This window comes from Streptomyces sp. NPDC000410, from assembly GCF_040300305.1.
Taxonomy (GTDB): Bacteria; Actinomycetota; Actinomycetes; order Streptomycetales; family Streptomycetaceae; genus Streptomyces.
The window spans coordinates 1-56,647 of record NZ_JBEPDM010000008.1 but is presented as its reverse complement, the minus strand read 5'-3'; the positions used below and the strand labels follow the sequence as shown (position 1 = coordinate 56,647).

Genomic DNA, 56,647 nt, shown 5'->3' with positions numbered 1-56,647 from the left:
GGAACTGGGGCTTCATGGGCAACTCGACCGGCGGCTACTGCGCGCTGAAGATCGCCCTGCACCACCCCGAGCGGTACGCGGCGGGCGCGGGCCTGTCCGCGTACTACAAGGCGGCCGAGGACGTGACGACCGGCGACCTGTTCCACGGGAGCAAGAAGCAGCGCGACCGGGCCAATCTGCTGTGGAGCCTGGACCACCTGCCGCAGGGCACGTCGTCCTTCCTGGTCACCACGTCCAAGCAGGGCGAGGGGAACCTGAAGGGCACGCGCGACTTCATCAAGAAGGTGAAGGCGCCCGCGCGGGTCTCGTCGATCACCCTCGACAGCGGCGGGCACAACTTCAACACCTGGAACCGGGAGATCCCGCCCGCTCTGGTGTGGATGAGCAGCCGGCTCAGCGCGGTGTGACGGCGGAGGGCGGGCTCGGCGCCGTGTGACGGCGGGGGCGGGTTCAGCGCTGTGTGACGGCGGAGGGCGGGTTCAGCGCTCTGTGACGGCGACGGCGGGCGGGTTCAGCGCGGTGTGACCGTTTCCAGCTCCACTTCGGTACGGGGAATGTCCTGGGCGTCCGCGTCGATGGAGCGGCGCAGCGCCTCGTGCAGCCGCGCCGGGGTCAGCACGCCGAGGAAACGTCCCGTCTCCTCCCGGTCGATGACCGCGATCCAGCCCGCGTCGTGCTGGAGCATCGTGGCGAACGCCTGCTTGAGGGAGGCCCCGACGGGCAGCCACGCCTCCATGCGGCGTGCGTGGTCCCGTACGAAGCCCTTGTTCCGCGCCGCCTCCTCGGCGGAGATCCAGCCGTGCAGATTGTCCGCGCCATCCAGGACGACGGCCCAGCGGGAGTCCAGCTCCCGGGGCAGCGGGTCGTCGAGGTGCACCACCGGGGGCTGATCCAGATCGCCCTCCTCGATGGGGGTGACGGACAGCCGCTTGAGCCCGCGGTCCGCCCCGACGAACTCGGCGACGTACGGGGTGGCGGGCGCGCCCAGCACGGCCGCGGGGGCGTCGAACTGCTCGATCCTGCCCTGTCCGTAGACGGCGATACGGTCGCCGAGGCGGACGGCCTCCTCGATGTCGTGGGTGACGAAGAGCACCGTCTTGCGGACGGCGGCCTGGAGCTTCAGGAACTCGCTCTGCAGATGGTCGCGCACGACGGGATCGACCGCGCCGAACGGCTCGTCCATCAGCAGCACCGGCGGGTCGGCCGCCAGCGCCCGCGCCACACCTACGCGCTGGCGCTGGCCGCCGGAGAGCTGCTCGGGGTAGCGGTCGCCGTAGACGCTCGGGTCGAGACCGACGAGATCGAGCAGTTCGGCGGCGCGCGCACGTCCGTTGGAGCGCTTCCAGCCGAGCAGATGCGGCACGGTCGCCGTGTTCTCCAGGACTGTCTTGTGGGGGAACAGCCCTACCTGCTGGATGACATAGCCGATACGGCGCCGCAGCTGGACGGGGTCGACGTCGGCTATGTCGTTCCCGTCGAGGAATATCCGGCCGTCGGACGGCTCGATGAGCCGGTTGACCATCTTCATCGTGGTCGTCTTGCCGCAGCCGGACGGTCCGACGAGCGTGACCAGTTCGCCCGCGGCCACCTCGAACGAGAGGTCGTCGACGGCGGTCGTGCCGTCCGGATACCGCTTGGTGACGTGCTCGAATCGGATCATGCGTTCCATTGTGGCGGCTGGCCACCGGCCGTGTGTGAAGGCCGTGTTGCCGGAACGCGAAGCTCCTCGGCGATTGTCAGTGGCGGGGGATAAGGTCGTTTCCGGTCGAAGATTCGAACGGTCGACGGGGGAACGGGCGGGGGTGCGACAGATGAGCGAGCAGAACTGCCTGGTGGCGAACGACTGGATCTGTGGGGAGTATCTCCGCTCCCGCAGCCAGGAGTTGATCGACGCCACGGTCCAGCACGTCTGGATCACGGTGGTCTCCGTGCTGATCGGGCTCGTGGTCGCCTTTCCGCTGGCGCTGCTCGCCCGGCGCAGCCCGCGCCTGGCCGGGCCCGTCCTCGGCCTGACGACCGTGCTCTACACGATTCCGTCGCTGGCGATGTTCTCGCTGCTGCTGCCGTTCTTCGGGCTCTCCGCCGCCCTGGTGATCACAGGTCTGGTGCTCTACTCGCTGACGATCCTCGTGCGGAACATCCTGGCGGGACTGCAAGCGGTCCCGGACGAGGCGCGCGAGGCGGCCAGGGGCATGGGGTACGGACCGGGCAGGCTGTTGTGGGAGGTCGAGCTCCCCCTGGCGCTCCCGGCGCTGATGGCCGGCCTGCGCATCGCGACGGTCTCCACGGTCGCGCTCACCACGGTCGGCTCGATCGTCGACCGCGGCGGCCTGGGCAATCTCATCGAGGACGCGCTGCCGAGCTTCTTCAAGGCGCAGGTGCTGACCGCGTCCGTGCTGTGCGTCCTGCTGGCCGTCGCCGCTGATCTGCTGCTGCTCGGCGTCCAGCGGGCGCTGACGCCCTGGACCCGCATACGCACGGCCCGCGCGGGCGCGGGCCGGGAAACGACCCGAACAGCCAAGACCCGGATGCGGGGGGCCCACTGATGGGGGTAGTGGCCGATGCCTGGACCTGGCTGACGACCGGCGCCAACTGGTCGGGGGAGAACGGCGTCTGGCACCGCCTCGGGGAGCATCTGTACGTCAGCGGGACAGCCTTGGCGGTGGCCTGCGCGATCGCCCTGCCGATCGCGCTGTACCTGGGGCACATAGGCCGGGGCGGCGCGCTCGCCGTCAACATCTCCAACGTGGGCCGGTCGATCCCCGTCTTCGCGGTGCTCGCCCTGTTCATGGTCTCGCCGCTGCGCAACGCAGGGTACCTGCCGACGATCATCGCCCTGGTGCTGTTCGCCGTCCCGCCGCTGCTCACCAACGCCTATGTGGGGATGCGGGAGGTCGACCGAGCGGTCGTGGAGGCCGCGCGGGGCATGGGGATGTCGGGTGTGCAGCTCTTCCTCCGGGTCGAGCTGCCCCTCGCGTACCCGATGCTCATGACCGGGCTGCGGTCGGCGTCCGTCCAGGTCGTGGCGACGGCGACGATCGCGGCGATGGTGGGCCTGGGGGGCCTCGGCCGCCTCATCACGGCCGGTTTCAACACGTACAACACCGCGCAAGTCGTCGCGGGCGCCCTGCTCGTGGCCGTGCTCGCTCTCCTCGTGGAGGCCGTGCTGGTCGGGCTGGACCGCGTGGTCAGTCCGCTCCGTCCGCTCCGTGCCCTCCGTCCGCCCCGCAAGTCCGTGTGACACGTCACTTGCCGACTCCGTAGTCCTTGTCCTTTCTCTTGGAGGGTGAACCTGATGAGCAAGACCTCGCGGATCGCGGGTGCGGTACTGGGCGTGATCGCTCTGACCGGGTCGCTCGCCGCTTGCGGTGGCGACAGTCTGGAGCAGGGCAAGGAGAAGGCGAGCTCCGGCGGCGCCGCGGGCGGCGGGAAGAAGGGCACGCTCGTCGTCGGCGCGGCCGCGTTCACCGAGTCCAAGGTGCTGGCCGAGCTGTACGCGCAGGTGCTGGCCGACGCCGGGTACCGCACGTCCGTCACCACGGTGAAGAACCGCGAGCTGTACGAGCCTTCCCTGGAGAACGGCGAGATCGACGTCGTACCGGAATACGCGGCGACGATCGCGGAATTCCTCAACGCGAAGGCGAACGGGCCGAAGGCCCCGGAGGAGAAGCCCGTCGCATCGGGCGATGTCGGCGCCACCGTCGCCGCGCTGGAGAAGCTCGCGGAGAAGCGCGGGCTGAAGGTGCTGCCCGCCGGTGCGGCCGTCGACCAGAACGCGTTCGCGGTGAGCAAGGAATTCGCCGAGAAGAACAAGCTCAAGACACTTTCCGATCTTGGAAAGTCGAAGATCAAGGTCAAGATCGCGGCCGGGGACGAGTGCGAGGTCAGGCCGTTCTGCGCGCCCGGCCTGAAGAAGACGTACGGCATTGATGTCGCAGGCATCGACCCCAAGGGAGTCGGCACCCCGCAGTCCAAGCAGGCGGTGAAGGACGGCATCGACCAGCTGGTGCTGACCACGACCACCGACGCGGTGCTGGACGGTCTGGTCTTCCTGGAGGACGACAAGAAGCTCCAGAACGCCGACAACGTCCTGCCGGTGGTCAATGCCAAGGACGCGGGGGCCAAGGACATAGCCGACGCCCTCGACAAGATCACCAAGGTGCTGACCACCGAGGATCTCGCCGAGCTGAACCGCAAGGTGGACGCGGAGCGGGCGAAGCCGCAGGACGTGGCGAGGGACTATCTCCGGTCCAAGGGCCTGGTCGAGGAGTAGGAAGAAGGCGGCGGCGGATAAAGGAAGTCGGCCCGGCGCATCGTCGGCGTATCGAGCGATGTGCGGGGGAGGCACGCGCGATGTGCACAAGTGACGAAGAGATTGCCGGGCCGACCCCCCATTCGTCATCTACGCACGGTAAATTCCAGGCCATGCCACGTGGACGCCACCGCCATTCGCCACCCCTGCACAGGCTCCTTCCGCCCTCCGCGGTCGCCGGAGCTTCGGTGCTCTGTGCCGCCGGTGCCTGGCTTCTCGCGGATCCCGTCGTCCTGCGCACCCTGGTCGCGGCCGCTGCCGCCGCCGCGGTCACCGGTGCGGTTCTCATGCGCGGCTGGGACCGGAGCGCGGGCCGCCGCGTCGCCGAGCTCACCCGCGCCCGAGCCAGTGACGCGTGGAAGACCGAGGAGCGGATAGCCGAACTGGAGGCCGACCTCGAGGAGTCCCGCGAACTGCGTGCCAAACTCGACGCCAAGCTGCGTTCCAAGCGGGTCGAACTGGCCGGGCTGCGCGGCGAGCACGCCGCGCTGCTGCGGCGGTACGCGACCGCGGAGACCGCGCGGGCCAGTGCGCTCGAAGGCCGTCGGCAGCTCGCCCTCGAAGCCGCCGCGCCCGCCAAGGAGCTCCCCGCGGGCGGTTCCACGCCGACGCCGTCCGCGTATCTGCGGGCCGCCAAGGCACTGGAGGACCTGCCCCGCAACGCCGCGGCCCAGCAGGCCAGACGCACCGTGGAGGAGGCCCGCAGGCGCGATCTGGCCGAGCGGGCGCGGGAGGCGGACGAGCCGCAGGGGAAGCACGCGGCGGCCGCCGGGGGAGAGCAGCACACCCGCCCGTCGTCCGCCACCCCCGCCACCCGGGTGCCGGTGGCCGCGGCGATCGTCCCGTACGCGGACCGGCGCCGCCCGGCCTCACGCGCCCAGGGCGGCTTCGACTTCTTCGGCACGGGGGCGACCAACACCACCGCCGCCGCACTCGAGCCCGCCAAGCTCGCCGCGGTGCAGAACGAGGACCTGGCCGACGTGGTGGGCGAGGAGGCCCTCGCGGACGCCGCCGGCGGGACCGCCCGGCCGAAGTCCTGGGGGAGCGCCGAGGACCGTGCGGTGGGCGAGGTCATCGACCTGACGGCGCACGACGAGACCGAGCAGCTGGACGTGGCGGAGCTGCGCAGCGCCATCTCCTGACGCGAACTGCGCAGAGCCATCTCCTGACGCCGCGCGGGGACGCCGCGCGGTGCCGCCGGCGCCCGCCGCGTGCCTCGTCGACTACTTGTCGATGTCGCCGACCACGAAGAAGAGCGAGCCCAGGATCGCCACCATGTCGGCGACCAGCGTGCCCGGGAGCAGCTCGGTCAGCGCCTGGATGTTGTTGTACGACGCCGAGCGGAGCTTGAGCCGGTACGGGGTCTTCTCGCCCTTGGAGACCAGGTAGTAGCCGTTGATGCCGAGCGGGTTCTCGGTCCAGGCGTAGGTGTGGCCCTCGGGTGCCTTCAGGACCTTCGGCAGGCGCTGGTTGATGGGGCCCGGCGGAAGCTCGGCGAGCCGGTCCAGACAGGCGTCCGCGAGGTCGAGCGAGTTGTGGGTCTGCTCCAGCAGGCACTCGAAGCGGGCCAGGCAGTCGCCCTCCGCCCGGGTGACGACCTTGAGGGTGTCCTGGAGCTCGCCGTACGCCAGATACGGCTCGTCACGGCGCAGATCGAAGTCGACGCCGGAGGCGCGGGCGATCGGGCCGGAGACGCCGTACGCGTGCGCGGTCTGCTGGGTCAGTACGCCGATGCCGCGCGTACGCCCGCGGAAGATCTCGTTGCCGAGGACGAGCCGGTCGTACACGTCCATCCGCGACCGCACCTCGGCCACCGCGTCCCGGGCCCGCCCGGCCCAGCCCGCGGGCAGGTCCTCCTTGAGGCCGCCGACCCGGTTGAACATGTAGTGCATCCGGCCGCCGGAGACCTCCTCCATGACGTGCTGGAGGTCTTCGCGCTCGCGGAAGGCGTGGAAGATCGGGGTGATACCACCCAGTTCGAGGGGGTACGACCCGAGGAACATCAGGTGGTTGAGGATCCGGTTCAGCTCGGCCAGCAGCGTACGCGTCCACACCGCGCGCTCCGGGACCTCCATGCCGAGCATCCGCTCGACGGCCATGACGACCCCGAGCTCGTTCGAGAACGCGGACAGCCAGTCGTGGCGGTTCGCCAGCATGATGATCTGCCGGTAGTCGCGGGCCTCGAAGAGCTTCTCCGCACCTCGGTGCATGTACCCGATCACCGGCTCGGCGTGCTGGATCCGCTCCCCGTCCAGGACGAGCCGGAGCCGGAGCACGCCGTGGGTGGAGGGGTGCTGCGGTCCGATGTTCAGCACCATGTCGGTGCTTTCCGCTGCGCCGCCGATGCCGATCGTCGTCTCCGTCATGGGCGACAGTATCCCTCGCCGGGCCGGGTGAGGGAGGCCCGGCCCAAGGTCCGGACTCCCACGCCTGCGGCGGGCTTTTCTCCCCGCCCCGCCCCTTCCCGAACTGGGGCTGCGCCCCAGACCTCCCGCTTGCGGGGGCTCCGCCCCCCGAACCCCCGCGCCTCAATCGCCGGCGGGGCTGGTGGTGGGGGCTGGGGCGGAGGGGGAACAGGCCCGCCGCAGGCGCCCCCCACCCCCGCTCAAGCCATGCGCGCAGGCTGGAGGAGCCACGTGAAATCGCCCAGGCCGCCGACCGCCGTCAGCTCCGCCGCCTCCCCGGCCGTCGCCAGGGCGCGCACGTAGGCGACCGGATCCGACGAGGCCAGCGCGAGAGGCGGGCGGCTGCCCGAGATGCCCAGGCGGTGGAGGGCCTCGCGCTGGGGGATCAGCTCGGCGCCGGGCGCCGCGCACGCGTCCAGAGCGACATGCGCGGTGATGTCGCAGCTTCCGTCCGGCACCGGAGGGACCTCGCGCCCGGAGCGGAAACCCGTGAGCGTCCCGAAGGGCGGCCTGGCGCCGGCCCGGTGCGCGTAGTCCACGGCGACCGCCAGCCCGGCGTCCAGCGTCGCGACGGCCCCCGCCCACGCCTCGTCGCGCGGCCGGCCGATCTCCGCCCGCGCCCCGGGGCCGGCCAGCGGCCACCACCGCTCCAGCCACCGGGCGTCCGCCCCGCTCACCGGCGGCCCCAGGCGTTCCTCACCGTCCGCGCGCACCAGGACATAGCGGGCGACGCCCGAGGCGTCCGCCTCGGCGACGTCCACCGGCACGTTGTCCAGCCACTCGTTCGCGAAGAGCAGCCCGCTCACCCCGGCCGGCGGTCGGTCGGACCACTCGATACGCGGATCGAGCCCGGCCGGGCGCTCGGCGCGCTCGACGGCGTACGCCCGTACCGCTCGGCCATCCGGAAGCCGCCCGTCCGGCAGCGCGGACAGCACCCCGGTCAGCAGCTCCCCGCGCCCCGCCCCGATGTCGACCAGCGCGACGGCGGACGCGTCCGGCAACGACTCCGCGGTCTGGGCCAGCAGCCGCGCGACGGCGCCCGCGTACAGCGGCGAGGCATGCACCGACGTGCGGAAATGACCGGCCGGCCCCTCCGGCCGCCGGTAGAAGCCGCCGGGCCCGTACAGCGCGCGCTCGGTCGCTTCCCGCCAGGAGAACCACTCATCCGTTGCCTCATACGTCACGCGGCACAGTCTCCACCTTGCGGAGTAGGTATCCGCCGACCGGATCGACCCTCCGGTTGACCCCTGCACCTATCCGCTTTCCCTACGCTGGGTCACGTGCAGCGCCTCTACGACTTCATCCGCAGACACCCCACGGGCGTCGACAGCTTCTGGGCTGTGATGCTCTTCGGGTTCTCCATGCTGTGGGTCGCCCAGGAGACCACCGGGACGGAGTCGGGAATCGAGGCCACTCTCGTCGTCCTGGCGCTCTGCGTCGCCGTCGCGCTGCGCCGCCGCGCGCCCGAGAAGATGCTGCTGCTCGTGGCCGCGCTCGGCGTCACGCAGCTCGCGCTGGACATCGAGCCCAACCCGGCGGACCTCGCCATGCTCGCGCTCATCTACACCGTCGCCGCGCACGACGGCCCGCGCTGGGCCTCCCGCCTCGCCCTGATCGGCGGGCTCTGCGCGGCCACGCTCGCCCAGCTGCGCTGGCCCGCGGAGAACATCAGCGGCGGCGGCAAGATCTTCTTCACCATCGTCATGAGCGTGCCGTTCGCCCTCGCCTGGGTGCTCGGCGACTCCCTGCGCACCCGGCGCGCCTACTTCGCCCAGCTGGAGGAGCGCGCCTCCCGCCTGGAGAGGGAGCGCGAGGCCCAGTCCAAGGTCGCCGTGGCCGCCGAACGCGCCCGGATCGCCCGCGAGCTCCACGACGTCGTCGCGCACAACGTCTCGGTGATGGTGGTGCAGGCCGACGGCGCCGCGTACGTCCTGGACACCGCGCCCGACCAGGCCCGCCAGGCTCTGGAGACCATCTCCAGCACCGGCCGGCAGGCGCTCGCCGAGATGCGCAGGCTGTTGGGCGTGCTGCGCACCGGCGACGCGCCGGAGAGCGGGGAGTACGTCCCGCAGCCCGACGTTCAGCAGATCGAGGACCTGGTCGAACAGGTGCGCAGTTCGGGCCTCGCCGTCGACTTCAAGATCGAGGGCACTCCGCGCCCGCTGCCGAGCGGCGTGGAACTGACGGCGTACCGCATCGTGCAGGAGGCCCTCACCAACACCCGCAAGCACGGCGGCCCCGACGTCGGCGCGAGCGTGCGGCTGGTGTACTTCGACGACGGACTCGGACTGCTCGTCGAGGACGACGGCCGGGGCGCCTCCCACGAGATGTACGAGGACGGCGGCGCCGACGGAAAGGGTCACGGCCTGATCGGCATGCGGGAGCGCGTCGGTATGGTCGGCGGCACGCTGGACGCGGGGCCACGGCCCGGCGGCGGATTCCGGATCAGCGCGCTGCTCCCTCTCAAGCCCGCCCCCTAGCCCCGCCACCCCGCCCACTGGACAAGGACTCAGTACATGACGATCCGCGTGATGCTCGTCGACGACCAGGTACTCCTGCGCACCGGATTCCGCATGGTGCTCGCCGCCCAGCCGGATATGGACGTCGTGGCCGAGGCGGGCGACGGGGCCGAGGCGATCGAGATCCTCCGCTCCACCGCGGTGGACGTGGTGCTGATGGACGTACGCATGCCGAAGCTGGACGGCGTCGAGGCGACGAACCGCATCTGCGCCCAGCCGGGCGCGCCGAAGGTGCTCATCCTCACCACCTTCGACCTCGACGAGTACGCGTTCTCCGGGCTGAAGGCCGGAGCCAGCGGCTTCATGCTGAAGGACGTGCCGCCGGGGGACCTGCTCGCCGCGATCCGCTCCGTGCACAGTGGCGACGCGGTCGTCGCGCCGTCCACGACGCGCAGGCTGCTGGACCGGTTCTCGCCGATGCTGCCGTCCGCGGGCGGGCCCCCGCAGCACAAGGAGCTGGAGCGGCTCACCGACCGTGAGCGCGAGGTCATGCTGCTGGTCGCACAGGGCCTGTCGAACGGCGAGATCGCCGCCCGGCTGGTGCTGTCCGAGGCCACGGTCAAGACCCACGTCGGCCGCATCCTCACCAAACTGGGCCTGCGCGACCGGGTACAGGTGGTCGTGCTCGCGTACGAGACGGGCCTGGTGCGGGCGGGCGGCGGAGCGGCATCGTCCTGACGCCGCCGTCTTCTTGAAGGGCCCGGCCTTCTTGAAGGGCCCGGCGCGGCACGGGGCCCAGGGCGGGCCCCGGCTTGACGACCCCGGCTCCTCGCGCGGCACGGGCCCCGGGTCGACGACCCCGGCTCCTCGCCCAGCGCGGTCTCAGCGCAGCACCATCTCCAGGAAGTCGCTCCCGAGGCGGGCCACGAGCGAGACGTCCAGCTGGTGCAGGACGTACCGGCCGCGCCGCCGGGTCGTGACCAGCCCGGCCTTCTTCAGCACCGACAGATGGCGCGAGACCTCGGGCGCGGTGATGCCGTGCGAGTCGGCCAGTTCGCCGGTGCTGTACGAGGCGCGGGCGAGGTTGCGGCAGAGCCGCATCCGCATCGGGTGGGCGAGCGCCTCCATCCGCAGCTTGAGCACCTCGACGGACGCGGGGCCGGGCAGCTCGGGGGCGCCGACGGGGTAGTGGACGACGGGCCGCCAGCCCGGAGCGTGCAGGATCGACAGATGTGGCCAGCCGAAGCTGGACGGCACGAACGTGATCCCGGCGCCGACGGCCGGGTCGACGGCGGTCGTACGTCCCACCACGAGCTTGTCCGCCTCGATACGGCCGGCCTCCGCGTTCAGCGAGAGCGCGGGCGACACGTCGTGCAGCGCCTCCGCGAGGCCCTTCCGGCGCAGGATCTCACCCTTGTGGCGGGCGTCGGCGGCGAGCTGGGTACGGACGCGGTGCCACGTATCGGCGAAGAACGCCTGGTCGCAGTCCTCCAGGAGCCGTCGCACCCAGGCGCGTACGGAGGCGGGGTCGTCCAGCAGCCGGCGGGCGAAGTCGAGCTGCTTCGGGCCGCGGGTGGCCGCGAGCTCCAGCGCCCGGTCGTGGCGGAACGGACCGCCGCAGGCGTAGCGACTGGAGCAGGTGAACTCCAGCGCCGCCGACACGAACCGCTCGTCGTCGAGCCGGTCGAGGGTGTCCAGCTCCTCGGCGAGGGTGGCGCCGGCCCGGCCGTCGCCGCCGGGCAGCCCGGCGAACGGCAGGAAGATGTCGGAGAACGTGCTGTTCCAGAGGAAGTCCGCCTCGTGCAGCCGGTCGGCCAGATCCGGCTTCAGCCCGGCGGCGGTCGCCGTGGCCCAGCCGTGCAGCCCCGGATGGTGGCCGGGCTCGGCGAGCGCGTGCAGCGCCATGCAGAGCTCGGCGAGGGGCGAGATCTCGAAGAGGACGCGCTCGGGCGGCAGGCCCGCGATGTCGATGGTGACGCTCACCTGCCCATGGTGAGGGGTGCACGGGCGTGCCGCGGCCTCGTTTGACGCCGCTGGTCAATCGGCGCGACGAGGTGCGAGTGGCGGTGACGGTGATGCCGAACGGGCGTCCCCCGCTGCAGTCCCCGCCCCCAGTCCCCCAGCGCCCCGCTGCCGTCCCCGCCCCCAGTCCCCCCAACGCCCCACTACAGTCCCCGCCTCCGGTCCCCGGTCCCCGGCCCCCCCGCTACACCCCCCTCACCCGCTCCACGAACCCCGCCACCGCCGCTCCCACGTCCTCCCCGGTCCACGTCAGCCCCGGTGTCGAGACCGTCACCTCCGTCACCGAGACCCCGGGCGGGCCGCCCGAGGCCGGGGTCCACCAGCGGCGGAAGAGGGTGACGCCCGTTTCCCCCGCGAGCCGGACCGACGCCTCGGTCAGCAGCTCGGCCTCGTACGGCAGCCACACCTGGAACTCGTGCGTGTGCGGCACCTCCGGGTGCACCCGGAACCACGGCACCGACGCCGCCTCGAACCCGGCCCGCAGCCCCTCCGCCACCACCCGCGCGTGGGCGACGTACGACGGCAGTCTCGGCAGCTCCCGCTCCAGCCCGAGCAGCGCCGCCAGCGCGGTCGGGTACTGCTGGAACAGCTGGCCCCCGTACCGGTGCCGCCAGGCCCGCGCCTCCTCCACCAGCGACTCGGGGCCCACCAGCACGGCCCCGGACAGTCCGCCCAGGGACTTGTAGAAGGACACGTACACGCTGTCCGCGAGACCGGCGATCTCGTCCAGACCGCGCCCGAAGTGAGGGGCGCACTCCCACAGCCGCGCGCCGTCGAAGTGCACCACCGCATCCACCTCGCGTGCCGCTTCCACCACCTCCACCAGCTCGTCCCACGAGGGCAGGACGAAGCCCGCGTCGCGCAGCGGCAGTTCGAGCATCAGCGTCCCGAAGGGCTCGTCGAGGGCCCGTATCTCGTCGGCCGTCGGCAGCCTGGGCTCGTGCGTCGGATGGACCGTACGCAGCCCGCTCACCGCGCCGAGCGCACCGCGCTCATGCTGCTCGGGGTGCGCGAGCGGATGCAACGCGACCGTCCGGTTCCCCGTGCGCCCCGCCCAGCACCGCAGCGCCACCTGCTGCGCCATCGTCCCGGTCGGGAAGAACGCGGCCTCCGGGAAGCCGAGCAGCGCGGCCACCCGCCGCTCCAGCTCGGCGACGACCCCGTCCCCGTAGACGTCCACGTCCTCGTCCAGGTCGTGGACCGACCCGGCGTCGGCCGCGAGGGCCGCCAGCCGCTCACCGATCCGGCCGTCCGACGTGGGACGCCACAGCACCCGTTCGGAGGCGCGCCACGCGGCGTTCCTCCGCCGCCGTTCGTCCTGCTCGCTCTTCTCCGTCATCCCGCGATCATCGCCCACCGCCGCGACTGCCCGCACGGGATTGTGGACAGGCTCCCAAGGGGCCTCCACAGGCTGTGGACAACTCGGGGGCGGGGCAAGAGGCTGGCGTAGCATGACGAAGAATCGTCCGGTACCCCCCGCGGACTGGAACGGAAGGCCGTCGCCGCGTGAACGCACCACCAACGTCAGGACCCCCGTCCGCACCCGAGCCGCACGGGCTGCACGACCCGCACGGGCCCGTCGACCCCCGGGACCGTCCGGCCCGCCTCACCGTGGGTGTCGTGGGAGCCGGCCGCGTCGGCCCCGCTCTCGCCGCGTCCCTGCAGCTGGCGGGTCACCGTCCGGTCGCCGCCTCCGGGGTCTCCGACGCCTCGGTGCGCCGCGCCGCCGTGCTGCTGCCCGACGTGCCGCTCGTCCCGCCGGCCGAGGTCCTCGCCCGCGCCGAGCTCGTCCTGCTCACCGTCCCCGACGACGCCCTCCCCGGACTGGTCGAGGGCCTCGCCGACACCGGCGCGGTGCGCCCCGGACAGCTCCTCGTGCACACCTCCGGGCGGTACGGCACCGCCGTGCTCGACCCCGCCCGCCGCAAGGGCGCGCTCCCGCTCGCCCTGCACCCCGCCATGACCTTCACGGGCACGAGCGTCGACGTCCAGCGCCTGGCCGGCTGCTCCTTCGGGGTGACCGCCCCCGAGGAGCTGCGGCTGGCCGCCGAGGCGCTGGTCATCGAGATGGGCGGCGAGCCCGAGTGGATCGAGGAGGAGGCCCGCCCGCTCTATCACGCGGCCCTCGCCCTCGGCGCGAACCATCTGGTCACCCTCGTCGCCCAGTCGATGGAGCTGCTCCGCACGGCAGGCGTCGCCGCCCCCGACCGCATGCTCGGCCCGCTCCTCGGCGCCGCGCTGGACAACGCCCTGCGCTCGGGCGACGCCGCGCTCACCGGCCCGGTCGCCCGGGGCGACGCCGGCACGGTCGCCGCGCACGTGGCGGAGCTGCGCAAGCACGCGCCGGGCACCGTCGCCGGCTATCTGGCGATGGCCCGTACGACCGCCGACCGTGCCCTCGCGCACGGACTGCTCAAGCCGGAGCTGGCCGAGGACCTGCTGGGGGTACTGGCCGAGGGAGACAGCCGATGAGCCGCAGCGCCGAGCTGATCCACACGCGCGACGACCTGGACGCCCGCCTGGACCACTCGCAGCGTGGTCCTGTCGCCGTCGTCATGACCATGGGCGCCCTCCACGAGGGCCACGCCACCCTCATCCGCACCGCCCGCGAGCAGGCGGGCCGCGAGGGCGTCGTCGTCGTCACCGTATTCGTCAACCCGCTCCAGTTCGGCGCGGGCGAGGACCTCGAGCGCTACCCGCGCACGCTGGACGCCGACCTGAAGATCGCCGCGGAGGCGGGCGCGGACCTGGTGTTCGCCCCGTCCGTGGACGAGGTCTACCCGGGGGGCGAGCCGCAGGTCCGGATCTCCGCGGGCCCCATGGGCGAGCTCCTGGAAGGCGCCTCCCGTCCCGGCCACTTCGACGGCATGCTCACCGTCGTCGCCAAGCTGCTCCACCTCACCCGCCCCGATGTGGCGTTCTTCGGCCAGAAGGACGCCCAGCAGCTCGCCCTGATCCGCCGGATGGCCCGCGACCTGAACTTCCGGGTGGAGATCGTCGGCGTGCCGACCGTGCGCGAGCCGGACGGCCTCGCCCTGTCCAGCCGCAACCGCTACCTCTCGCCCCCCGAGCGGAAGACCGCGCTCGCGCTCTCCCGGGCCCTGTTCGCGGCCTGCGACCGGCTGGCCGCCCAGCAGGCGCTGCGCGCCCGCGCCGAGTCCGCGCCCGCCCCGACCGCCCGCGCCGCCGCGCTCTCCGCGCTCGGCGAGGCCCGCGCGGCGGCCGACGCGCACGCGGTCGCGGCGGCGCAGCCGGCCGGCGGGGCCGACGCCGTCCGCGCGGCGGCCCAGGCCGTCCTCGACGAGGCCACGAGGGCCACTCCGCCGCTCCTGCTGGACTACCTCGCGCTGGTCGACCCGGCGGACTTCACCGAGGTCCCGGACACGTACGAGGGCGAGGCGATTCTCGCCGTGGCCGCGCGGACGGGCGGGACGCGGCTGATCGACAACATCCCCCTGACCTTCGGAGTCCCCGCATGACCGGCATACGGCTGAACGCCCCCGCGCCCGGCTGGGCCATCGAAGCCGATGTCGTCGTGGTCGGCTCCGGCGTCGCGGGCCTGACGGCCGCCCTGCGCTGCACGGCCGCCGGACTGCGTACGGCCGTGGTCACCAAGGCCCTCCTCGACGACGGCTCCACCCGCTGGGCCCAGGGCGGCATAGCGGCCGCGCTCGGCGACGGCGACACCCCCGAGCAGCACCTGGAGGACACGCTGGTCGCGGGTGCGGGGCTGTGCGACGAGGAGGCCGTACGCACGCTGGTCACCGAGGGACCGGACGCGGTGCGCCGCCTGATCGCCACGGGCGCGCAGTTCGACCTGGACGCCGACGGGGACATCGCGCTCACCCGGGAGGGCGGTCACCACCGGCGCCGTATCGCGCACGCGGGCGGCGACGCCACCGGCGCGGAGATCTCCCGCGCGCTGGTCACGGCGATACGTGACCGGGCCGTACGCATCATCGAGCACGCGCTCGTCCTCGACCTGCTGACGGACGAGGACGGCCGTACCGCCGGTATCACCCTGCACGTCATGGGCGAGGGCCAGCACGACGGCGTCGGCGCGGTGCACGCGCCCGCGGTCGTCCTGGCGACCGGCGGCATGGGCCAGGTCTTCTCCGCCACCACCAACCCCTCGGTCTCCACGGGCGACGGCGTCGCGCTGGCCCTGCGCGCCGGGGCTGAGGTGAGCGACCTCGAGTTCGTCCAGTTCCACCCGACCGTGCTGTGGCTGGGCCCGGAGTCCGAGGGCCAGCAGCCGCTCGTCTCCGAGGCGGTACGGGGCGAGGGCGCCCATCTCGTCGACGCCTCCGGCACCCGCTTCATGATCGGCCGGCACGAACTGGCCGAGCTCGCCCCGCGCGACATCGTGGCCAAGGGCATCATGCGCCGTATGCAGGAGCAGGGCGCCGACCACATGTTCCTGGACGCCCGCCACTTCGGCGCCGAGATGTGGGAGACCCGCTTCCCCACGATCCTCGCGGCCTGCCGCAGCCACGGTATCGACCCGGTCACCGATCCCATCCCGGTCGCCCCCGCCGCCCACTACGCGTCGGGCGGCATCCGCACCGACCTGCACGGCCGCACCACGGTCCCGGGCCTCTACGCCTGCGGCGAGGTCGCCTGCACGGGCGTCCACGGCGCCAACCGCCTGGCCTCCAACTCCCTCCTGGAGGGCCTCGTCTTCGCGGAACGCATCGCGACGGCGATCGCGACGGACCCGGCCTCGGCCCCGGGCACCGGCACCGGGATCCCGGGCACGGAGCGGCCCGCGGCCCCCGTCCCCGCAACCGCCGCCGTGCCGGGCGCCGAGCCGCCCACCGCTGCCGGCGCCGCGGCGCCGGGCCCCCTGGCCGGGGCCGGGCGTCCGTCGGACGCGGAGCACCCCGGCGCACTCTCCCCGGTCGACCCCGAGGGCTGGGGCGGCCGGGTCGGCGAACCCGTACACCTCCTCGCCCTCGAGACGCGTCACGAGATCCAGCGGATCATGACCGCGGGCGCGGGAGTGCTCCGGTCCGCCGAGAGCCTCGCGGAGGCCGCCGGGCGACTGGCCCGGATCGAGCACGACGCGAGTGACGAGCGGAAGTCCGCCGAGCCCGGCGTGGAGGCATGGGAGGCGACCAACCTCCTCCTCGTCTCGCGCGTGCTCGTCGCCGCCGCCCGGGCCCGTGAGGAGACCCGCGGCTGCCACTGGCGCGAGGACCGCCCGGACCGGGACGACGTGGAGTGGCGCCGCCATCTGGTGGTGCGGCTCACGCCGGACCGTACGCTCGCCGTCCGCCGCACGGACACGGCCGCATTTCCGCCCGTAGCCCCCGTAGCACCCGTAGCGCCTGCAACGCCCGCAACGCCCGTAACCCCCCATGCCCCCAGGGAGCCGCAACCGTGAGCACGCCCGAAGAACGTCCGGAGCCCGTGGACGTCCCGCTGATCCAGATCGGCGCGCCCGCCGGTGAAGCCGCCGGCTGCGGCGACGCCTGCGGCTGCGGCGACGAGGCGTACGAGTGCGGCCTGGACCCCGCGCTCGCCGAGCTCCTCGCCGAGGCCGGTCTCGACCCCGTCCAGGTCGAGGACATCGCGCACCTGGCGATCGAGGAGGACCTCGACGGCGGTGTCGACGTCACGACCGTCGCCACCGTCCCCGAGGACGCCGTCGCCACCGCCGACTTCACCGCCCGCGAGGCCGGTGTCGTCGCCGGCCTCCGCGTCGCCGAGGCGGTCCTGTCCATCGTCTGCACGGAAGAGTTCGCGGTCGAGCGCCACGTCGAGGACGGCGACCGGGTCGAGGCGGGCCAGACGCTGCTCTCCGTCACCGCCCGCACCCGTGACCTGCTCACCGGCGAGCGCAGCGCCCTCAACATCCTCTGCCGTCTCTCCGGCATCGCCACCGCCACCCGCGCCTGGGCCGACCTCCTCGAAGGCACCAACGCGCGCGTGCGCGACACCCGCAAGACGACGCCCGGACTGCGCGCCCTGGAGAAGTACGCCGTGCGCTGCGGCGGCGGCGTCAACCACCGCATGTCCCTCTCCGACGCGGCCCTCGTCAAGGACAACCACGTCGTCGCCGCGGGCGGCGTCGCCCAGGCCTTCAAGGCCGTCCGGACGACGCTCGCCGAACTGGGCACCCCGGACCTCCCCATCGAGGTCGAGGTCGACACCCTCCACCAGGTCCGCGAGGTGCTGGACGCCGGGGCCGACCTGATCCTCCTCGACAACTTCACCCCGGTCGAGACCGCGGAGGCCGTCGCGCTCGTCAAGGGCCGCGCGGTCCTGGAGTCCTCCGGCCGGCTGACTCTCGCCAACGCCCGCGCGTACGCCGAGACGGGCGTGGACTACCTCGCGGTCGGAGCCCTCACCCACTCCTCCGCGATCCTGGACATCGGCCTGGACCTGCGAGAGGCCGGGGACTGATCCCATGCTGCTCACCATCGACGTCGGCAACAGCCACACCGTTCTCGGGCTCTTCGACGGCGAGGACATCGTCGAGCATTGGCGCGTCTCCACCGAACCGCGCCGCACCGCCGACGAGCTCGCGGTGCTCCTCAACGGGCTCATGGGCATGCACCCGCTGCTCGGCGAGGATCTGGGCGAGGGCATCGAGGGCATCGCGATCTGCGCCACCGTCCCGTCCGTCCTGCACGAGCTGCGCGAAGTGACCCGCCGCTACTACGGCGACGTCCCGGCCGTCCTGGTCGAGCCCGGCGTCAAGACGGGCGTGCCGATCCTGACGGACAACCCGAAGGAGGTCGGCGCGGACCGCATCATCAACGCGGTCGGCGCCGTCGAGCTCTACGGGGGCCCGGCGATCGTCGTCGACTTCGGGACGGCGACGACCTTCGACGCGGTCAGCGCGCGTGGCGAGTACGTGGGCGGCGTCATCGCCCCCGGCATCGAGATCTCGGTCGAGGCCCTCGGCGTCAAGGGTGCCCAGCTCCGCAAGATCGAGCTGGCCCGCCCGCGCAGCGTGATCGGCAAGAACACGGTCGAGGCGATGCAGTCGGGCATCGTGTACGGCTTCGCGGGCCAGGTCGACGGCGTCGTCCACCGTATGAAGCGCGAGCTCGCCGACAACCCCGACGACGTCACCGTGATCGCGACGGGCGGCCTGGCCCCGACGGTGCTCGGTGAGTCGTCGGCGATCGACGAGCACGAGCCGTGGCTGACCCTGATAGGGCTGCGTCTGGTGTACGAGCGGAACGTCTCCCGTATGTGAGTGCCGGCGTGTGACCGCGTGCGACCTCGTGTGACCGCAGGCGAGGCAGGTGGGGCAGGTGGCCGTACGAGGGTGACGTGCGGGTGAAGCCGGGACGGCCGCCGCGCCACGGGCGTACGTTAAGCGGATTTTGTCCGTTTTGAGCGTATGGTCGGCCCATGCCCACGCCATACGGATCCCGCGGCGGCATGGCGTTCAGCGCAGACGAGCTGCGTGTGCTCCGACGCGCCCTCGCTGTCGCCCTCAACCCCACCCAGCTCCGCGCCGACGACACGGTCCAGGAGTGTCTGCGGCTCGCCGAATCCGTGGACGAGGCCGTCCGCGAGGCCGGCCGGCTGCGCGCGTTCCTCCTGGCCGATCTCGTCCGCTACCGCAGTGCGCTCCCAGGCTCCGCGGGCGGCTATCTGGAGCTCCTCCAGGACGCCCTGGCCGCGGGCTACGACCCCCGTCCCGAGGATCTCGTGGCCCTGCGCGGCCTGCGCCACTGGCCGTCCGGCGCCGTCCTGCTGGAGCGCTGCCAGCGCCTCGCGGAGGAGTCGGTACGCGCCCGCCTCGCCGCCGCGACCCCCGGGGCGCCCGCCCCCGGTCGTCCCGCGCCCGGCCCGCGCGCCCGGCTGCTCGCCCTTCCGGGCGGCCGTGCGGCGGCGGACGAACGGGGGCCCCGCCCGGCCGCTCCCGCCCCGGGCCCGGCGCCCGCGCCCCCGCCGGGGGAACGTCCGGTGCCCAAGCCCTCCGAGGCCTTTCCGCCACGCCGCCGCCCCGTGCCCCCACCGGAGAAGCGGGCCGCCGGATAGCTACTCTGGAGGGCATGGACTACGTATCCGCGCTCCTTCCCCCCATCGTCATGGCCGCCTTCTTCATCGGTCTCGTCGTGACGATCGTCAAGAGCCAGGGCGGCCCCAACAAGGCCAAGGAGGATGCCGCGGTGGATGCGGCGATCGCCCGCGCGAAGGCAACCCGTCAGGCCGGCCCGGCCGACGGCGCTGCCTGATCCGGCTCCTCCGGCGGCTTTCCGCGGCAAATCCGAAGCAGGACGTACGGCTGTCCGCAGCCGTACGTCCTTTTTCATGCCCAAGTACGTCAATAGCCTGCCATTCCGGCATCTCCCACTATGGTGGTTATGTGCCCCGTCAATTGGGAGACCTCGAAGACGCCGTCATGACGCGCATCTGGCAATGGAACCGCCCGGTGACGGTCCGGGAAGTGCTGGAAGATCTGCAGCAGGAACGGTCCATCGCCTACACCACCGTCATGACCGTTATGGACAATCTCCATCAGAAGGGCTGGGTGCGCAGGGAAGTCGAAGGCCGCGCCTATCGATATACCGCCGTCTCCACCCGCGCCGCCTACTCGGCCGCACTGATGAACGAAGCCTGGTCGAAGAGCGACAACCCCGCGGCGGCCCTTGTCGCCTTCTTCGGCATGATGTCGCCGGAGCAGCGCGAGGCGCTCCAGGACGCCATCCGCATCGTTCAGCCCCATACGCCGGAAGCGCCGCATGGAACTGAAGCTCCGCAAGGAACTGAGGAACCACCTCCCGGCCCTCCCGAAGGGCCCCCGGAAGGCGCTCGCGAACGGTCTTCTGAACGGCCTTCCGAAGGGCCTCCCGAACAGTCTCCCGAACGGGATGGCGAGGCCGCCGACGACACGGGCGATGCGGGGCGATAGCGTCCGGTCATGTCCTCAGTGCATCCGCTTCCCAATGCAGCAGCAAATGCCGTCACGGTCCGGCGGGCCAGGACCACCGATGTCCCGGCCGTGCGCCGGCTCGTCGATCCGTACGTGACCGAAGGCATCCTGCTCGACAAAGCGACGGTGACGCTTTACGAGGACATCCAGGAGTTCTGGGTCGCGGAACGCGACGCGGACGCCCAGGTCGTCGGCTGCGGCGCTCTCCACGTCATGTGGGAGGACCTCGCCGAAGTGCGCACGCTGGCCGTGGATCCGCAGTTCACGGGCCACGGCATCGGCCATCAAGTGCTGGGTCAGCTGCTGCACACCGCACGCTGGCTGGGAGTGCGCCGGGTATTCTGCCTGACCTTCGAAGTGGACTTCTTCGCCCGGCACGGCTTCGTGGAGATCGGTGAGACTCCGGTCGGCGGAGATGTCTACAGCGAGCTGCTGCGTTCCTATGACGAGGGTGTTGCCGAGTTCCTCGGTCTCGAACGAGTGAAGCCCAACACCTTGGGCAACAGCCGGATGCTTCTGCACCTGTGATGGGCACACGCTGATCGGGATCCCTATGTCCGAATCGCGCATGTTTCCCGCGTTCTCAGGGTTCTGAACCTCTGCCAGGGGTTTGTGTTTTTCACGGAAAAGCGGTTTCCTTTCCGCGTACTGCATTTTCGATGAAAGGAAATCCGGTGGCACAGAAGGTTCAGGTCCTTCTTGTCGACGACCTCGACGGCGGCGAGGCGGACGAGACCGTGACGTTCGCTCTGGACGGCAAGACCTACGAGATCGACCTCACCACCGCCAACGCGGACAAGCTCCGCGGCCTGCTCGAGCCGTACACCAAGGGTGGCCGGCGTACCGGTGGGCGCGCCGCGACGGGCCGCGGCAAGGGCCGTACCGCCGTGGCGGGCAACAAGGACACCGCGGAGATCCGCAAGTGGGCCAAGGAGAACGGCTACAACGTGAACGACCGCGGCCGCGTTCCCGCCGAGATCCGCGAGGCCTACGAGAAGGCCAACGCCTGAGTATTCACCCGCGGTGTATTCGTACGCCGCAACCGGGCCCGGTGGCAGGCGTTCGCCGCCGCGTCCACCAGCCGTACGAGGTCGGGGGTGCCCCCACCGCCCCCGGGTCCGGCACTGTGCCCGACGGGGGCGAGCGCCGGCAGTGACGGCTCGACCTCGCGTCCCGGCTCCGGGGGCCGCAGCCAGCCGGCGGCCCCCCGCGGGGCGGGAAAGCCCGGGGGTACCGGGGCGGTCATGCTGCCGCCCTGGCCGAGGGCGGTCAGATCGAGAGCGATCCCGCCCCATTCCAGCCAGTCGAGCAGCCCCGGCAGTTCCTCGGCGCTGCCCGCGGCCACCAGCAGCCGCACGACCCCCCGGCCTTCCTTCGCGTGGGGGACCCCTCGCTGGAACGCGACCGGACCGGTCCGCTCGTAGCGCCTCAGCAGCTCCACCCCCGCGTCCGCGGGAAGCTCCAGCACATCGAAGCGGAGCCCGGTGAGCAGCCGCACCGGCGGCCCTTCGGAGGCCGCCCATCCGAGCTCCTGCTCGTACCAGCGCTCATCCCACCGCTCGTGCGCCGGGGCGGTGAAGGCAGTGATGGCCATATCCCGGGAACTCCCGCATCCCCCCAATAGTTACGCGGTGTGTGAAAGTGATTGCACAGCGTGGCTGAAAAGAGGTGGTGTGGAGCCGTGAGAGGGGCGCAAGAGTGTTCGCCCGTAGCGGAGGGAACCGGTGCGCGCCGCATGGAGTGTCAGTGCTTACGGGTAAGACATCCCTAGTGGGGCGGTACGACACGCAGGTTTTGAAGTCTCACGTTCGCCATCGGCGTACTGGTGGCACGGGTAACTGCCTGGCCTGCGGGAACATCGTCTCGCACCATCAAGTTAGGGCTGTTGTCGGCGTTCGGGGCAGGAGGGCAGCGACGGGTGTCGACAGTTGGAATGAGCGGTCCCCGCTTGCGGGACTAAGCTGCGGAAGGACAGGGAGGGGATCGACCCCTAACTGACTGACCGCTCTGAGGAGCGATTAACGATGTTCGAGAGGTTCACCGACCGTGCGCGGCGGGTTGTCGTCCTGGCTCAGGAAGAAGCCCGGATGCTCAACCACAACTACATCGGCACCGAGCACATCCTCCTGGGCCTTATCCACGAGGGTGAGGGTGTCGCCGCTAAGGCCCTGGAGAGCCTCGGGATTTCGCTCGAGGCGGTCCGCCAGCAGGTGGAGGAGATCATCGGCCAGGGCCAGCAGGCCCCGTCCGGGCACATTCCTTTCACTCCCCGTGCCAAGAAGGTGCTGGAGCTGTCGCTCCGAGAGGCTCTTCAGCTGGGCCACAACTACATCGGCACGGAGCACATCCTGCTCGGCCTGATCCGCGAGGGCGAGGGCGTCGCCGCCCAGGTCCTCGTGAAGCTGGGCGCCGATCTCAACCGGGTGCGGCAGCAGGTCATCCAGCTGCTCTCCGGTTACCAGGGCAAGGAAGCCGCCACGGCAGGCGGCCCGGCCGAGGGTACGCCCTCGACCTCCCTCGTCCTCGACCAGTTCGGCCGGAATCTCACCCAGGCCGCTCGTGAGTCCAAGCTCGACCCGGTCATCGGGCGCGAGAAGGAGATCGAGCGGGTCATGCAGGTGCTGTCCCGCCGTACGAAGAACAACCCGGTGCTCATCGGCGAGCCCGGCGTCGGCAAGACGGCGGTCGTCGAGGGCCTGGCGCAGGCCATCGTCAAGGGCGAGGTGCCCGAGACCCTCAAGGACAAGCACCTCTACACCCTGGACCTGGGCGCGCTGGTCGCCGGTTCCCGCTACCGCGGTGACTTCGAGGAGCGCCTGAAGAAGGTCCTCAAGGAGATCCGCACCCGCGGCGACATCATCCTGTTCATCGACGAGCTCCACACCCTGGTGGGTGCGGGCGCCGCCGAGGGCGCGATCGACGCCGCCTCGATCCTCAAGCCGATGCTGGCGCGAGGCGAGCTGCAGACCATCGGTGCGACGACGCTCGACGAGTACCGCAAGCACCTGGAGAAGGACGCGGCCCTCGAGCGCCGCTTCCAGCCCATCCAGGTCGCGGAGCCGTCGCTGCCGCACACCATCGAGATCCTCAAGGGCCTGCGCGACCGCTACGAGGCGCACCACCGCGTCTCCATCACGGACGAGGCGCTGGTCCAGGCCGCCACCCTGGCCGACCGGTACATCTCGGACCGCTTCCTGCCCGACAAGGCGATCGACCTGATCGACGAGGCCGGCTCCCGGATGCGCATCCGCCGGATGACCGCGCCGCCGGACCTCCGCGAGTTCGACGAGAAGATCGCCGGTGTCCGCCGGGACAAGGAGTCCGCGATCGACTCCCAGGACTTCGAGAAGGCGGCTTCTCTCCGCGACAAGGAGAAGCAGCTGCTGGCGGCGAAGGCCAAGCGGGAGAAGGAGTGGAAGGCCGGCGACATGGACGTCGTCGCCGAGGTCGACGGCGAGCTCATCGCCGAGGTCCTCGCCACGGCCACCGGCATCCCGGTCTTCAAGCTGACGGAGGAGGAGTCCTCCCGTCTGCTCCGCATGGAGGACGAGCTCCACAAGCGCGTCATCGGCCAGAAGGACGCCATCAAGGCGCTGTCCCAGGCGATCCGGCGTACGCGCGCCGGTCTGAAGGACCCGAAGCGTCCCGGTGGCTCGTTCATCTTCGCCGGCCCGTCCGGTGTCGGTAAGACCGAGCTCTCCAAGACGCTCGCCGAATTCCTCTTCGGCGACGAGGACGCGCTGATCTCCCTCGACATGTCGGAGTTCAGCGAGAAGCACACGGTTTCCCGTCTCTTCGGTTCCCCGCCCGGATACGTGGGTTACGAAGAGGGCGGTCAGCTCACCGAGAAGGTGCGCCGCAAGCCGTTCTCCGTCGTCCTCTTCGACGAGGTCGAGAAGGCCCACCCCGATATCTTCAATTCCCTTCTCCAGATCCTGGAGGACGGTCGTCTGACCGACTCCCAGGGCCGGGTCGTGGACTTCAAGAACACGGTCATCATCATGACGACCAACCTCGGGACCCGGGACATCTCCAAGGGCTTCAACCTGGGCTTCGCCGCCCAGGGCGACGTCAAGACCGGTTACGAGCGGATGAAGGCGAAGGTCAACGAAGAGCTGAAGCAGCACTTCCGGCCTGAGTTCCTCAACCGTGTGGACGACACGGTCGTCTTCCACCAGCTCTCGCAGGAAGACATCATCCAGATCGTCGACCTGATGATCGCCAAGGTGGACGAGCGGCTCAAGGACCGCGACATGGGTATCGAGCTCAGCCAGGAGGCCAAGAACCTGCTGGCGAAGAAGGGCTACGACCCCGTCCTGGGCGCCCGGCCGCTGCGCCGGACGATCCAGCGCGAGATCGAGGACCTGCTCTCCGAGAAGATCCTCTTCGGCGAGCTGCGGCCCGGTCACATCGTGGTCGTCGACACCGAGGGCGAGGGTGACGAGAAGAAGTTCACCTTCCGCGGCGAGGAGAAGTCGGCCCTGCCGGATGTCCCGCCGATCGAGTCGGCGGCGGGCGGCAGTGCCGGTCCGAACCTGTCGAAGGACGCGTAAGCGCTCCCGCTGAGCGCCTGAAGGGTGCTGCCCCGGCTCCGTACGGAAACGTACGGGCCGGGGCAGCACCCTTTCCCCCTGCTGTCAGAGCCGCGGCCGGCCGCGTACGACGACGCCTTCCGGGAGCTGCTTGATGCCGCGCACCGGTCCGTCGCCCCGGGGCAGGAACAGGACCTCCAGGGGGAGCCCGGCCAACGGGGAGAGGTCGAGCTCGCGTTGCAGCAGCTGGACCTGCGGTTCTTCGCCGATGTCGGGCGTGTTCATGTCCCGTTCCCGGTCGCGTCGGATCAGCAGCATGGAGAGCGCGGCGGCGTACAACTCCTTGCGGCCGCGCGGCAGGAAGCCGTGCCGGTCGCGGTGCAGCGCGCAGATGAGGCCGCACATCAGGGGGTTGGTGGCGAGGCGCGCGAGATCCCGCTTGGCCCCCAGGGCGTCGAGGAGCGGCTGCTCGTACGGCTCAGCCCGGGGCCCCGCGGCCCGGTGCCAGCGCCGTACGAAGGCGGTCACTTCGGTGCGGCTCATGGGGGAGAGGGTGAGCTCGGCGAAGCCGTCCGGGGTGAGCCAGTCGTCGCGTACGGCGGACGGGCGTGAGGTGACCAGCCAGCGGTTGCCGTCGCCGTACGTGGCGAGCAGATCGCGCAGCCAGCGGCGGGCTCGCTCCCGTTCGGGCTCGGGGACCTCGTCGATGCCGTCGACGAGGACGAGGCCGCGTCCGGCGGACAGCACCCGGTCGGCCCAGCCGTCGGGCGGGGTGAGCGGGCAGTCGGCCGCCGACAGGAAGTGGTCGGGGCTGGGCAGCCGCTCCCCGTGGCGGGTGAGGGTACGTAGTGGCAGAACGAACGGGATCCGGTCACGGAGGTACGCCATCCGGTCCTCGGGGTCTCGGTGGCTCGCCGCCGAGACAGCGAGCCACTGGACGAGGGTGGTCTTGCCGGAACCGGCGACGCCGCGGACCAAGGCGCGCTCGCGGTCGGCGAGGACGAGGTCGGCGGGCCGGGTCTCTCCCAGGGAGTCCATCATTTTGCGCAGGTCACCAACGGCGAACTCGACGCTCGCCGGTCCGCTCGGACCCGGGGGGGTACACGGTGAGCCACTCCGGCAGCGCGCCGCCCGCACTCGCGTAGGCGTACCGGAGGACGTCCTTCATCGTCCTGTCGTAGGGGACCCTCATGATCGCGGTGTCCGGCGCGTCGGTCAGCGCCGTCGGCAGGTCCAAGGCCGCGGCCCCGCTCGCCCGAAGGCTCAGATACGCCGTGTCGAGCGGCCAGGCGTCCGGCGAGTTGTGCAGGTCGATGCCGTAGATCGTCAGGGTGCCGTGCTTCTTGCCGACGTAGGAGAGGTAGCGGCGCTCGAAGGACACGTCGCGGGCGTCGGCGCGCGGCGTGCGCGTGATCAGCTCGTCGACCTTGGCGATCAGCTCGGTCTGGGCGCGGCTCTGCTCGATCAGGGTGCGGGCGACGAAGGACGAGCGCTGGGTGAAGAACTGGAGGATGTGGAGGCAGGCCCACTCGGTGAGCGAATCGAGGTAGAGGGAGGCGTCGGGGGACATCCCGTCGTGGACGCGGGCGGCCCCGCCCGCGGCGGTGTACAGCCGCCGGGCCATCTCACGGTGGCCCAGGCGCACCGCCTGGACGTCGTCCATGTCCAGGTCGCCGAGGGCGAGCAGGGTGCGGGCGAGGGCGGCGGTGACGGCCTCGGTCTCGTCCGGCGGGAACGGGGGCTCCCCGGGACGGTCCAGGGACTCGCGGACGAGGGTGGCGGCGAGTTTGCGTACGTCCTTGTCGGTCAGGGTCCGTTTCTCGCCGCGGAAGGAGACGAGTCCGGCGAGCCGTACGGGCTTGTCCGTGAGAGCGGCGCCGCTGCCTTCGCGGACGAGGAGCCGCTTCAGGAGCGGTGAGAGGGCCGCCGAGGCGAGCCGGGTGCCGATGAGCGCGGGTTCCATGCGCGATTCCCCCAGACCGGAGGCAGCCGGTACCCCCGAAAACACGTCCCAAAACCGACGTCGTGCCTCAGGCGTGTGCGGCGCGCGGATGACAGGACTTTGGTCCCGAATCGGAAGGGCCTTGGTCCCACCGGCCGTGACAAGCCGCACAGGCGTTTCTGAGCCTACTAGGGGAGTTAGTGGGTGAGGTGGTGCCGCTTCGGGACTTCTGGGAGGAATGGCGGGACTTTCGGCACCCGAAAGGAGGGGCGAAATCCGGAAACCGGGGGAGATGTCCGGCTCGAATGGCCGTTACGTGCGGCTAAACCACCCCTCTGGCGTAGATATCGGACAACTCGGGACGCCGGATCGGGCGTCGTCAAGAGGTCCAGCTCACAGTGCCTCATCTACGGCCTGATGTCGTAGATGGGGTGTTTGAGGTGGATTGGGGAGCCGGGTTACCAAGGTGAGGCACCCGGTGCTCCAGCGCCGGGTCGGTTCTTGCCCGAACAGCCCGGAGGTTCTCCCCGCATGTCGAAGCGCAACATCAACCGTTTCCGCCCGTCCGTGCTCCGTAACCGTGGCGCCGTCGTGGCCGCCGGACTCGGCGCCGCGATGGTCGTCGGATCCGGTGCCGGTGTCGCCGCCGCCGCGGGGCAGACCCATGCCGCCGCTCTCGCGGCCCCCGCGACCGCCGCCACGGCCGTGGCCGCCCAGGCCGACGCGCAGGCCAAGGTCGTCAAGACCGCCCCGGCGAAGAAGGCCGGGTCCTGGGTCAAGCCGGTCGCCGGTTACACCCTGACCGCCAGCTTCAACCAGGGCGGCAACATGTGGTCGCACAAGCACTCCGGCCAGGACTTCGCCGTGCCGGTCGGCACCCCGGTCAAGGCCGCGAACAGCGGCGTCGTCGTGAAGGCCGGCCCGAACGGCGGCGGCGACGGTCCCGCGTACGGCAACGCCATCGTGATCAAGCACGCCAACGGCACGTACTCGCAGTACGCCCACCTGTCGAAGATCAACGTCGGCGTCGGCCAGAGCGTCAACACCGGCCAGGGCATCGCGCTGTCGGGCAACACCGGCAACTCGTCCGGCCCGCACCTGCACTTCGAGATCCGTACGACCCCGAACTACGGCTCGGCGCTCAACCCCGCGAGCTTCCTGCGCACCCACGGCGTCTTCATCTGATCCAGTATCTGATTCGGATCATCTGACGCGCTTCATCCGATGCGCTGCATCTGATCCACCGACCCCGGCCGGGAACGGCCGGGGTCAGTGCCGCCCGTGATGGGCCTGGGTCACCAGATCGATGGCGACCTCGAGGACGGCTTCGTGCTTCTCCTCGGGGTCGCCTTCGACGTTGTTCATGAAGAACATCCCGGCGTGCAGGCTGAACAGTGCCGTGATGCAGCGGACCCGGTCGGTCATGGCCGAGTCCGGTTCCTGGACCAGGTCGACCATGCTGACCACGCGTTCCTTGAAGGTCTCGCCGACACTCAGCTCGCGCACGGTGGCCTGGTTCTCCTGCATGAAGCGGAAGAGCGGGGCCGCGCCGATCAGGGCCGCGTGATAGCGACGCAGGATCTCCTGCTTGGTCTCCAATGTGCGCGGCTGCCGGCCGCCCCACTCGATCAGCTCGTCCATGGGCCGGGTGAGGTCCTGGAAGAGGCTGACCAGGATGTCTTCCTTGGTCTTGAAGTGGTAGTACAGCGCGGCCTTGGTGACGTCCAGCCGCTCGGCGATCTCGCGGAGCGAGGTCTTCTCGTAACCCTGCTCGGCGAAGAGCTCCAGGGCGACGTCCTGAATCCGCTGACGAGTGTTGCCTCTGGCCATGGGGCTCTCCTGGTGGCGTCCGTACGTACTCAACTTACTTGACGCCCGGCTAGTTACGGGTCTACCGTCCCCGAGTGTAGTCAACTTGCCGGGCGGCAAGTAAGTGAGTCGAGGGGACCTCAAGGGGAGTGGGAGCGATGGCCGAGGAGAAACAGGCGGAGGGCGCGGGGGCGGCGCCCGAGGGGGAGTCTCCGCGGCCCCGAAGTGTCCGGGTCGTCCTGCTCGCGCTGATGATCGCGATGCTGCTGGCCATGCTCGACAACATGATCATCGGCACCGCGATGCCCACGATCGTCGGCGAACTGGGCGGACTGGCCCATCTGTCGTGGGTGGTCACCGCGTACACCCTGGCCACCGCGGCCTCCACGCCCCTCTGGGGCAAGCTCGGCGACATGTACGGCCGCAAGGGCGTCTTCCTCACCTCGATCGTGGTCTTCCTGATCGGGTCGGCGCTCAGCGGAATGGCCCAGGACATGGGTCAGCTCATCGGCTTCCGTGCCGTCCAGGGCCTTGGCGCGGGCGGGCTGATGGTCGGCGTGATGGCGATCATCGGCGATCTGATACCGCCCCGGGAGCGCGGCAGGTACCAGGGCATGATGGCCGGTGTGATGGCCCTCGCCATGATCGGCGGACCGCTGGTCGGCGGCACCATCACCGACCACTGGGGCTGGCGCTGGAGCTTCTACATCAACCTGCCGCTCGGCGCCGTCGCGCTCACCATGCTCACGGTCGTACTGAACCTGCCGAAGCGCGAGCGGGGCGCGGCCAAGGTCCGGATCGACTACCTGGGCGCCGCGCTGCTCACGGTCGGCATCACCTCGATCGTGCTCGTCACCACCTGGGGCGGTACGGAGTACGCCTGGGGCTCGGCGGTGATCTTGGAGCTCATCGCGCTCGGCGTCGCCGCGCTCGTCGGATTCCTCTTCGTCGAGACCAGGGCCGCCGAACCGATCATGCCGCTGCACATCTTCCGCAGCCGCAACTTCACCCTCATGTCGGTGATCGGCTTCCTGACCGGCTTCGTGATGTTCGGTGCGGTGCTCTTCCTGCCGCTCTTCCAGCAGGCCGTGCAGGGCGCCTCCGCCACCAACTCCGGACTGCTGCTCCTGCCCATGCTGCTGGCGATGATGGTCGTCTCGCTGATCGCGGGCAGGGTCACCACCAACAGCGGCAAGTACAAGATCTTCCCCATCGTCGGTGGCGGACTGATGGTGGTGGGCCTGTACCTGCTCGGGCAGATGGACACCGGCACCTCGCGGCTCACCTCCGGGATCTACATGGCGGTCCTCGGCGCCGGCATGGGCTTCCTGATGCAGATCACGATGCTCGTCGCGCAGAACAGCGTCGAGATGAAGGACATGGGCGTCGCGTCCTCCGCCACCACCCTCTTCCGTACGCTCGGTTCGTCCTTCGGCGTCGCGATCATGGGCGCGCTGTTCACCTCCCGGGTGCAGGACGAGATGACGGCGCGCGGCGCGTCCGACGCCACCGCGCAGTCCGCGCAACTGGACGCGGCGAGCCTGGCGAAACTGCCGGAAGACCTGCGCGAGGCGTACCAGTTCGCGGTGTCGTCCGGAACGCACGGCGCGTTCGTGCTCGGTGCGGCGGTCGCGGTGCTCGGTTTCGTGGCGGCCTTCTTCGTCAAGGAGGTGCCGCTCAAGGGGGCGGGCGCGCCCAAGCCGGAGCCCGAGGCCGGGGGCGGGGCCGGGCCTGGCGCCGGGCCTGGGGCAGGGTCGGCCGAGGCGAAGGTCGCGGAGACCGTCTGACCGGTGGGTCGGTGAGTGGGCGGCGGCCCTCGGTGCACAGGCACCGGGGGCCGTTGTCCGTGGTGGGCGACGTACCGGAGGCCTTGGTCAGCTCCTGCCGGTGGCTCCTGCCGGTCAGCCCCTCCCGGTCAGCCCTGGCCGGTCAGTCCCTGCCGGTCAGTCCTTGTCGGTCAGTCCGGCAGCTGGAGGATCGGGAAGCTGCCGGTGTTCGTCGGGGCGTGCTCGGGAAGCCACAGGACGGCGACCGCGCCGCCCGAGCTGCCGCCCGGGGCGGTGACGGCGCCTCCGGGGGCCGCGTTGCGGAAGGTGAGGCGCGCGCCGAGGACGCGGGCCTGGCCGGCCGCGATCGTCAGGCCGAGGCCGTGGCCGTGGCCGGCCCGGTCGCTCGCGCCCGTACGGAACCGGCTCGGGCCCTCGCGCAGCAGCTCCTCGGGGAAGCCGGGGCCGTGGTCGCGTACCCGTACGACACGGCCCTCGACGGTGACCTCGACCGGCGGCTTGCCGTGCTTGGCGGCGTTGGCCAGCAGATTGCCCAGGATGCGTTCGAGGCGTCGCGGATCGGTGCTGACCCACGATTCGTGGACCACGTGGATCACCGTCTCCGGGTCCAACGCGGTGACCCGGCGGCTGACGAACTCGCCGAGCGCGATCTCCTGGAGCTCGGCCCGCTCCGACGCGCTGTCGAGCCGGGCCACCTCCAGCACGTCCTCGACGAGCGTGCGCATGGCCTGGGCCCGGTCGCGTACCAGCTCGCTGGGGCGGCCGGGCGGCAGCAGCTCCGCCGCGGTGAGCAGCCCGGTCACCGGTGTGCGCAGCTCGTGCGCGATGTCCGCGGTGACGCGGCGCTCCGCCTCGATGCGGGCGTTCAGCTCGTCGGTCAGCGCGTCCACGGCCCGTGCCAGGTCGTCGGTCTCGTCGCGGACGAGCCCGCCGATGGCCTGCCGGACCCGTACGTCCGTGTTGCCCTGGGCGACGTTGCCGGCCGCGGCGGCGGCCCTGCGCAGCCTGCGCGAGAGCTGACCGCCGATGAGCACCCCGAGCGCGGACCCGGCGAGGACCACGGACACCGAGCCGATGATCAGGGCCCGGTCGAGGTCCTTCATGATCGCGGCGCTGCGGTCGGCGAACCGGCCGTGCAGCGAGAGCACGTCGCCGTTGCTGAGCGGCACCGCCGCCCAGATGTCGGGCGCGCCGGTGTGATGCTCCTGGACGTACGTGGCCTGACGCCCGTCCGCGAGCAGCGCCTTCAGCTGGCGGGGCAGGGCGGGGTCGTTGACCTTGGTGCCCCAGCCCCACTTGGGTTCGGCCGCCTTCGGCTTCGCGGTCTCGTGCATCCGCTGGGCCCACAGCAGCCGGTTCATCTGCAGATCGCGCGCGTTCTCGAGCATCGAGACCCGGGCGGCGTTGTGGACGACCAGACTCAGCGCGAACGCGATCAGGGCGCCCACGGACGCGATCGCGATGCTGATCTTCCAGCGGACACCCGTGCGCAGGGCGAGACGCTTCATGCCTTGAGCTTGTAGCCGAAGCCGCGGACCGTCTCGATCCGGTCCTGGCCGATCTTCGTACGCAGCCGCTGCACATGGACGTCGACGACGCGGGTGTCGCCGCCCCAGCCGTACTCCCAGACCCGCTCCAGCAGCTTGTCGCGCGACAGCACCGTGCCGGGCGCGGAGGAGAACTCCAGCAGCAGCCGCATCTCCGTCGGCGTCAGCCCGACCGGCGCCCCGGCCCGGCGGACCTCCATGCCCTCCGTGTCGACCTCCAGGTCGCCGAAGGTCAGCAGGCCGCTGTCGGCCGCCCGGCCCGGCTCGCCGAGCTCGCCCGCCACCCCGCCCGCGTGTCCGAAGCGCCGCAGCACCGCGCGGATCCGGGCGACCAGCACCGCGCCGTCGAACGGCTTGGTGACGTAGTCGTCGGCGCCCGCCTCCAGACCGAGCACGACGTCGATCGAGTCCGCGCGCGCCGACAGCATGATCACGGGCACCGTGGACTCGTCCCGGATACGGCGGCACAGACTGACCCCGTCCAGGCCCGGCAGCATCACGTCGAGCAGCGCGATGTCCGGCCGGTCCGCGCGGAACGCCTCAAGACCGGCGAGGCCGTCGGGCATCGCGGTGACCGCGAAGCCGTCGCGCTCGAGCGCGAGCTGGGTGGCCTCGCGGATGACGTCGTCGTCCTCGACGAACAGGACATGTGTCTCGGCCATCCGGCTGTACTCCGCTGCTCTCTCTGTCTCTGCGCTGTCTGCTGTCGGTGATCGGTCTTCAGCTCTCGCCCGGTGAGGCGGGCTGGGGCTCCTCGACGACATCGCCGTCGACGACCCTGCTGTACTCGTTCTCCACCCGGTCGTACTCGGTGAACTTGTTCGCCGACCACCGGTACGTGGTCACGATCTCGCCGGAGGGGTACGAGACCGGGTCGCCCTTCGCGTACACCTGCTGGGTCACGACCAGATCGCCGCGGTCGATCGTCGAATAGACCGCGGGCGCCTCGACCGCGAAGACATTCTTGTAGGTGTCGTCGACCCGGCGGTAGACGTACGTGCCGATGCCCACCGCGTCTCCGCACGTCATCACATTGACCACGACATCGTGCGCCGGGCCGTCCGTGAGATTCCCGTAGGACGTGTCGATGGGGTAGGCGTCCTGCGCGCACGGCTTCAGGTCGGCCTTCACCTGCTTGCTGACCTTCGGGTCCCCCAGGACCAGCCGGGCCGCGTCGACCTTCTTGACCGGGGCCGACGTGGTGGAGGGCGTGACGGGCGGGGGTGTCCGCGCCACCGTGTCCGTACGGGCCGGTCCCTCGTCCCGGGTGCCCGTGCCCCCGGTCGAGCAACCGACCGCGAGCAGCCCGAAGGCGGCGAGCCCGGCCATCGCCGTGCCACTCGCCGCCCATGGGCCCATGCCTCCGGCGGCGGTCCTGCCGCCTCCGGGGTTGCTGCCGCCTCTGCTCAGGCCGCGCACCGCTCCCGCCCCCGTTCCTCACCACGTATGTGCGTACGGTCCGCACGCTGCCTCGGGACGACCGCGCCCGTCAGGCTGCGGCCCGCGAGGCCGCGACCCTCCAGCTCACGGCTCTCCAGCTCCTGGCGGAGCCGGGCGAGGGCCCGGTGCAGCGTGCTCTTCACCGTACCTGTCGACATGCCGAGCGCGGCGGCCGTCTCCTCCGTGCTCATCTGCTCCCAGTGCCGCAGCACCACGACACTGCGCTGCTTGGGCGCGAGCACCTTGAGTATGTCCATGAGCAGGGCCCGGTCCGCGTGCTGCTCGGTGGCGTCCTCGACGATCGATTCGGGCAGCTGCTCGGTCGGGACCTCTTCCAGCTTGCGCGCACGCCACCACTCGGTGCGCGTGTTGATCATGACGCGGCGGAGGTACGCGTCGGCCAGCGACTTGTCGGCTATGCCGTCCCAGCGGCCGTACGTACGGACCAGCGCCGTCTGGAGCAGGTCCTGGGCGTCGACGGGGTCGGGGACCAGGCGCCGGGCGCTGCGCAGCAGGGCCTCCTGCCGTGTGCGTACGTACTCCTCGAATTCGAGCACCTCGCCGTGCGCCATTCCAACCGCCTCCGTCCCCGTGTCAACCCCGTGACAAGCTGTGCGTTTCCGTGGTCTTCCTTGCGGACAAGAACCTACGGAGCTGTTGTCACGGGGCTGTGCGGGTCAGCCGTCGGAGGGCGCACGGCCATCCATCGGTTGTGTAACAGCGCCGGAATTCCAGCGAATCTCAGGTTTGAGGCAACCGGAACCTGTCATTCTCCAGCGGTTCGACCAAACCGTCCGCAACGAGACCATCCAGGGCACGGTCCCGCTGCACCGGCTCGTCCCACACCCGCTCCAGGGCCGAGCGCGGCACCGGCGTCACGGCGTCCCGCAGCACGGCGAGGAGCTTGCCGCGCACCTGGCGGTCCGTGCCCGCGTACGTCTGGCCGCGCCTCGGCGGCCCGTCGTGCGCGGGCTTCCCGGCCAGCCGCCAGGCGCACACCCCGGCGACCGGGCACCGCGCGCAGTCCTCGTTACGAGCGGTGCAGACGAGCGCGCCGAGCTCCATCGAGGCGGCCGCCCAGCGCGCCGCCGTCGCCTCGTCCTCGGGCAGCAGCGCGCGGGCCAGCCGGCGCTCGGCGGCGGTCGTCGCGTTCGGCGGGTACTGGATGCCGCCGGCGGCGCGGGCGAACACACGGCGGACGTTGGTGTCGAGCACCGCGTGCCGCTGCCCGTACGCGAACGAGGCGACCGCCGCCGCGGTGTACTCGCCGATCCCGGGCAGCGCGAGGAGCTGCGCGTGCTCGCGCGGTACGTCGCCGCCGTGCCGCTCCGTTATCGCCACCGCCGCCCCGTGCAGCCGCAGCGCCCGGCGGGGATAGCCGAGGCGGCCCCAGGCGCGCACCGCCTCGCCGGACGCCTCGGCGGCCAGATCGGCGGGGCGCGGCCAGCGGGCCAGCCACTGTTCGTACACCGGGAGCACCCGGCTGACCGGGGTCTGCTGCAGCATGAACTCGCTGACCATCACGCCCCAGGCGCCTGCCTCGGGGCGGCGCCAGGGGAGATCGCGGGCGTGCTGGTCGAACCAGGCGAGGACGGGGCCGTGGAGGTCGCTGGGGCCACGGGCAGGCGTGCGGACGGTCGGGTCGGCGGGAACGTCGGACGCGGGGGAGGGGATGTCGGTCGCAGTCATGGCACCTCCGATCCTGGCATGTTCAGGGCCGGGCTCGGCGTATGCGCTCCGTGACGTCACCGGGGCCGACGAGCGCGCGGGCGAGCGGTGACCTGCTCGTGCGCACGGCCCCGACCAGGGCGGCGGCGGGCCGTTCCCCCGCCCGTACGAGCACCACCGCGACGGCCGCGCCCAGCAGCAGGCCCACGGCCACGTCGTGCGGATAGTGGACCCCGACGAAGACCCGCGAGAACGCCATCAGCAGCGCCATGGGCACGGTGAGCCACGCGATCCCCGTCCGGGGTCGAGGCCGGGGCGGGGGCCGGGGCCGGGTCCTGTGCCCCGTTCCCGACGGGGTGCCGGGCCGCGTCCCCGACCGGGTCCGGGCCCCCGTCCCCCACCGGGTGCCGGGCCGCGTCCCGGCCTCGACCCCGGTCGTACGAGCACGAGTGCGACGGCCGCCGCACCGGCGATGGTGGCGTGGTTGCTGGGGAACGACCAGTCGCCCGTGGGCGGACACGGCACGAGCGACGCGACGGCGCTCGCGACCGCGCGGCACGGACGCTCCTCGTCCACCAGCGACTTCAGGGACTCGCTGCACACATAGGCCGCCGCGGTCGCGAGCGGCGCGAGCACGGCCGTCGCCAGCGCTCGCGTGCTGTCGGCACGCGCCCGCCACCAGGCGACGACGAACAGCACCCCGAACACCAGCAGCCCTGCCTCCGTCCAGAGTTCGGCGAGCTGCTGGACCCAATGAGGCGTGTTACGGGCGAAGTCGGTGACGTCCAGGTAGATGTCGGTGCTCATGGTGAGGGACCGTAGGTGCGAGGCATGGAGCATCACATGTGGCGATCGGCCACCATCACCCCTGACGAAAGTGGGGGGTTGACCGGCTTGGCCGGGTTGGGCCCGCTCCGCGCGGGATGATGATCGTCAGAAGTCGGTGAGCCCAGGCGGCGGGTGGGGCGGGAGTTGCCGCCGATCTCTCGTACAGTTCGGTACGTGGGATCTCTGCGCAATCCGGTCGGGCCGCTTCCCTCCTCCATCTACTGGCGACGGAGGGCAATCGCGCTGTCCTTGCTCGCGCTGCTCGCGGTCGTGGCCGTGTGGATGCTGCTCACTTCCGGTGGCGGCGGAGGAGTGGGCAAGGCCGGGGACGACGCTAAGGCGGGCGAGGCGCCGCCGACCGATGTCATCACGCCCGGACCCGACCCCTCCGGTCCCGCGATCAGCGAACGCCCCGGCGGACGCGACGAGTCGGAGGACCCCGGCGACAGCGACGGAGCCGGAGGCGGTGGCCAGGTCGGTGGTACGAGCACCGGGGCCGACGCGGGCGGCAACGAAGGCGGCAAGAACGGCGACCCGGGCGCGAGCGGCGCGGTGAACGGCGGCGGCGGGAGCGCCGGCCAGCGGGTCCCGGCCGGATCTCTCCTGCCCAACTGCACTCCGGGAGCCCTGCAGTTGGCGCTGCGCAGCATCGGTGACCCGTACGGGCCGGGGGAGCGGCCCCGCTTCCAGCTCGCCGCGAAGAACACGTCGTCCGTCACCTGCAAGGCCGACTTCGGCCCGAAGGCCGCGGTGTTGACCATCAGCGACAGCGCCGGCAAGGCGGTGTGGTCGTCGAGCGACTGCCCGCGCGACGGCGGCAGCCTGCTGCTGAGGGTCCCGGCGGGCGCGACGATCACGCACACGGTCGACTGGGACCGCAGCCGCAGCGCCCCCCAGTGCGCCACCCCAGCACCCACCCAGCTCCCGCCCGGCCGCTACCGCGTCGCGACCACCTTCCCCGGCACGACCGTGCCCCCGGAGTCGTTCAGCCTGCAGCGGGCGTAGGCCGGCGGCTTCTTCTCCCCGCGCCTCCCCGAACTGGGGGCAAGCCCCCAGGCCCCCTTTGCGGGGGCTCCGCCCCCGGACCCCCGCCGGGGCTCTGCCCCGTACCCCGCGCCTCAATCTCCCCCTACGCCCTAGCGGGTGTGGGGGGACCCCCAGCGGCGCTCCTTTGGGGCCCGTCCGGCGTTTGAGGACACGGCCGAAGGCCGTACGGGGGTCTGGGGGCTTGCCCCCCAGTTCGGGAAGGGGCGGGGCGGGGAGAAGAAGTCCCCGCCGCAGGCGCCCTGCGCGCCCCAGCCCGGACACCACCGCGCCGCGCTCCCCGAACCCCGTACGGGACCCGGGGCGGGCGAAGCCCCCAGCGGCACGCGCCCGCGCGTGGAGCCGGCGTACGGCTCCCGCCCCCGCGAGATCAGACGTAGCGCTCCAGGATCGACGACTCCGCCAGCCGCGACAGCCCCTCCCGTACGCTGCGCGCACGCGCCTCGCCGACGCCGTCGACCGTCTGGAGGTCGTCGACGCTCGCGGCGAGCAGCTTCTGCAGGCCGCCGAAGTGCTCGACGAGCCGCTCGATGATCGCCCCGGGCAGCCGCGGCACCTTCGCCAGCAGCCGGTAACCACGAGGCGAGACCGCGGAGTCGAGCGTCTCGGGCGATCCGCTGTAGCCCAACGCCCGTGCCACGATGGGCAGTTCCAGCAGCTCCGCGTGCGTCAGCGCGTTCAGCTCGATGAGGGCCTCGTCGACCGTACGGGACCGCTTCGCCGTCGGCTCGGGGACGTAGTCCCGGATGACCAACTCCCGCTCGGGCTCCACGCCCGCGATCAGCTCGTCCAGCTGGAGGGCGAGGAGCCGCCCGTCGGTGCCGAGCTCCACCACGTACTCGGCGATCTCCGTGGCGATCCGGCGGACCATCTCCAGGCGCTGCGCCACCGCCGTGACGTCGCGGACCGTCACCAGGTCCTCGATCTCCAGCGCGGAGAGTGTCCCGGCGACCTCGTCCAGCCGCAGCTTGTAGCGCTCGAGCGTCGCCAGCGCCTGGTTGGCCCGGGACAGGATCGCCGCGGACTCCTCCAGGACCCGCCGCTCCCCGTCCACGTACAGCGCGATCAGCCGCATCGACTGCGATACGGACACGACCGGGAAGCCGCACTGCTTGGAGACCCGGTCCGCGGTGCGGTGCCGGGTGCCGGTCTCCTCGGTCGGGATGGACGCGTCCGGGACCAGCTGAACGCCCGCCCGGAGGATCTTGGTGATGTCCTTGTCGATGATGAGCGCGCCGTCGAGCTTGCACAGCTCACGCAGCCGCGTCGCGGTGAACTCCACGTCCAGGACGAAGCCGCCCGTGCACATCGATTCGACCGTTTTGTCCATGCCGAGGACGATCAGGCCTCCGGTGTTGCCCCGGAGGATGCGCTCCAGGCCGTCGCGCAGGGCGGTGCCCGGGGCGACCGCACTGAGAGAGGCGCGCATCAGCGCTTCCGTGCCGGATCCCCCGGAGCCTCCGCCGGACTTTCCGGGAGCTGCTGCCCGGTCGTTGGCTGCCACTGCACTCCTCCGGCTCGTACGGATGGGCGAGACCAGGGAAAAGTCTACCGGCGCGCGTCCTCGCCCCGTGGGGCCTCTGTCCTACGCCCGCGCGGGAGCACCCTCAGCGCGTCCCCCATGTCGGCGACTTCCGTGACCTTCATACCGGCCGGGACCTTCCCCGGGTCGGACGGCACCAGCGCGTGGGTGAAGCCCAGCCGGTGCGCCTCGGCAAGCCTGCGCTGGACGCCCGTGACCCGCCTCACCTCGCCCGCGAGACCGACCTCGCCGATCGCGACCAGGTTCTTCGGCAGCGGGGTGTCACTGGCCGCGGAGGCGAGCGCGAGGGCGATCGCCAGGTCCGCGGCGGGCTCGGAGAGCTTCACACCGCCGACCGTCGCGCTGTAGATGTCCCGCTTGCCCAGGGCGCTGATCCGGCCGCGCTGCTCCAGCACGGCCAGCATCATCGACACCCGGGAGGTCTCCAGGCCCGAGGTCGTACGCCGGGGCGAGGGGATCTGCGAGTCGACGGTCAGCGCCTGCACCTCGGCGACGAGCGGCCGGCGGCCCTCCAGCGTCACCGTGAGGCACGTGCCGGGGACCGGCTCGTCCCGCCGGGTCAGGAACAGCCCGCTGGGGTCGGCGAGCCCGACGATGCCCTCGTCGTGCAGCTCGAAGCAGCCGACCTCGTCCGTCGCCCCGTAACGGTTCTTGACGCCCCGTACGAGCCGCAGGCGCGCATGCCGGTCGCCCTCGAAGTGCAGCACGACGTCGACGAGGTGCTCCAGCAGCCGGGGCCCCGCGATCGCGCCGTCCTTGGTGACATGGCCCACCAGCAGCGTGGACATCCCGCGCTCCTTGGACGCGCGGATCAGCGCGCCCGCGACCTCGCGGACCTGCGCCATGCCGCCGGGCGCCCCGTCGATCTCGGGGGAGGCCACGGTCTGCACCGAGTCCAGGATCAGCAGCGAGGGCTTGACCGCGTCGAGATGTCCGAGGACGGCGGAGAGGTCGGTCTCGGCGGCCAGATAGAGATGGTCGCTCAGCGCGTTGATCCGGTCCGCGCGCAGGCGGACCTGGCTCGCCGACTCCTCGCCCGTGACGTACAACGTGCGGTGGTCGTCGCTCGCGGCCTTCGCCGCGACGTCCAGCAGGAGGGTGGACTTGCCGACGCCCGGCTCGCCCGCGAGCAGCACGACCGCCCCCGGCACCAGCCCGCCGCCGAGCACCCGGTCCAGCTCGTCGACGCCCGTGCTGCGGGCGGTGGCCTGCCGGCCGTCGACCTGGCCGATGGGCACCGCGGCGTTGGTGACCCGGCCGGCGGCGGTGGTACGGATCGCGGGCGCGCCGTACTCCTCGACCGTCCCCCAGGCCTGGCACTCGGGGCAGCGACCGAGCCACTTGGCGGTCGTCCAGCCGCACTCGGTGCAGCGGTAGGACGGCCGGTCCTTCGCGGTTTTCGTACGGGCAGCCATGTACGAACCGTATCGGCACCCACTGACAACCGTGTCCGCGGCGGGAATCGCGGGCCATCGCGGGCCCCTGTCCCCTTTTGGGGGATACGTTCACCCGTAAGGATTAAATGCGTCCAAGCGGTGCGAACGGTATGCCCGGCTCTGCCTACGGTCGCCGGGTGACGAGCAGCAGGCTGGAGCCCCCCACGCACACCACCGGCGCACACCGGGCGAACCGCCGTGCGCCCCGGCCTGCCGGGATGAGGCCCACTCTCGGGCAGACGCCGCCCGCGCGGTACGAGGCGCATCTGGACGGGCTGTTCACGTACTGCCTCTCCGTGCTCTGCGACCACGACGCGGCGACCGCCGCGCTCGGCGACGTACTGGCCGTCTCCGAGAGGCAGTTCGCGCGCTGTCCCGCCGATGAGGCCGGGCGCAGGGCGTGGCTGTACGCGCTGGCGCGCTGGGCCTGTCTGCGCGCTCTCGCCGAGCGGCGGCGCAACCGGCAGGGGGCGCACGGCCGAGGGGCGCACGGCCAGGGCGCGCACGGCCAGGGCGCGCACAGTGCCCGTCCGCCCGCCGTCTCCGGAGGAGCCTCGCGCGTCTCCGAGGAGGCCCCACGCGTCCCTGCCGATGTCCTGGAGCGGCAGCGTGCCGAACTGGCCCGGCTGGCCTGGCCTGAGGCGGCCGGCACCACCCCCGAGCAGCGCGAGGCGCTGGAGCTCGCGGTGCGCCACCAGCTCGGCCCGCGCGAGGTCGCCGCCGTCCTCGGCATGCCGCCCGCCGCCGCGCGCGAGCTGCTGGCCTCCGCCGCCTGTGAGGTGGAGCGCACGAGCGCCGCCCTCGCCGTCGTGGAGAAGGGCAACTGCCCGTCGGTCGCCCGGCTCGCCGGTGACCATCAGGTACTGCTCTCCGCCACACTGCGCCGCGAGCTCGTCCGGCACGTGGACGACTGTCCGCGCTGCCGTCGCGCCGCCGAGCGCGTCCAGGCCGCGGGGCCCTGGCCCGGCTCGGCCGTCACTCCCGCCAGGCTGCCCCTCGTACCGGCGCCGCGGGCCGCCGCGTACGTGGCGATGCTGCACGCCCCTCGGACGCGTGCGGGGGCGCCGCGCTTCGGGCGGGACGGGTTCCCCATGGACCCCAAGGACCACGCGGCCCGGCGCGACCGGCTGCGCGCCCGCGCGCTCACCACGACCGTCGTCGCCACGGTCGTCGCCGCGCCCGTGCTCGCGCTCTGGGCGGCGTACCGGGGCGCCCCGCTGACCGGCGAGGGCCACGGCGGCGCCTCGGTCTCCGCCGGTGAGGCGGGGGAGCCGCACGGCCTGGAGGGCGGCCCCTACGGCCCCTACGGCCCGTACGACCACTACGAGAACGCGGGGAACGCCCGCACCGAACCCGACCCCCCGGCTACCGCCGGCGGCCCCTCGCCCGCGATCTCCGTCGAGGTCGTCAGCCCCGGCCTGCCGCCCGGTTCGCCCTCGGCCCCCGGCCATCCGGGTTCCGCGGCGCCACCGGGGCAGGCCGGCCCCGGTCGGCTCACCGTCTCGGCGCAGCCCTCCGGCTCCGGCGACACCACGATGATCACGCTGACGGCGACGGGCGGGGCAGCCGTGGCGTGGACGCTGTGGACCGACGCCCCCTGGCTCTACGCCGACGTCACCTCCGGCACGCTGCACCCAGGCGAGACCGTCACGGTGTACGTCTCCGTGGACCACTCCGCCGAACCGGCCGGTGCCTGGAGCGCGCGGGTGGGCGTGGACCCGTCCGGCGCGGTGCTGGAGATCGACGGCCACGGCGCGACGCCGCCCCCGTCGCCGTCCGAGCCGACCCCGACACCGACGCCCACCCCTACGGAACCCGAGCCGTCCACGGACCCGAGCCCACTGCCCCCGCCTTCGTCCCCCTCCGTGCCCACGTCCGAGGACCCCGGCACGTCGCCCTGACGAAGCGTTTCTCCCGAGCCGCGCTCAAGCCCTACCTGAGCCACGGCCCACGGCCTACGGCTCACAGCCCACGGCCTACGCCGGATCCGCCGGATCCGCCGGGTGCGGCGCCACCAACGGCAGCTGACTGGCAAGACGGGCCTCGCACAGCCCCACCAGTACGTCGTACGCCTGCTTGCCCATCAGCTCGGTCAGCTCGGGCCGGTACGTCACGTACACCGGCTCACCCGCCCCGTGTGCCGATGTCGCCGACGTGCACCACCAGTGCAGATCGTGCCCGCCCGGACCCCAGCCCCTGCGGTCGTACTCGCCGATCGAGACCTGGAGCACCCGGGTGTCGTCCGGCCGGTCGATCCACTCGTACGTCCGCCGCACCGGCAGCTGCCAGCACACATCGGGCTTCGTCTCCAGCGGCTCCCGGCCCTCGCGCAGCGCCAGGATGTGCAGCGAGCACCCCGCGCCCCCGGCGAACCCGGGACGGTTCTGGAAGATGCAGGAGCCCTTCCAGCGGCGCGTCTGACGGTCGCCGTCCTCGTCGAGCTCCACCCAGCCCGACTCGCTGCCCACGTCGTGGAACTGCCACAGCTCCGGAGTGAGACGTGCCACATGCTCCGCGACCCGCTTCTCGTCGTCCTCGTCCGAGAAGTGCGCTCCGAGCGTGCAGCAGCCGTCGTCCGCCCGCCCCGCCTGGATGCCCTGGCAGCCGCTGCCGAAGATGCACGTCCAGCGCGAGGTGAGCCAGGTCAGGTCGCAGCGGAAGACCTGTTCCTCGTCGGCGGGATCCGGGAACTCCACCCACGCGCGCGGAAAGTCCAGCCCCTTCTCGTCCGCCTCATCAGCCCTGGCGGAGGAACGGGAGGGTGCGGGCTTCTTCGAACCGGCTTTGTCCGGCTTCGCCTTTTTCGTCTTTGGCACGAGTCAAGGGTATGCGCGTGGCCGAGTTAGCGTTCCGTACATGAGACTCGGAGTCCTCGACGTCGGTTCGAACACGGTGCACCTGCTGGTGGTGGACGCCCACCCCGGTGCCAGGCCGCTGCCCGCCCACTCGCACAAGGCCGAGCTGCGCCTCGCCGAACTCCTCGACGAGGACGGAGCGATCGGCCCCGAAGGCGTCGACCGGCTCATCGCGACCGTCGTCGACGCGCAGCAGGCCGCCGAGGACAAGGGCTGCGAGGAGGTGCTCCCGTTCGCGACCTCCGCCGTGCGCGAGGCCACCAACGCCGACGACGTACTGGCCCGGGTCAAGGCAGTCACCGGAGTCGATCTCCAGGTCCTCAGCGGCGCGGAGGAGGCCCGGCTCACCTTCCTCGCCGCCCGCCGCTGGTTCGGCTGGTCCGCGGGAAGGCTGCTGGTCCTCGACATCGGCGGCGGCTCGCTGGAGATCGCGTACGGCATCGACGAGGAGCCCGACGCGGCCGTCAGCCTGCCGCTCGGCGCGGGCCGGCTGACCGGCGCCATGCTGCCCGGCGACCCGCCCGACCCGCAGGACGTACGGGCGCTGCGCCGCCACGTGCGGGCGAGCATCGCCCGTACGGTCCACGAGTTCAGCCGCTTCGGGAAGCCCGACCACATCGTCGCCACCTCCAAGACCTTCAAGCAGCTGGCGCGCATCGCGGGCGCCGCGCGCTCCGGCGACGGCCTGTACGTGCAGCGCACCCTGAGCCACACCTCACTGGAGGAGTGGGTGCCCAAGCTCGCCGCCATGAACACCGCCCAGCGCGCCACGCTGCCCGGTGTCTCCGAGGGACGTGCGGGGCAGCTGGTGGCCGGAGCGCTGGTCGCGGAGGGTGCGATGGACCTGTTCGGCGTCGACGAGCTGGAGATCTGCCCCTGGGCGCTGCGCGAGGGCGTGATCCTGCGCCGCCTCGACCACCTGCCCAACGGCTGAGCCGACGGCTGATGATGCCTGCGCGCAAGGCCCGTACGCTGTCCCTCGTGGCAGAACCAGTGGTGCGCATCCCGGATGCGAAGGTCGCCCTGTCGACGGCTTCCGTCTATCCGGAGTCGACGGCTACGGCCTTCGAGATCGCCGCGCGCCTCGGCTACGACGGGGTCGAGGTCATGGTGTGGACCGACCCCGTCAGCCAGGACATCGAGGCGCTGCGCAGGCTCTCCGACTACCACGAGGTGCCGATCCTGGCGGTCCACGCGCCCTGTTTGCTGATCACCCAGCGCGTGTGGTCCAGCGACCCGTGGGTGAAGCTGCAGCGGGCGCAGTCGGCCGCCGAGAAGCTCGGGGCGTCGACCGTCGTCGTCCATCCGCCGTTCCGCTGGCAGCGGCAGTACGCCCGCGACTTCGTCTCCGGCATCTGGCGCATGGCGAACGAGACGGACGTCCGCTTCGCCGTCGAGAACATGTACCCGTGGCGCTACCGGGACCGCGAGATGCTCGCGTACGCCCCGGACTGGGACGTCACCAAGGAGGACTACCGGCACTTCACGGTCGACCTCTCGCACACGGCGACGTCCCGTGTCGACACCATGGCGATGGTCGACCGGATGGGAGACCGGCTCGGGCACGTGCACCTCGCCGACGGCAAGGGCTCGGCGAAGGACGAGCACCTGGTGCCGGGGCGCGGCGACCAGCCGTGCGCCGAGCTGCTGGAGCGGCTCGCCCGCACCGGGTTCGACGGCCATGTCGTCATCGAGGTCAACACGCGGCGGGCGATGTCCGCGGCCGAACGCGAGGCCGACCTCGCCGAGGCGCTGGCCTTCACCCGGCTCCACCTCGCGTCGGCGGCCCGGACCACGGGTTCATGACGAACGGCCCCGCTGCCCCCAGGAGGCGCGGCCGCCCCTCCCGCGCCCAGGCGGAGACCGGCCCCGGCGCCCGCGAACGCATCCTGGAGGCGGCCCGTACGGAATTCGCCGAACGCGGCTACGACAAGACGTCGGTACGTGGCATCGCCAAGGCGGCGGGCGTCGACCCGGCGCTCGTACACCACTACTTCGGTACGAAGGACGAGGTCTTCGCGGCCGCCATCGAGGTCTCCTTCGAGCCCGCCCTCGCCATCCCGGTGATCCTCGGAGCGGGTACGGAGGACATCGGCGAACGGCTGGCCCGTTACTTCCTCGGTGTCTGGGAGAACCCGGCGACCCGCGCCCCGCTGCTGGCGGTCATCCGCTCGGCGCTGACGTACGAGGCGGCGGCGAAGGTGCTGCGCGGCTTCGTGCTGCGGCGGCTGCTGGAGCGGGTGGCGGCGGATCTCGACGTACCGAACCCGACGTTCCGCGCGGAGCTGGCGGCCTCGCACATGGTCGGCATCGCGATCCTCCGTTACGTGATCAAGGCGGAGCCGCTGGCCTCGGTGGACACGGAGGAGATCGTGGCGCTCGTCGCGCCGACGCTTCAGCGGTACTTGACGGAAGCCTGACCGAGGGGCCTGGCGGGGACCGGCCGACGGACCCTGCCCGGGGACCGGCCGACGGGCTTTCCCGGGGCCCGTCCGGGGCCTGTCCCGGCCTCGCCGAAGGGCCCGTCCGGCGCTGACCGAAAGGCGGACCCCCGTCCCGTATTCCGGACGTGGCGTCCAGATCTTGGAGTCGAGGCGTACGCTCGAATCAGCCACAACTGCCTGAAGGAGCGAGCGACGATGCCCGAGCTGAGGTCCCGCACAGTCACCCACGGCCGCAACATGGCGGGCGCCCGCGCCCTTATGCGGGCGTCGGGCGTAGCGAGCGAGGACATCGGGAAGCCGATCATCGCCGTCGCCAACTCCTTCACCGAGTTCGTCCCGGGCCACACGCACCTCGCCCCGGTCGGCCGGATCGTCTCCGACGCCATCCGCGCGGCCGGCGCCGTCCCGCGCGAGTTCAACACCATCGCGGTCGACGACGGCATCGCCATGGGCCACGCCGGAATGCTCTACTCCCTGCCCTCCCGCGACCTGATCGCGGACAGCGTGGAGTACATGGTCGAGGCGCACTGCGCCGACGCCCTGATCTGCATCTCCAACTGCGACAAGATCACCCCCGGCATGCTCATGGCCGCCATGCGCCTGAACATCCCGGCGATCTTCGTCTCCGGCGGCCCGATGGAGGCCGGCCAGGCCACCCTCGTCGACGGCACCGTCCGCAAGCTCGACCTGATCGACGCGATGGTCGACGCGTCCAACGAGAACGTGTCGGACGAGGACGTCCTCCGCATCGAGGAGAACGCCTGCCCGACCTGCGGCTCCTGTTCCGGCATGTTCACCGCCAACTCGATGAACTGCCTTGCCGAGGCCATCGGCCTCGCCCTCCCCGGCAACGGCTCGGTTCTCGCCACCCACACCGCCCGCAAGGCCCTGTACGAGAACGCGGGCCGTACGGTCGTCGAGATCACCAAGCGCTACTACGAGCAGGGCGACGAATCCGTCCTGCCGCGCAACATCGCCACCCGCGAGGCCTTCGAGAACGCCATGGCCCTCGACATCGCCATGGGCGGCTCGACCAACACGATCCTGCACCTGCTCGCCGCCGCCCAGGAGGCCGAGCTCGACTACGACCTCAAGGACATCGACGCCGTCTCGCGCCGCGTCCCCTGCCTGGCCAAGGTCGCGCCGAACGTCGCTCCTGGTGGCACGTACTACATGGAGGACGTCCACCGGGCCGGCGGCATCCCCGCCATCCTCGGTGAGCTCTACCGCGGCGGGATGCTGAACGAGGACGTGAACACCGTCCACTCCTCCTCGCTCGCCGAGTGGATCAAGACCTGGGACGTCCGCGGAGGCTCCCCCTCCGCCGAGGCTGTCGAGCTCTGGCACGCGGCCCCCGGCTGTGTCCGCTCCGCGACCGCCTTCTCGCAGTCCGAGCGCTGGGAATCCCTCGACCTGGACGCGGAGAACGGCTGCATCCGCTCCGTCGAGCACGCCTACTCCAAGGACGGCGGCCTCGCCGTCCTGAAGGGCAACCTGGCCGTCGACGGTTGCGTCGTGAAGACAGCCGGTGTCGACGAGTCGATCTGGACCTTCGAGGGCCCGGCCGTCGTGTGCGAGTCGCAGGACGAGGCCGTCGAGAAGATCCTCACCAAGCAGGTCAAGGACGGCGACGTCGTCGTCATCCGCTACGAGGGACCGCGCGGCGGCCCCGGCATGCAGGAGATGCTCTACCCGACGTCCTTCCTCAAGGGCCGTGGTCTGGGCAAGACCTGCGCCCTGGTGACGGACGGCCGCTTCTCCGGCGGTACGTCGGGCCTCTCGATCGGCCACGCCTCCCCGGAAGCCGCCTCCGGTGGCACGATCGCCCTCGTCGAGGACGGCGACCTGATCCGCATCGACATCCCCAACCGCTCCATCGAACTCGTCGTCGACGACGCCACCCTGACCGCCCGCCGCGAGGCCCTGGGCGGCGTGTACGCGCCGAAGAACCGCGAACGCAAGGTCTCGGCGGCGCTGAAGGCGTACGCGGCGATGGCGACGAGCGCGGACAAGGGCGCGGTGCGGGACGTGTCGAAGCTGGGCTGAGGCCTGGTGGGGTGGCCTGGGGGCTCGACGGCCCCAGGCCCCTGTACGGCGGCCCTCCGCTGCGTTTCCCAGCCCCGCCGTCGTTTGCGTTCAGCCCTGCCGGCGATCGAGACGCGGGGTCCGGGACAGCGGCCCCGGATCATTCAGCCTCGCCGGCGTTTGAGGCGCGGGGTCCGGGGCGGAGCCCCAGTTCGGGAAGGGGCGGGTAGGGGAAAAAGCCCCGCAGGGCCACCGTCCCGCACCCTACGCACCCCGGGGCCACGCCACCCCACCACGCCCCCAGGGCCACGCCACCCCACCACCGCCCCCGGGGCCAGACCACCTCACCAGCGCCCCGGCTCCCGCCCGTCCACGGCGAACACGGACCCGTCCGGCGCGGTCGCGAACACCTTGCCGCCGACCACGACGGGCGCCGGCAGCCTGGGCGCGTACGCGGAACGCCCCGCACTCATCCGGGGCTTCGTCTGCCCGAGCACCTCACCCCGCTCGGCGTCCACCGCCACCAGCCGCCCGTCCGCCCCGCTCAGATAGACCCGCCCGTCATCGACGACGGGCCGCGACGCGGGGGACACGTACGTCTCCACCCGCCACCGCTGCTCCCCGCCGGCCGTGTCGATCGCTAGCAGCGAGCCCGCCGCGCCGACCACGTACACCATGGAGCCCGCCGCCTCGGCCTGCGCCTGGTCGACGTCGACGGGCAGCTCGACGCGCCGCACCTCGCGGGTGGCCGTGTCCAGACGTACGACAGCGGTCGCGAATCCGTCGGCGTCGCCCGCCAGCAGGAACAGGGATCCGTCCGACGCCGCCCGCACCGGTGTCAGCAACCCGCTCAGGCGCTTCTCCCACCGCACATCGCCGCTCTCGGCGGAGACCGCCCGGACGATCGTGCTCGCGCCGTCGGCCTGCGGCGTGACGGCGTACGCGGTGCTCCCCGAGGCATCCGCCGCCTCCGCAGCCCCCGGTCCCACAGACCCGGCCGACCCCGCAGACCCACTCGCCCCTGCCGACTCGGTCGGTCCCGCCGACCCCACCGCCCACAGGGTCCCCGTCCCGCCGTGCCTCTTCCGCCACCGCTCCTCGCCGGAAGCGCTGTGGAGCGCCTGTACGGCCCCATCCGCGCCGATCAGCAGCACGGAGTCGCGCCCGTGACCGACCGTCGTGTGCGAGCCGATGTCGACGCCCCACCGCGTGGCACCCGATTCCGGGTCCAGCGCTTCGAGCCGCTTGCCTCCGCCGCCCGCCGTGGTGACGTTGACGTGCAGCAGGCCGCCGGACAGCACCGGGGCGCTGCCGTCGTACCCGGTCCCGGCGCTCCCGGCGCTCCCGGCGGTGCTGCGTGACCACAGCGGTTTGCCGTCGGCCGTGTCCAGGCGGGTGGCCATGACCCCCGGCGCGGAGCAGTACAGCGACTCGCCGGAGGAGGAGCAGACGGGCGTCCGGTGCGTGCTGCCGGTCTGCGCGAGCGTGGCCTGCCAGGGGGCGAAGGGCCGCGCCGCGCCGGGCGCGGTACCGGCGGGGCGGCCGCTGTCGTCCGACGCGGCGCGGACTCCGGCGTACGCGCCCACGAGCAGTGCGGCCACGGCGACGCCGATGACGGCCTTGCGTACGCCGCGCCGCCGCCCGACCGCGGCCCCAGCCCCAGTCTCCGCCCCGGCCCCAGCCTTGGCCCTGCCTCGCGAGCCGCCCCCCGACCTCGCCCCGGCCTCCTCCTCCTTCTCCGGTCCTCCCGGTGCCGCGCCCCCGGGCCCCTGCTCCCCGAGAGCCCCCCGCTGCAGCGGTATGAACGCCGTCGCCACATCCCCCGCCGGCGCCCGCAGCTCGGCCATCACCTCGCCCGGCGTCGGCCGGTCCTCGGGCTGCTTGGCCAGGCAACGGGCCAGCAGCGGCGCGAGTTCCGCGGGGACCCCTGCCAGATCCGGCTCGTTGTGCACGACCTGGTACGCCACGATGTACGGGCTGTCGGAGTCGAACGGACCCCGCCCGGTGGCCGCGTGCACCAGGACCGCGCCCATCGCGAAAACATCGGCGGCCGGGCCGACATCGCGCGGCCGCTGGAACTGCTCGGGCGCCATGAACGGCGGCGTGCCGATCAGCTTCCCCGTCTCCGTGCGCAGATCGCTGTCCGACGGGCGCGAGATGCCGAAGTCGATGACCTTCGGGCCATCGGCCGCCAGCAGCACGTTGCTCGGCTTGAGATCGCGGTGGACGACACCCGCGCGGTGGATGTCGCGCAGCGCCTCGGCCAGCCCCGAGCCCACCCTGCGCAGCTCGTCGACGCCCAACGGGCCATTCCGCTTGACGCGTTCGGAGAGGGTCGGGCCATCGATGAACAACGTCGCCATCCACGGCCGCGCGGCCTCGGGATCGGCGTCGACGACAGGCGCGGTGAACGCACCGCTCACCCTGCGGGCAGCGGCCACCTCCTGCCGGAAACGGGCCCTGAACTCGGGCTCCGTCGCGTGCTCCGCATGCACGACCTTGACCGCGAGGCGCAACCCCGAGGCGGACGTGGCCAGATGGACGACGCCCATGCCGCCCGAGCCCAGGCACTCCTCAAGGCGGTACTGCCCCGCGTGTTCTGCGTGCTCCGAATGTTCCGCTTCCGGGACCGGCCCGGTGCTGCGCGGCGGTGACATCGCCCACCCCCGTGTTCTTTGTCCGCAAGCGCGACTCACGGAGCCTAGTCGATGGTTCGTACGAGACCGCAGCGGCTTGCTAGCCTGCGCGCCGCACTGCTTTCGGACAAACGGGGGAGGCCCGCAATGGCCATCGAAGAAGCACCACAGACGACGGACGAGCTCGCGGCCGCGTCGGTCGAGCCGCGCGCGGCCCGGCGGTATCCGGTCGCCCCGGGCGTGCGGCTGAACGTCCGCAGCGGCCCGGGCACCAACTACATGCTCATCAGGGTGCTGACGTACGGCGCCCGGGTGCCGATCAACTGCCAGTCCCCGGGGGAAAGGGTCACCGGCCCGTACGGGACCACGAACCTCTGGGACAACATCGGCAACGGTGAGTTCGTCTCCGACGCGTTCGTGAACACCGGCAGCGACGGCTACGTCGCCGTGCGCTGCGCCTGACCGCACCGCCCCGCTCGCGGGGATAATCGACCCCGTGAGCGAGAACCACGAAGCACCCAGCGACGGCGGCACCGGCGGCGAACCCGGTGCCACCACCGGTGGCACCGCCCGCACCGGTCCGCGCCCCGAAACGATCCGCTTCTTCGGCACGACGTGGGTCGGCCACGACGGCGGCTACGCCTGGCGCCGTGCCGCCGTCGCCATCGGCTCGCTCGCCGCCGCCGCCGGCGGCTGTCTCGTCCTCCGGCTCGCCTACCAGGGGCTGGAGACCGCCAAGGCCGGCGGCTTCGTCAACAGCCTGGTGATCGTCATGTTCGCGATCTGCAGCGCCATCGCCTTCCGCAAGACCTGGGAGGGCTTCACCCGCCGCCCCGCGGACCCCGGCCGCGAGGAATCCCTCCGGAGCCTGAAGGCGATCGGCTTCATCGGCTCGCTCCTCGCCTACTTCGTCCGCTCGCTCACCGAGGCCCCGGGCGAGGAGCTGCTGCGCACGGAGTACGAGACCGCCGTCGCCCAGTACGAGAAGCGCCGCACCACCCGCACCGGCAACCCGGCGGGCAGGAAGAAGAAGCCCAAGCGCCGCTGACCGCCACATTCCGTGCCTCCTGAGGACAGACACGAAGCAGGAGCATGAGCAGGCCGGTTCGTCGACGCGGCGGGGGGCTTCGCGTTAACGGTGCATGTGGGCGGATCACCGAGACCGACGCGGTCATGAGCCCCGGCAAACGGACAACGGCCGCGTCCTCCCGTACGACCGCCTGGTCCACGCCCTCGGCAGCCGCACCGCGCCCGCCGTCGAGCGCGCTCACACCGCCGAGTCCGCCGCCTCGCACAAACGCCTCGGGCGCGGCCCCGGCTCCCTCGCCGTCGCGGGTGGGGGGGGGCTCCCTCAGCAGCGAACTCGCCGCCTCGGCCGGTACCCGCACGACTTCTTGACGCGTACCCACCCCCGGAGCATTATTCATCGCATGGTGAATAATGCTCCGGGGGGCGCCGCGGGCGTCGCAAGCCCCGCCATCCACGCCCGCGACCTCACCGCCGTACGAGGCAACCGCACCGTCCTCCGCAACCTCACCTTCGACGTCCCGCCCGGCCAGATCACCGGACTCCTCGGCCCCTCCGGCTGCGGCAAGTCGACCCTCATGCGCGCCGTCGTCGGCACCCAGGCCAAAGTCACCGGCACCCTCGAAGTCCTCGGCCGCCCCGCGGGCAACGCCTCCCTCCGCTCCCGAATCGGCTACGTCACCCAAGCCCCCTCCGTCTACGACGACCTGACCGTCCGGCAGAATCTCGACTACTTCGCCGCGATCCTCGACCCCGGCCGCGCCGCCGCCGATCGCCGCCACCAGCACGTCACCCGGGCGATCGCCGATGTCGACCTCGGCACCCACGCCGACGCCCTCGCAGGCAAGCTCTCCGGCGGACAACGCAACCGCGTCTCCCTCGCCGTCGCCCTCCTCGGCACCCCGGAGCTGCTCGTCCTCGATGAACCCACCGTCGGCCTCGACCCGGTCCTCCGCCGCGACCTGTGGGACCTCTTCCACCGCATCGCCGCCGACCGGGGCACCACGATCCTCGTCTCCTCCCACGTCATGGACGAAGCCGAACGCTGCCACCGCCTCCTGCTCCTGCGCGAGGGCGAACTCCTCGCCGACGACACCCCCGACGCGCTGCGCCGCCGCAACGACACCGCCACCGTCGAAGACGCCTTCCTCCACCTCGTCGACACGGCCAACGCTCTCCAGGAGCCCGCCCGATGAACGCCGCCCGCACGCTCGCCACCGCCGCCCGCGTCCTGCGCCAGCTGTGCCACGACCCCCGCTCGATCGCCCTGATGCTCCTCGTGCCGTGCGTGATGCTCTTCCTGCTGCGCTACGTCTTCGACGGCAGCCCGCGCACCTTCGACGGCATCGGCGCGTCACTGCTCGGCATCTTCCCGCTCATCACCATGTTCCTGATCACCTCGATCGCCACCCTGCGCGAACGCACCTCCGGCACCCTGGAACGCCTGCTCGCCATGCCGCTGGGCAAGGTCGACCTGATCGCCGGCTACGCCCTCGCCTTCGGACTGCTCGCGATCATCCAGTCCGCCCTCGCCACCGGCCTCGCGGTCTGGTTCCTGGGGCTCGACGTCATCGGCTCCCCCTGGCTGCTCCTCCTCGTCGCCCTGCTGGACGCGCTGCTCGGCACCGCCCTCGGCCTGTTCGTCTCCGCCTTCGCCGCCTCCGAATTCCAGGCGGTCCAGTTCATGCCGGCCGTGATCTTCCCCCAGCTCCTGCTCTGCGGCCTGTTCACCGCCCGGGACGCCATGCACCCGGTCCTCGAAGGCATCTCGAACGTCCTGCCCATGTCGTACGCCGTCGACGGCATGGACGAAGTCCTCCGCCATACCGACGTCACCGCCGACTTCATCCGCGACGCCCTCATCGTCGCCTCATGCGCCCTCCTCGTCCTCGCCCTCGGCGCGGCCACCCTCCGCCGCCGCACCACATGACCGCGCCTCGGACACCACCGACACCTCAGCTCCCGCGATGGAAGGATGGCCACGTACAGCGCACATCCCCACCGACGAGGTGACCCGCATGACCCAGACAGTCGCCGTCCTCGGCACCGGCAAGATCGGCGAGGCCCTGCTGAGCGGCATGATCCGGGCCGGCTGGCCCGCCTCCGCCCTCCTGGTCACCGCGCGCCGCGCCGAGCGGGCCGAGGAGCTCCACGCCCGCTACGGCGTCGAGGCGGTCACCAACGCCGACGCGGCCAAGCGCGCCGACACCCTCATCCTCGCCGTCAAGCCCCAGGACATGGGCAAGCTCCTCGACGAGCTCGCCACCCACGTCACCGCCGACCGGCTCGTCATCAGCGCCGCGGCCGGAATCACCACGGCGACCATCGAGGACCGCCTCACCCCCAACACTCCCGTTGTCCGTGTCATGCCCAACACCCCCGTCCTCGTCGACGAAGGCATGTCCGTCATCTCCGCCGGCAGCCACGCCACCGCCGAGCACCTCGCCCACACCGAGGAGATCTTCGGCGCGGTCGGCAAGACCCTGCGCGTCCCCGAGTCCCAGCAGGACGCCGCCACCGCTCTCTCCGGCTCCGGCCCGGCCTACTTCTACTTCCTCGTCGAAGCCATGACCGACGCCGGCATCCTCCTCGGCCTGCCCCGTGCCCAGGCCCATGACCTGATCGTCCAGGCCGCCATCGGTGCCGCCGTCATGCTCCGCGACTCCGGGGAACACCCGGTGAAGCTCCGCGAAGCAGTCACCTCTCCGGCCGGCACCACCATCAGCGCGATCCGCGAACTCGAGAACCACGGTGTGCGCGCCGCCCTCATCGCCGCCCTGGAGGCCGCCCGCGACCGCAGTCGTGAGCTCGCCTCCGGCAACGGCTGATCACCCCTTGGCCGCAGTGACCAGCTCCTGAGCCGTCACGACCTCGGCGAACCCACCGCCGTGCAGTGACACGGCGGTGGCCCGCGCCAGCTCATCAGCGGTCGCCGTCCATCCGAACGGCCCAGTCAGATCGAACGTGTGCGTCGCGTCGAGCGCGAAGAACACCTCGAACCCAAGGTTCCCGCCCATCCGCGCGGTGGTTTCCACGCACATGTTGGTCTGGATCCCGGCCACCACGATCTGCCGCACGCCCTGCTCCCCGAACCACTCCCGCAGATCCGGCGTCCCGTAGAACGCCGAGTTCACGGCCTTGGTCACCAGCAGCTCGGCCCCGCTGCCCTTCCCCCTCCGTTCCTCCACGTACTCCTTGAAGTCGTTCCCCCGGTACCCCGGCCGCAGCGGCGACTGGGGGCTCGACGAGTCATGTCGTACGAAGACGACCGGCCTGCCGCTCTCCTGCCACGCATCGATCAGCGAGGCGATGTTCGCGTCCGCCTCCGGATTGTTCCGAAGCCCCCAGAAGTCCTCCTCCTCGAACCCCTTCTGTACATCGACGACGACCAGCGCTGCGTTCTCTGCGATCTCCATGTGCACGATGCTGTCGCCCGGGGGCCGACCACCACAGAGGGCCAGAAGCCAGCGTTCGATGGTTTACTGCCACCATGTCGGCTCCGTCAGCAGCCCAGCGGATCGCACTCCTCTCCTTTCCCGGCATCCGAGCCTTCGACGTCTCCGTCATCACCGAGGTCTGGGGCGTCGACCGCACCGATCGCGGTGTGCCCCCCTTCGAACTCCACCGCACCGGCGTCGGTCGAACCCCCATTCCTATGCGCGGCGGCCTCAGCCTCACCCCCGACCGCACACTCAGCTGGCTCACCGGCGCCGACCTGATCGTCGTCCCAGGCCTCGACGACCACCTCAGCCCCGCACCACCACCAGTGCTCGACGCCCTCCGCCGTGCCCACACCCAGGGAACCCCGATCGCCTCTCTCTGCGGGGGAGCCTTCACACTTGCCCAGGCCGGCCTGCTCGACGGCCGCCGCGCGATCACCCACTGGAACCTCATCCACCTCTTCCGCGAGCACCACCCCCAGGTCAGCGTCGTGCCCGACGCCCTCTTCCTCCACGACGCCAACATCTGGACCTCCGCGGGCACGGCCGCCGGCATCGATCTGTGTCTCCACCTCGTCCGCATCACCCACGGCGCCGAAGCGGCCGCAACCATCGCCCGCTCGATGGTCACGGCGCCCTTCCGCACCGGCACCCAGGCGCAATTCATCGAGCACCCCACCCCACGCGCCGACCGGGACGCAGACACTCTCGCCGCCATCCGCGACTACGCCCTCAACCACCTCGCGGAACCCCACAGCGTGGCCTCACTCGCCGCCCGCGCGGGTATGTCCCCCCGCTCCTTCGCCCGACACTTCCAGGCCACCACCGGCACCACTCCCCTCCACTGGCTCATCACCCAGCGAGTCGCCGCCGCTCAGAAACTCCTTGAACTCACCGATCACCCCATCCCGGAAGTCGCCCGCCGCACGGGCTTCGGCAGCGAGGTGACCATGCGCCAGCACTTCTCCACTCACCTCGCCACCAGCCCGCGCGACTACCGCGCCGCCTTCCGTCAGCCTGCCGGAAGCAGCCCGATCGCCTGATAGGCGCGATCCACCAGAGGCCGAGCCATGTCCCGTGCGCGCCGGGCCCCCGACCTCAGCACTTCATCCACATACGCCGGATCGGCCGCCAGCTCCGCGTGCCGCTCCCGCACCGGCCTCAGCAGCTCCACCACCGCCTCGGCCGTGTCCTTCTTCAACGCGCCGTACGACTGATATACACCGGCCAGCGCTTCGGGGTTCCCGTTCTCGCACGCGGACAGAATGTCGAGCAGATTCGCCACCCCCGGACTGCCCGCCCGGTCGTACTCGACGCCCTGCCCGCTGTCCGTCACGGCCCGCATGATCTTCCGGCGGACCACATCCGCGTCATCGAGCAGATAGATGATTCCTGCCCCGGACTCATGGGACTTCCCCATCTTCGAGCCGGGCTCCTGCAGATCCATCACCCGAGCCGCGACCTTCGGGTGCGTCGCTTTCGGCACGGTGAAGGTGTGCCCGTAACGCTGGTTGAACCGCACTGCCAGGTCCCTGGTCAGCTCGACATGCTGCGTCTGGTCGTCACCCACCGGCACCTCGTCCGTCCCGTAGGCCAGGATGTCCGCGGCCATGAGCACGGGATACGTCAGCAACGACAGCCGCACACTCTCGCCGGCGGCCCGCGCACGCGTCCCCTTCTCCTTGTACTGGACCATCCGACGGACCTCGCCGTCCGTTGCCAGGCACTCGAGCAGGTACGAGAGCCGGGCGTGCTCATCCACGTGGCTCTGCACGAAGAGCGTGCATCGCTCAGGATCCAGCCCCGCCGCGAGCAGGAGCGTCGCGGCCTGCCGACTGAGCCTGCGCACGCGCGCCGGCTCGTGCTCAACGGTCAGCGCATGCAGATCCACCACGCTGAAGAGCGCGTCCGCCTTGTGCTGGTCCGCCTCCACCCACCGCCGCACAGCCCCGAGGTAGTTCCCCAGCGTCAGATGTCCGGTCGGCTTGACCCCGCTGAAGATTCGCGTCATCTCTTCTTCTCCCTGTCCGGTCCAGTCGGAGCCGCCACCACCGGCGACCGAGCTCCCGGAGGGAGATACGCGAACGGCCGCCGAGGCGGCGGCCGTTAAGTGCACGTGTGTCTGCCGGCCGCCGTCAGGCGGCCCACCACTGAAGGATGCACGCGTGCGTAGTCATGTACCGGAGGCTACCCGGCCTGCCCCCGGGTTGACATGAGATTCACCGATCCGTAGTGTTCTCCGAGTTGTCCGACGTGAGCGCCGACTCCGGTCGGTCCCCGGACAGCCATTCCGCAAGAACCACTCCAAGCGAGCGACGCTCAGTCGCGCCGCTTTCCGTGCGCTTTTGCGAAATGAGGAATCCGCGTTCGAGCGAGCGCAACCCGATTAGCGTCGGAGACCAGGATTCCGCTAAAGTCTCACTCGTCGGAACGGCCCAACAGCCGCAAAGACACCCCCCTCTGACTGGGAATCAGGCCCGAAAGGATCTGATAGAGTCGGAACCGCCGGAAAGGGAAACGCGAAAGCGAAGAACAGCCCGGCAGCCCG

Annotated in this window: 52 protein-coding genes and 1 pseudogene (1 of these 53 cut by a window edge); 32 read left to right on the top strand and 21 right to left on the bottom strand. The window is 71.6% G+C overall.

Translation table 11 applies throughout. From position 1 onward, the window contains the following. Positions 1-407, top strand: the 3' portion of a protein-coding gene (locus tag ABT342_RS12520; protein WP_351571168.1) for an alpha/beta hydrolase. It extends 706 nt beyond the left edge of the window; the window shows 407 of its 1,113 coding nt (coding positions 707-1,113); its start codon lies off the left edge, out of view; the stop codon is at positions 405-407. Positions 408-511: 104 nt separating this feature from the next. Here the strand turns inward: ABT342_RS12520 and ABT342_RS12515 are convergent, their stop codons facing one another. Next, positions 512-1,660 (bottom strand): ABC transporter ATP-binding protein, encoded by a 1,149-nt coding sequence (locus tag ABT342_RS12515; protein ID WP_351571165.1) that lies wholly within the window; start codon positions 1,658-1,660, stop codon positions 512-514. A gap of 151 nt (positions 1,661-1,811) precedes the next feature. Here ABT342_RS12515 and ABT342_RS12510 point away from each other — a divergent pair, with 151 nt between their 5' ends. The 4 genes from ABT342_RS12510 to ABT342_RS12495 all read left to right on the top strand — a co-directional run bounded on the left by ABT342_RS12510 (position 1,812) and on the right by ABT342_RS12495 (position 5,454). Continuing rightward, positions 1,812-2,546: an ABC transporter permease gene (locus ABT342_RS12510; protein WP_351571162.1), complete on the top strand. Its 735-nt coding sequence runs from the start codon at positions 1,812-1,814 to the stop codon at positions 2,544-2,546. Further along, the gene (locus ABT342_RS12505; protein WP_351571159.1) at positions 2,546-3,241 is read left to right on the top strand and encodes an ABC transporter permease; all 696 of its coding nucleotides are present in this window, start codon (positions 2,546-2,548) and stop codon (positions 3,239-3,241) included. The genes ABT342_RS12510 and ABT342_RS12505 overlap by 1 nt, the downstream gene beginning before the upstream one ends. A gap of 54 nt (positions 3,242-3,295) precedes the next feature. Continuing rightward, positions 3,296-4,273, top strand: a complete 978-nt coding sequence (locus ABT342_RS12500) for an ABC transporter substrate-binding protein (protein WP_351571157.1) — start codon at positions 3,296-3,298, stop codon at positions 4,271-4,273. 152 nt (positions 4,274-4,425) lie between these two features. After that, on the top strand, positions 4,426-5,454 hold the full coding sequence (locus tag ABT342_RS12495) for a hypothetical protein (RefSeq protein ID WP_351571155.1): 1,029 nt from the start codon (positions 4,426-4,428) through the stop codon (positions 5,452-5,454). An 81-nt stretch (positions 5,455-5,535) separates the two neighbouring features. Here the strand turns inward: ABT342_RS12495 and ABT342_RS12490 are convergent, their stop codons facing one another. Both ABT342_RS12490 and ABT342_RS12485 read right to left on the bottom strand, forming a co-directional pair. Next, the gene (locus tag ABT342_RS12490; RefSeq protein WP_351571152.1) at positions 5,536-6,678 is read right to left on the bottom strand and encodes an NADH-quinone oxidoreductase subunit D; all 1,143 of its coding nucleotides are present in this window, start codon (positions 6,676-6,678) and stop codon (positions 5,536-5,538) included. A 239-nt stretch (positions 6,679-6,917) separates the two neighbouring features. Continuing rightward, a complete protein-coding gene (locus ABT342_RS12485) occupies positions 6,918-7,910 on the bottom strand; it encodes an SAM-dependent methyltransferase (RefSeq protein ID WP_502965525.1) in 993 nt (330 codons plus the stop codon). An 87-nt stretch (positions 7,911-7,997) separates the two neighbouring features. Here ABT342_RS12485 and ABT342_RS12480 point away from each other — a divergent pair, with 87 nt between their 5' ends. Together ABT342_RS12480 and ABT342_RS12475 are read left to right on the top strand one after the other, a co-directional pair. Further along, positions 7,998-9,197, top strand: coding sequence for a sensor histidine kinase (locus ABT342_RS12480; protein ID WP_351571146.1), 1,200 nt, complete (start codon positions 7,998-8,000; stop codon positions 9,195-9,197). 36 nt (positions 9,198-9,233) lie between these two features. Beyond that, the gene (locus ABT342_RS12475; protein WP_351571143.1) at positions 9,234-9,914 is read left to right on the top strand and encodes a response regulator; all 681 of its coding nucleotides are present in this window, start codon (positions 9,234-9,236) and stop codon (positions 9,912-9,914) included. 144 nt (positions 9,915-10,058) lie between these two features. Here ABT342_RS12475 and ABT342_RS12470 read toward each other — a convergent pair whose 3' ends face one another. Together ABT342_RS12470 and ABT342_RS12465 are read right to left on the bottom strand one after the other, a co-directional pair. Then, positions 10,059-11,159 (bottom strand): DUF5937 family protein, encoded by a 1,101-nt coding sequence (locus ABT342_RS12470; RefSeq protein WP_351571140.1) that lies wholly within the window; start codon positions 11,157-11,159, stop codon positions 10,059-10,061. Positions 11,160-11,382: 223 nt separating this feature from the next. Then, entirely contained in the window at positions 11,383-12,537 is a 1,155-nt protein-coding gene (locus ABT342_RS12465; RefSeq protein WP_351571137.1) for a threonine aldolase family protein, read from the bottom strand. Between the two features lie 218 nt (positions 12,538-12,755). Between ABT342_RS12465 and ABT342_RS12460 the strand changes: the two genes are divergently transcribed. The 10 genes from ABT342_RS12460 (at position 12,756) to ABT342_RS12415 (ending at position 21,107) form a co-directional block, all read left to right on the top strand. Beyond that, entirely contained in the window at positions 12,756-13,670 is a 915-nt protein-coding gene (locus tag ABT342_RS12460) for a Rossmann-like and DUF2520 domain-containing protein (protein ID WP_351571557.1), read from the top strand. Next, entirely contained in the window at positions 13,667-14,677 is a 1,011-nt protein-coding gene (gene panC / locus ABT342_RS12455; protein WP_351571134.1) for a pantoate--beta-alanine ligase, read from the top strand. The genes ABT342_RS12460 and panC overlap by 4 nt, the downstream gene beginning before the upstream one ends. Continuing rightward, a complete protein-coding gene (locus ABT342_RS12450) occupies positions 14,674-16,584 on the top strand; it encodes an L-aspartate oxidase (protein WP_351571131.1) in 1,911 nt (636 codons plus the stop codon). The genes panC and ABT342_RS12450 overlap by 4 nt, the downstream gene beginning before the upstream one ends. Continuing rightward, positions 16,581-17,606, top strand: coding sequence for a carboxylating nicotinate-nucleotide diphosphorylase (gene nadC, locus ABT342_RS12445; protein ID WP_351571128.1), 1,026 nt, complete (start codon positions 16,581-16,583; stop codon positions 17,604-17,606). The genes ABT342_RS12450 and nadC overlap by 4 nt, the downstream gene beginning before the upstream one ends. Positions 17,607-17,610: 4 nt before the next feature. Continuing rightward, on the top strand, positions 17,611-18,408 hold the full coding sequence (locus ABT342_RS12440; protein WP_351571126.1) for a type III pantothenate kinase: 798 nt from the start codon (positions 17,611-17,613) through the stop codon (positions 18,406-18,408). Between the two features lie 188 nt (positions 18,409-18,596). Then, the gene (locus ABT342_RS12435; protein WP_351571123.1) at positions 18,597-19,202 is read left to right on the top strand and encodes a hypothetical protein; all 606 of its coding nucleotides are present in this window, start codon (positions 18,597-18,599) and stop codon (positions 19,200-19,202) included. 14 nt (positions 19,203-19,216) lie between these two features. After that, positions 19,217-19,399 carry a hypothetical protein gene (locus tag ABT342_RS12430; RefSeq protein ID WP_351571121.1) on the top strand — a complete coding sequence of 61 codons (183 nt, stop codon included), beginning with the start codon at positions 19,217-19,219 and terminating at the stop codon, positions 19,397-19,399. A 131-nt stretch (positions 19,400-19,530) separates the two neighbouring features. Next, positions 19,531-20,076, top strand: a complete 546-nt coding sequence (locus ABT342_RS12425; RefSeq protein WP_351571119.1) for a BlaI/MecI/CopY family transcriptional regulator — start codon at positions 19,531-19,533, stop codon at positions 20,074-20,076. Positions 20,077-20,085: 9 nt separating this feature from the next. Then, on the top strand, positions 20,086-20,625 hold the full coding sequence (locus ABT342_RS12420) for an amino-acid N-acetyltransferase (protein WP_351571117.1): 540 nt from the start codon (positions 20,086-20,088) through the stop codon (positions 20,623-20,625). 146 nt (positions 20,626-20,771) lie between these two features. After that, positions 20,772-21,107, top strand: a complete 336-nt coding sequence (locus tag ABT342_RS12415) for a histone-like nucleoid-structuring protein Lsr2 (RefSeq protein ID WP_351571115.1) — start codon at positions 20,772-20,774, stop codon at positions 21,105-21,107. Here ABT342_RS12415 and ABT342_RS12410 read toward each other — a convergent pair. After that, positions 21,086-21,691 carry an SCO3374 family protein gene (locus ABT342_RS12410; protein ID WP_351571112.1) on the bottom strand — a complete coding sequence of 202 codons (606 nt, stop codon included), beginning with the start codon at positions 21,689-21,691 and terminating at the stop codon, positions 21,086-21,088. The two genes, ABT342_RS12415 and ABT342_RS12410, sit on opposite strands and share 22 nt — an antisense overlap. 430 nt (positions 21,692-22,121) lie before the next feature. Between ABT342_RS12410 and ABT342_RS12405 the strand changes: the two genes are divergently transcribed. After that, positions 22,122-24,650 carry an ATP-dependent Clp protease ATP-binding subunit gene (locus tag ABT342_RS12405; RefSeq protein WP_351571109.1) on the top strand — a complete coding sequence of 843 codons (2,529 nt, stop codon included), beginning with the start codon at positions 22,122-22,124 and terminating at the stop codon, positions 24,648-24,650. A gap of 213 nt (positions 24,651-24,863) precedes the next feature. Here the strand turns inward: ABT342_RS12405 and ABT342_RS12400 are convergent. Next, a pseudogene (locus ABT342_RS12400) lies at positions 24,864-26,592 on the bottom strand (NACHT domain-containing protein); the annotation flags it as partial. A 510-nt stretch (positions 26,593-27,102) separates the two neighbouring features. Here ABT342_RS12400 and ABT342_RS12395 point away from each other — a divergent pair. Beyond that, positions 27,103-27,756, top strand: a complete 654-nt coding sequence (locus ABT342_RS12395) for a M23 family metallopeptidase (RefSeq protein ID WP_351571106.1) — start codon at positions 27,103-27,105, stop codon at positions 27,754-27,756. Between the two features lie 84 nt (positions 27,757-27,840). Here ABT342_RS12395 and ABT342_RS12390 read toward each other — a convergent pair whose 3' ends face one another. Continuing rightward, on the bottom strand, positions 27,841-28,401 hold the full coding sequence (locus ABT342_RS12390; RefSeq protein WP_351571103.1) for a TetR/AcrR family transcriptional regulator: 561 nt from the start codon (positions 28,399-28,401) through the stop codon (positions 27,841-27,843). 137 nt (positions 28,402-28,538) lie between these two features. Here ABT342_RS12390 and ABT342_RS12385 point away from each other — a divergent pair, with 137 nt between their 5' ends. Next, on the top strand, positions 28,539-30,167 hold the full coding sequence (locus tag ABT342_RS12385; protein ID WP_351571100.1) for an MDR family MFS transporter: 1,629 nt from the start codon (positions 28,539-28,541) through the stop codon (positions 30,165-30,167). A 170-nt stretch (positions 30,168-30,337) separates the two neighbouring features. Here ABT342_RS12385 and cseC read toward each other — a convergent pair whose 3' ends face one another. From cseC to ABT342_RS12350, 7 genes are all read right to left on the bottom strand, one after another. Then, complete coding sequence (gene cseC, locus ABT342_RS12380; protein ID WP_351571097.1) at positions 30,338-31,675, bottom strand: two-component system sensor histidine kinase CseC; 1,338 nt, start codon at positions 31,673-31,675, stop codon at positions 30,338-30,340. Next, positions 31,672-32,376 (bottom strand): two-component system response regulator CseB, encoded by a 705-nt coding sequence (cseB, locus tag ABT342_RS12375; protein ID WP_351571094.1) that lies wholly within the window; start codon positions 32,374-32,376, stop codon positions 31,672-31,674. Before cseB ends, cseC begins: the two co-directional genes overlap by 4 nt. Before the next feature lie 58 nt (positions 32,377-32,434). Continuing rightward, positions 32,435-33,073 carry a hypothetical protein gene (locus ABT342_RS12370; RefSeq protein WP_351571091.1) on the bottom strand — a complete coding sequence of 213 codons (639 nt, stop codon included), beginning with the start codon at positions 33,071-33,073 and terminating at the stop codon, positions 32,435-32,437. A gap of 47 nt (positions 33,074-33,120) precedes the next feature. After that, on the bottom strand, positions 33,121-33,726 hold the full coding sequence (locus tag ABT342_RS12365) for a SigE family RNA polymerase sigma factor (RefSeq protein ID WP_351571088.1): 606 nt from the start codon (positions 33,724-33,726) through the stop codon (positions 33,121-33,123). A gap of 169 nt (positions 33,727-33,895) precedes the next feature. Then, positions 33,896-34,843, bottom strand: coding sequence for an iron-sulfur binding domain-containing protein (locus tag ABT342_RS12360; RefSeq protein ID WP_351571085.1), 948 nt, complete (start codon positions 34,841-34,843; stop codon positions 33,896-33,898). Between the two features lie 22 nt (positions 34,844-34,865). Further along, positions 34,866-35,093, bottom strand: coding sequence for a phosphatase PAP2 family protein (locus ABT342_RS12355; RefSeq protein WP_502965519.1), 228 nt, complete (start codon positions 35,091-35,093; stop codon positions 34,866-34,868). Beyond that, on the bottom strand, positions 35,081-35,629 hold the full coding sequence (locus ABT342_RS12350) for a phosphatase PAP2 family protein (RefSeq protein ID WP_351571082.1): 549 nt from the start codon (positions 35,627-35,629) through the stop codon (positions 35,081-35,083). Before ABT342_RS12350 ends, ABT342_RS12355 begins: the two co-directional genes overlap by 13 nt. A 195-nt stretch (positions 35,630-35,824) precedes the next feature. Here ABT342_RS12350 and ABT342_RS12345 point away from each other — a divergent pair, with 195 nt between their 5' ends. Continuing rightward, the gene (locus ABT342_RS12345; protein WP_351571079.1) at positions 35,825-36,655 is read left to right on the top strand and encodes a hypothetical protein; all 831 of its coding nucleotides are present in this window, start codon (positions 35,825-35,827) and stop codon (positions 36,653-36,655) included. A gap of 409 nt (positions 36,656-37,064) precedes the next feature. Here ABT342_RS12345 and disA read toward each other — a convergent pair whose 3' ends face one another. Next, complete coding sequence (gene disA, locus ABT342_RS12340) at positions 37,065-38,198, bottom strand: DNA integrity scanning diadenylate cyclase DisA (RefSeq protein ID WP_351571076.1); 1,134 nt, start codon at positions 38,196-38,198, stop codon at positions 37,065-37,067. 44 nt (positions 38,199-38,242) lie between these two features. Further along, positions 38,243-39,652, bottom strand: a complete 1,410-nt coding sequence (radA, locus tag ABT342_RS12335) for a DNA repair protein RadA (protein WP_351571073.1) — start codon at positions 39,650-39,652, stop codon at positions 38,243-38,245. Between the two features lie 158 nt (positions 39,653-39,810). Between radA and ABT342_RS12330 the strand changes: the two genes are divergently transcribed. Continuing rightward, positions 39,811-41,574: a BACON domain-containing protein gene (locus ABT342_RS12330; protein WP_502965518.1), complete on the top strand. Its 1,764-nt coding sequence runs from the start codon at positions 39,811-39,813 to the stop codon at positions 41,572-41,574. Between the two features lie 75 nt (positions 41,575-41,649). Here ABT342_RS12330 and ABT342_RS12325 read toward each other — a convergent pair whose 3' ends face one another. Continuing rightward, positions 41,650-42,489, bottom strand: a complete 840-nt coding sequence (locus ABT342_RS12325) for a DUF3109 family protein (RefSeq protein WP_351571067.1) — start codon at positions 42,487-42,489, stop codon at positions 41,650-41,652. A 40-nt stretch (positions 42,490-42,529) separates the two neighbouring features. Here ABT342_RS12325 and ABT342_RS12320 point away from each other — a divergent pair, with 40 nt between their 5' ends. The 4 genes from ABT342_RS12320 to ilvD all read left to right on the top strand — a co-directional run bounded on the left by ABT342_RS12320 (position 42,530) and on the right by ilvD (position 47,018). Further along, positions 42,530-43,462, top strand: coding sequence for a Ppx/GppA family phosphatase (locus ABT342_RS12320; protein ID WP_351571064.1), 933 nt, complete (start codon positions 42,530-42,532; stop codon positions 43,460-43,462). 47 nt (positions 43,463-43,509) lie between these two features. After that, complete coding sequence (locus tag ABT342_RS12315; protein WP_351571061.1) at positions 43,510-44,334, top strand: sugar phosphate isomerase/epimerase family protein; 825 nt, start codon at positions 43,510-43,512, stop codon at positions 44,332-44,334. Continuing rightward, positions 44,331-44,948: a TetR/AcrR family transcriptional regulator gene (locus tag ABT342_RS12310; protein WP_351571058.1), complete on the top strand. Its 618-nt coding sequence runs from the start codon at positions 44,331-44,333 to the stop codon at positions 44,946-44,948. The genes ABT342_RS12315 and ABT342_RS12310 overlap by 4 nt, the downstream gene beginning before the upstream one ends. A gap of 219 nt (positions 44,949-45,167) precedes the next feature. Then, positions 45,168-47,018: a dihydroxy-acid dehydratase gene (gene ilvD / locus ABT342_RS12305; RefSeq protein ID WP_351571055.1), complete on the top strand. Its 1,851-nt coding sequence runs from the start codon at positions 45,168-45,170 to the stop codon at positions 47,016-47,018. Positions 47,019-47,341: 323 nt separating this feature from the next. Here ilvD and ABT342_RS12300 read toward each other — a convergent pair whose 3' ends face one another. Beyond that, the gene (locus ABT342_RS12300) at positions 47,342-49,654 is read right to left on the bottom strand and encodes a protein kinase domain-containing protein (RefSeq protein WP_351571053.1); all 2,313 of its coding nucleotides are present in this window, start codon (positions 49,652-49,654) and stop codon (positions 47,342-47,344) included. A 126-nt stretch (positions 49,655-49,780) separates the two neighbouring features. Between ABT342_RS12300 and ABT342_RS12295 the strand changes: the two genes are divergently transcribed. From ABT342_RS12295 to proC, 5 genes are all read left to right on the top strand, one after another. Further along, positions 49,781-50,095, top strand: a complete 315-nt coding sequence (locus ABT342_RS12295; RefSeq protein ID WP_351571050.1) for a peptidase — start codon at positions 49,781-49,783, stop codon at positions 50,093-50,095. A gap of 34 nt (positions 50,096-50,129) precedes the next feature. Next, positions 50,130-50,681 carry a hypothetical protein gene (locus ABT342_RS12290; RefSeq protein WP_502965517.1) on the top strand — a complete coding sequence of 184 codons (552 nt, stop codon included), beginning with the start codon at positions 50,130-50,132 and terminating at the stop codon, positions 50,679-50,681. A gap of 382 nt (positions 50,682-51,063) precedes the next feature. Continuing rightward, on the top strand, positions 51,064-51,855 hold the full coding sequence (locus ABT342_RS12285; RefSeq protein WP_351571047.1) for an ABC transporter ATP-binding protein: 792 nt from the start codon (positions 51,064-51,066) through the stop codon (positions 51,853-51,855). Then, on the top strand, positions 51,852-52,589 hold the full coding sequence (locus tag ABT342_RS12280; RefSeq protein WP_351571045.1) for an ABC transporter permease: 738 nt from the start codon (positions 51,852-51,854) through the stop codon (positions 52,587-52,589). The genes ABT342_RS12285 and ABT342_RS12280 overlap by 4 nt, the downstream gene beginning before the upstream one ends. Positions 52,590-52,677: 88 nt before the next feature. Beyond that, the gene (proC, locus tag ABT342_RS12275) at positions 52,678-53,487 is read left to right on the top strand and encodes a pyrroline-5-carboxylate reductase (RefSeq protein ID WP_351571042.1); all 810 of its coding nucleotides are present in this window, start codon (positions 52,678-52,680) and stop codon (positions 53,485-53,487) included. On the opposite strand, the gene ABT342_RS12270 is transcribed toward proC, so the two are convergent. After that, positions 53,488-54,075: a cysteine hydrolase family protein gene (locus ABT342_RS12270; protein WP_351571039.1), complete on the bottom strand. Its 588-nt coding sequence runs from the start codon at positions 54,073-54,075 to the stop codon at positions 53,488-53,490. A gap of 74 nt (positions 54,076-54,149) precedes the next feature. On the opposite strand from ABT342_RS12270, the gene ABT342_RS12265 reads away from it, so the two are divergent. Next, entirely contained in the window at positions 54,150-55,142 is a 993-nt protein-coding gene (locus tag ABT342_RS12265) for a GlxA family transcriptional regulator (protein WP_351571036.1), read from the top strand. Here the strand turns inward: ABT342_RS12265 and trpS are convergent. Continuing rightward, positions 55,112-56,110 carry a tryptophan--tRNA ligase gene (gene trpS / locus ABT342_RS12260; RefSeq protein ID WP_351571033.1) on the bottom strand — a complete coding sequence of 333 codons (999 nt, stop codon included), beginning with the start codon at positions 56,108-56,110 and terminating at the stop codon, positions 55,112-55,114. The genes ABT342_RS12265 and trpS overlap by 31 nt on opposite strands. Positions 56,111-56,647 lie beyond the last annotated feature (537 nt).

Coding starts and splice junctions, on each gene's coding strand:
- ABT342_RS12495 (WP_351571155.1), top strand. CDS start 4,426: ATGCCACGTGGACGCCACCGCCATTCGCCACCCCTGCACAGGCTCCTT.
- ABT342_RS12405 (WP_351571109.1), top strand. CDS start 22,122: ATGTTCGAGAGGTTCACCGACCGTGCGCGGCGGGTTGTCGTCCTGGCT.
- ABT342_RS12370 (WP_351571091.1), bottom strand. CDS start 33,073: ATGGGCCCATGGGCGGCGAGTGGCACGGCGATGGCCGGGCTCGCCGCC.
- ABT342_RS12420 (WP_351571117.1), top strand. CDS start 20,086: ATGTCCTCAGTGCATCCGCTTCCCAATGCAGCAGCAAATGCCGTCACG.
- proC (WP_351571042.1), top strand. CDS start 52,678: ATGACCCAGACAGTCGCCGTCCTCGGCACCGGCAAGATCGGCGAGGCC.
- radA (WP_351571073.1), bottom strand. CDS start 39,652: ATGGCTGCCCGTACGAAAACCGCGAAGGACCGGCCGTCCTACCGCTGC.
- ABT342_RS12300 (WP_351571053.1), bottom strand. CDS start 49,654: ATGTCACCGCCGCGCAGCACCGGGCCGGTCCCGGAAGCGGAACATTCG.
- panC (WP_351571134.1), top strand. CDS start 13,667: ATGAGCCGCAGCGCCGAGCTGATCCACACGCGCGACGACCTGGACGCC.
- ABT342_RS12285 (WP_351571047.1), top strand. CDS start 51,064: ATGGTGAATAATGCTCCGGGGGGCGCCGCGGGCGTCGCAAGCCCCGCC.
- ABT342_RS12350 (WP_351571082.1), bottom strand. CDS start 35,629: ATGAGCACCGACATCTACCTGGACGTCACCGACTTCGCCCGTAACACG.
- ABT342_RS12365 (WP_351571088.1), bottom strand. CDS start 33,726: ATGGCGCACGGCGAGGTGCTCGAATTCGAGGAGTACGTACGCACACGG.
- ABT342_RS12505 (WP_351571159.1), top strand. CDS start 2,546: ATGGGGGTAGTGGCCGATGCCTGGACCTGGCTGACGACCGGCGCCAAC.
- ABT342_RS12295 (WP_351571050.1), top strand. CDS start 49,781: ATGGCCATCGAAGAAGCACCACAGACGACGGACGAGCTCGCGGCCGCG.
- ABT342_RS12410 (WP_351571112.1), bottom strand. CDS start 21,691: ATGGCCATCACTGCCTTCACCGCCCCGGCGCACGAGCGGTGGGATGAG.
- ABT342_RS12490 (WP_351571152.1), bottom strand. CDS start 6,678: ATGACGGAGACGACGATCGGCATCGGCGGCGCAGCGGAAAGCACCGAC.
- ABT342_RS12280 (WP_351571045.1), top strand. CDS start 51,852: ATGAACGCCGCCCGCACGCTCGCCACCGCCGCCCGCGTCCTGCGCCAG.
- ABT342_RS12395 (WP_351571106.1), top strand. CDS start 27,103: ATGTCGAAGCGCAACATCAACCGTTTCCGCCCGTCCGTGCTCCGTAAC.
- ABT342_RS12360 (WP_351571085.1), bottom strand. CDS start 34,843: ATGACTGCGACCGACATCCCCTCCCCCGCGTCCGACGTTCCCGCCGAC.
- ABT342_RS12320 (WP_351571064.1), top strand. CDS start 42,530: ATGAGACTCGGAGTCCTCGACGTCGGTTCGAACACGGTGCACCTGCTG.
- ilvD (WP_351571055.1), top strand. CDS start 45,168: ATGCCCGAGCTGAGGTCCCGCACAGTCACCCACGGCCGCAACATGGCG.
- ABT342_RS12310 (WP_351571058.1), top strand. CDS start 44,331: ATGACGAACGGCCCCGCTGCCCCCAGGAGGCGCGGCCGCCCCTCCCGC.
- ABT342_RS12475 (WP_351571143.1), top strand. CDS start 9,234: ATGACGATCCGCGTGATGCTCGTCGACGACCAGGTACTCCTGCGCACC.
- ABT342_RS12385 (WP_351571100.1), top strand. CDS start 28,539: ATGGCCGAGGAGAAACAGGCGGAGGGCGCGGGGGCGGCGCCCGAGGGG.
- ABT342_RS12430 (WP_351571121.1), top strand. CDS start 19,217: ATGGACTACGTATCCGCGCTCCTTCCCCCCATCGTCATGGCCGCCTTC.
- trpS (WP_351571033.1), bottom strand. CDS start 56,110: ATGACGCGAATCTTCAGCGGGGTCAAGCCGACCGGACATCTGACGCTG.
- ABT342_RS12450 (WP_351571131.1), top strand. CDS start 14,674: ATGACCGGCATACGGCTGAACGCCCCCGCGCCCGGCTGGGCCATCGAA.
- ABT342_RS12355 (WP_502965519.1), bottom strand. CDS start 35,093: ATGGCGCTGCTGATGGCGTTCTCGCGGGTCTTCGTCGGGGTCCACTAT.
- ABT342_RS12390 (WP_351571103.1), bottom strand. CDS start 28,401: ATGGCCAGAGGCAACACTCGTCAGCGGATTCAGGACGTCGCCCTGGAG.
- ABT342_RS12510 (WP_351571162.1), top strand. CDS start 1,812: ATGAGCGAGCAGAACTGCCTGGTGGCGAACGACTGGATCTGTGGGGAG.
- ABT342_RS12435 (WP_351571123.1), top strand. CDS start 18,597: ATGGCGTTCAGCGCAGACGAGCTGCGTGTGCTCCGACGCGCCCTCGCT.
- ABT342_RS12465 (WP_351571137.1), bottom strand. CDS start 12,537: ATGACGGAGAAGAGCGAGCAGGACGAACGGCGGCGGAGGAACGCCGCG.
- ABT342_RS12515 (WP_351571165.1), bottom strand. CDS start 1,660: ATGATCCGATTCGAGCACGTCACCAAGCGGTATCCGGACGGCACGACC.
- cseC (WP_351571097.1), bottom strand. CDS start 31,675: ATGAAGCGTCTCGCCCTGCGCACGGGTGTCCGCTGGAAGATCAGCATC.
- ABT342_RS12440 (WP_351571126.1), top strand. CDS start 17,611: ATGCTGCTCACCATCGACGTCGGCAACAGCCACACCGTTCTCGGGCTC.
- cseB (WP_351571094.1), bottom strand. CDS start 32,376: ATGGCCGAGACACATGTCCTGTTCGTCGAGGACGACGACGTCATCCGC.
- ABT342_RS12270 (WP_351571039.1), bottom strand. CDS start 54,075: ATGGAGATCGCAGAGAACGCAGCGCTGGTCGTCGTCGATGTACAGAAG.
- ABT342_RS12500 (WP_351571157.1), top strand. CDS start 3,296: ATGAGCAAGACCTCGCGGATCGCGGGTGCGGTACTGGGCGTGATCGCT.
- ABT342_RS12265 (WP_351571036.1), top strand. CDS start 54,150: ATGTCGGCTCCGTCAGCAGCCCAGCGGATCGCACTCCTCTCCTTTCCC.